Here is a 55,281-nt window from a genome sequence, read left to right on the forward strand (position 1 = left end):
CCAATAACACCTTGATTTAATGTTGCATAGGTCACTTCTTGTGGAGTAAACCACCCTAATTGCACCATATAACAGTTTTCATTCATATCGCCAATACCAACTAAAGCAATATCGGCTTTAGCCGCTCTTTCTAATGTGTCTTTAATAACCCGATTTTGGGTAAATGCCCTTTTGAGTTCACTGTTTTCTACATAAGCTGGCGCATACAAAGTTTCACTAGTTGCACTAAATTTTCTGGCTAAACTTCGACTAATGTGGTCAGCATCAATAATTTCACCAACACGCTGAGTACCTCCTATGCCACAAATAAATTTACACTGTTTTTCAGGAAACACACCAACATGGCTGGCAATAGCAGCAACATTACGCCCTTGTCCTACAGCCACTGTCATACCATTTTTTAAAGTACTAGATAGATAATTCGATACCAGTGCAGCAACTTGTCTACGTTGCTCTTCTTCGTCTTGATGATCTAAAGCGATTAAAGCTCGTTTGATACCAAAATGGTTAACAAATTGTTGTTCAATGCGAGAACTAAATATCGGATGATATTTAACACTTATTTCAACGATTCCTTCTGCTCTAGCTTTTTTTAGCAAACGACCAACTTTAATGCGTGAAAGACCAAATCGCTGAGCAATTTCTTCTTGAGTTTGTTCATACTCATAGTATGCGACTGCAATTTCAGTAAGTAATTCCGACTCTTGTTTATCTTCAAATATAACCATTAAATTTGCCTTTCAACACTTTAGCAACTTCTTGCATTCATAACAGATAATATATTACAAAATCCTTTAGCTTGCTATGTATTACGACCAATAAATAATTCAATGAGATAGGATATTTAATTAAGCTTGATAAGTTTGTTATCTATTAATGATAATTGATAGGAAATCTTGATGAATTGAAAGCCTAAAAACCCCTTTCCTCAAAATTTTTATAATGAAAAAATTAGCTGACTTGATGAAATTTCAACTAAGAGCTAATATTACTTTTCTGGTATTTTTTTCTTCCGTGATTTTTTTTTGGTTAGTTGTTTTTTTAAGCGCATTCTTGCTCTTGACTCAGCAAATAACCGATCTCTTTCAGCCTTTTTCTGCTTCATCTGTTGCTGTTGCTTTTTTTCCCATTGCTTAACCTTCCATATTGCCCATATTTTAATCACTTGCAATAAAACAAAAATCAAAACTACCACAAATATTGCTGCATACGGGTCAAAAACAAATTTAGATCTAGATAGATTAACTAATACAATATTATTAGCATATACAGGTGAGTACGTTAAAAACAATATAACAATAAATATAATTTTACAGCCAAATTTGGACATGAATTAATTTAAAATCCCTTTTTGAAATAATCCTAAATCATAACTAATAAACTAAAATATTTAAGTATAGTTTATTATTAAAAAAAATGGCTGTTTTTAACAGCCACTCAATATTTATAATAACAGTTTTATTGATGAATATTAATTAGAAATTAATTTCAGTACCAACAAAATAGCGACGACCTTCTAAGGTTTTACCGAAGTCATCATTCGTCACTTCTTTGTCAAACAAGTTATAAACACCGCCATAAATCTTAGCATTTTGATTTATTTGGAAAGATGTACCCACATCCCAGAAGGTATAACTAGGATATTCAATTTTTTTACCACTACGATTCGTGGTCGATTCCACTCCGTAATAAGCAACTTTAGTCCATAAATCCAATTGTTGGGTTAAATTCCAATCAAGCTGGGTATTGAATTTTTGCTTAGGAGTACGATTTAAAGGTTTACCTTTATTTTTACCAGTTTTTTGTTCTGTTTTAGTCCAAGAATAGTTAGAACTTAGCAAGAAATCAGTAAACAATGGTGTTTTAAATGATAGTTCTAAACCTTTAAGATCTGCTTTATCAACATTTTCTAAACCCTGAATAAAATGAAATTTTTTACTAAAGTTTTTATAAGAACATGTTTTCTCTTTGATATTTTTATTATCACAAATAGAGTAAGATTGAATCTTATCTTTGTATTTAGTATAAAAAGCTGTTGCAGAAGCATCAATACCGTAATCATTGTTATATCCTAGACCAATTTCAAAATTATCTGATTTTTCAGGTTTTAAATCAGGATTACCAACAACTACACCGTCCCAATATCCCCCTCCTGTTACTTGTCCCCAGTCTGAAACAACTTGACGCAATTTTGGCGTTGCATAACCGGTTGAGTAACCGCCTTTCAGGGTAAAATTATCATCAATATTCCAGACACTATAGACTCTTGGATTCCAGTTGCTACCATAGTTTTCATCTTTGTTATAACGTAAACCAGCTGTTATGCTCCAGTTATCGAAAATACTTATTTCATCTTCCGCAAACAATGCATAATTCCAGCGATCAATTTTAGTAATATCACTAGTAAGTTCATTACCTTTATCATGAAGCTCTTGGTAATTATATTTACCCCCTATCGTTAGCATATTAATACTAAAAGGAATCGTCACTCGAGAATCTACATCGGTATTACGAATTTTCATTTTTCTTTCTGGATTATTGTTTTCTTCATAAGCAATAAACGAAGTCGTCGATAGTTCATCAAATAAACCATTATGAGTTAGCGCAAAAGAATTTCTAGCATTATCACGCTTATAATCATTATCTCTTGATTTTTCTCTTGTTTTACCTCTGATTGAAGTACTATTTTGTAACGAACGACCAAAATCAAGATCAAATTTTTGGTTATCAGTAGCATTAAGTGATAATTTACCATTCAAGCTGCGTAATTTCTGTCCAGAATGACCATTTAAAAACTCATCTTCATGACGATTTGTGTATTGGCCATATAATTGAATACCGAGAATATCGTCAATAATTGGTCCAGTCGTTGAAAAACTACCTACATAGGTATTTTTTTCATCAGAACGATAAGGCATAACTGATTCAACTCGTAAACCACTGTGCCATTTGTTGGACACTTTTTTAGTAATGATATTGACTACCCCACCCATAGCATCTGAACCATATAAAGAAGACATAGGTCCACGAACAACTTCAATACGTTCAATAGCAGTTAGCGGAGGTAACCAGCCTTGTTCGAAACCAGAATTATCACTATTTGGTCTAGTTTCACGCGTACTAACTTTTTTACCATCAATTAATAATAAGGTATATTTGGCATCCATACCACGAATACTAATATCAGTTGAATCACCTCCGCCTGTTATGGTGACACCTGGAATATCCTTAAGAGCATCGGTGACATCACGATAAGGCTTTTTGCTAATTTCTTCCGGCGTGATCACCGAAATTGTTGCTGGAGCTTCCTTAATTTGTTGAGAAAATCCTGATGCTGTCACCACCATAGTATCAGTATTTTTATCATCAGCCGCCATCGCTAAACCTGATAATGATAATAAAATACTTGTATTTAAGACATGTGTAGCCAACTTAAACTTCGTATTCATTGTTATAACCCTATTAATTATATTGATATTTTGCAAAGAAATCTGCCGATAACAATATACTATATGAGAATAATTATCAATATCCTTACGAAAAATTATTTATTGCTAGACAATTAACACACCTTAAACAATAATAGTTATCATTTGCATCATACATATAGGAACTAATTATGAATACTAAGAAAAAACTATTATTAAGTAGCTTAGCAGCGTTAATGTTAGGTTTGACTGGTTGTCAATCGTCAATTACAGTAAATCCTGACAATAAACAATCAGTTGTTGTACCTAAATCACCAAATAAAATTGTGGTGATGAATTATGGAGCCTTAGATACATTAGATGCTTTAGGTAAAGGATCAATTGTAACAGCAACACCGCTTTCTGTTCTTCCGGCTTATCTGCAACAATATAAAAATGCAAATATTACTGATACAGGTAATATGAAAGAACCAAATATTGATGCAATCAAACAAGCTAAACCGCAATTAATTATCATTGACGGCCGACAAGCAAGCCATACGGAAGAATTCACTAAAATTGCTCCAGTCATTAATTTAAGCGTTGATGCCAAAAACTATCTTGAATCAACCAAAAATCATATCAATGTATTAGCAAATATCACTGGTACTGAAGAAACAGCTAACAATCTGATTCAATCACTAGATGCCAAAGTTAACAATGCACAATCTGTTGCTCAAGCAAGTAATAAAAAAGCAATTGTAGCTATTCACAATGACGGTAAAATGATCCTTATCAATGCAAGCTCTAGCGCAGCATTAATTCACGATGTGTTACATGTAAAACGCGCAGTGCCATTAGCGCCACAACCAACCAATGGTATTGGAAAACCAAAACCAACTTTTATTGATAATAGTTACATTAGTAAAGTCAAACCAGACATTATTTATGTTGTAGACCGCAGTAAAGCAATTGGTCAGTCTGCGATGAAAGATGACTTCTTCAATGCAAAAGTATTAGCAAAGAGCAAAACTGAAGTGGTTTATTTAACACCAGATCTTTGGTATTTATCAGGTGGTGGAGCTGAAAGTTTAGATCGTCAAATTGATGAAGTAATTAATGCATTAAAATAATTTGATTTTTTATGATAAATTAACTTCCTTTCACAAAAGCCCTTATCATTATAAGGGTTTTTTAATTAATAGCTTTGCCTTGCCCTTCCTCAGAATATTTCACATACTCCCTATCAAATGATTGATAAATGTTTTTTATTGTTTATTATTACACGCCAATTTAATATAAGGTGAGTAAACATTAATGAAAAAACTATTGTTAGTTGCAGTATTATTTCCTTTTATGGTTCACGCGCGTGCGGATGCTCCAATAGGTTTAACATGGGGGGCACCAATATCGGACATTGTTTCAAAATATAAAGCAAAAGAAATAATTGAACAAAATGATTTGATCATATATGAACTACCTAACCCTCCTATAACGTTACCTAATTTTACTTCATATAAGTTATTAGCTCATAAGCAATTAGGTTTGATAAAAGTAGTATTAAGTGAGGAAATTACAAGAGATCCCTATGGAGTTGAAGGTAAAAATGCATATTTTAAATATAAAGAAGCATTAACAAAAAAATATGGCAAAGCGGAATCTCTTGAAGAAATCGGCCTAAAAGTATATAGAGAAAGTGACGAATTTTATCAATGTTTAGGATATCAAGGTTGTGGCGTCTATTTTTCTAACTTCAAACAATCTGGTATTAGTTTACTGCTAGAAGGAAATAGCCATGCAGAAGGTAAATTGAAAATTATATATGAATCCGATCTTTTCTTCGAATATTATGGGAATGAAGACATACAAGAAGAAAGTAAAATTTATGAAGGGCTTTAATAAAACAGTTTTAATAACTCTTAATTTGATATGGTTAGAGAGGATATTTTTAATTGATATTAATTAGAATTAAAAACTAAGTTAATAAGTTACCTCATATTCATCTAACATATTGAAAATAAAAATAATTAAACAATAAGTCAAATCTTGTTAGATAAAGTAGCTCAATAATATAGAGCTTATAAAAATAATGTATTAATTGAATATTGAAAGGAAAGAATAGATGCAAAGGAAATTAATATTAGTAAACCGACAAATACGGTTTATCGATATTATCGGTTACACATAATCAACCAATAAGATTAAATTACAGATGATATTGAAGTATCCTTTATTACGGATACACTTCAACTTATTTGCGAAAGATGGCGTGTCATAATACATGCCATAAGAAATTATATTAATTCAGATAATAACTCGCTAAAATTTTTTATTTGGTTCAAATTAAATATGTTAAAATGCCCGCCTGTTGTCATAATCTAAATTGACAAACTTTTAAATTCTCGATAAATACCTCAATTAATTTTAAATTATTATAAATATTATGAATACATCATCCCCTACTATTGGATTTGTGAGTCTTGGTTGTCCTAAAAATTTAGTTGACTCTGAGCGAATTTTAACTGAATTACGTACACAGGGTTATCAAGTTGTACCTAGCTATGATAATGCAGATTTAGTAATTGTTAACACCTGTGGTTTTATTGATAGTGCGGTACAAGAATCATTAGAAGCCATTGGCGAAGCACTAAATGAAAATGGTAAAGTTATTGTGACTGGTTGTCTTGGTGCTAAAGAAGATCAAATCCGTGATGTGCATCCTAAAGTACTTGAAATATCAGGACCACACAGTTATGAAGCTGTACTTGAACATGTTAATAAATATGCGCCAAAACCTTCCTATAATCCATTTATTAGTTTAGTGCCCGAACAAGGCGTAAAACTAACACCAAAACATTATGCTTATTTGAAAATATCAGAAGGCTGCAACCATAGTTGTTCATTCTGTATTATCCCTTCATTACGTGGCGAAATGATCAGTCGACCGATTGGTAATGTGCTTGATGAAGCAAAACGTTTGGTTGATGGAGGAGTAAAAGAACTATTAGTTATAGCTCAAGATACATCGGCTTATGGTATTGATATAAAAAACCGAACCAATTTTTGGAATGGTATGCCGTTAAAAACCGATATTCATACCCTTTGTGAACAATTATCTAGTCTTGGTATTTGGGTACGTCTACATTATATGTATCCTTACCCTAGTGTGGATAATTTAATTCCATTAATGGCTGATGGCAAAATCTTACCTTATTTAGATGTACCATTACAACACGCTAGCCCTACAGTATTAAAATCAATGAAGCGACCAGGTACAATTGAAAGAACACTTGAAAGAATTCATAAGTGGCGAGATATTTGTCCAGAAATCACCCTACGTTCAACTTTTATCGTCGGTTATCCAGGTGAAACCGAACAAGATTTTGAATTACTGCTTGATTTTCTTTCTCAAGCACAGTTAGATCGTGTCGGTTGTTTCCCATATAGCCCAGTTGAAGGTGCTGCAGCTAATCAATTAGCCGACCAAATACCTGAACATATAAAACAAGAACGCTTCGATCGTTTTATGCAATTACAACAGACAATTTCAACCTGTAAGCTACAAAACAAAATTGGTAAAACATTGTCTGTGCTTATCGATGAAGTGGATGATGAAGGTGCAATTGGACGGAGTATGGCTGATGCACCAGAAATAGATGGCGTTGTCTATCTAAATGAAGAAAAAGCTGTTAAAGTTGGTGATATTGTTCAAGTCAATATTGAACATTCAGATGAATACGATTTATGGGGAACTGTACAACAGTAAATACAATCAATGAAATTACATTATCGAAGTGAAATTAATAATTTAATCACCTTAGCTATTCCTGTCATGATTGCCCAAATATCACAAACAGCAATAACGTTTGTTGATACAATTATGGCTGGCAATTACAGTAAAACAGCCTTATCAGGTGTTGCTATTGCAGTATCCATTTGGTTACCTACAGTTTTATTTGGTCAAGGGCTATTGACTGTATTAACCCCTATTATATCAAACTTAAATGGTGCAGCTAAACGTGAGCAAGTTGCCGATCATACACGGCAAGGTGTGGTGATCGCATTAATTTTATCGGTGATCATAATGTTAATTCTCTATCATTCAGATAAAATAATTAGTTTAAGAAGCTCTAATGATAACCCGATTGATCCAGAAATGGTCGAAGTTGCCGTCTCTTTTTTACGTGCAATTATGTGGGGAGTACCTGCATTTCTACTATTTTTAGTTTACCGCAATCAATGTGAAGGTTTATCTAACACAAAACCTGCCATGGTGATTATATTCATTGCTTTACTAGCTAATATTCCAATTAACTATATTTTGATTTATGGCAAATTAGGCTTACCTGCGTTTGGTGGTGTTGGTTGTGGCATTACTGCAGCAATAATTTTCTGGTTAATGTTCATTTTAATCCGTTTATATACTTTAACTACTGCTAGCCAACGAGATATTCGTAAAACACCATTAACAAAGCTTGTTGACTTTTCCATTATCAAAAAAATAGTAGTGTTAGGGACACCTCTAGCCCTTGCTTACTTTTTTGAAATGAGCTTATTTGCTGTCGTTGCTTTACTTATTGCCCCTCTCGGACAAATAACGGTGGCTGCACATCAAATTATTTTTACCATTAGTAGCTTAACATTTGCAATTCCATTATCTCTTGGTGTGGCAACCAGTATTCGCGTCGGTTATCTGTTAGGAAAAGGAAAACCAAGTTTAGCTAAACAAACAGCTTTCATCAGTTTGCTCATATCGTTAGTCATTGCTGTTATTGTAGCACTAATTTTAGTGGTATTTAGAACACCTATTATTACAATATTTACTAAGGAGGCTGCGGTTATAGCTATTTGTCTACAACTCATCATCCTATTAGCTATTTACCAAGCTTCAGATTATTTACAAGTAGTGGCAAGTAATGTATTACGTGGTTACAAAGATACAAAAAGCATCTTTTTTATTACTTTATTGTCTTATTGGGTTGTTGGATTACCAGTTGGTTATATTCTAGGCTTAACAGATCTGGTAATGCAGCCAATTGGTGCTGCTGGATTTTGGATAGGGATTATATTAGGACTTGCTGTTGCTGCATTTCTGTTAATTGCGAGAATGGTTTATCTACAAAAGCAACCAACAGAAATAATATTAAAACGAGCATCCAGATAATTAAACCTTATAATATCACCAAACTAACTATTAATTATAGTTAGTTTGGTAAAAGTCTATTAGAAATAATTAATAACGACGCCTAAGCTATATGTTATCTTAATTTGATAATTATCAAAAATGAAAGGATATAAGTTGCTTAAAATTTGATAGGCTATATAATTTAACGAATTTTTAACAAATAGTTTTAGAATGGATTTGATTTTTAATGTTCAAAAATAATTTATTTATATCACATCTTGTCTGCATTTTCCTTTCCGTATTATTAGTTTATTTATTAGGTTATCCTCAAAGATTTGATAGAATACTCCTTACTTATTTTTCACTAATTTTTTTTGCTAGATTTACATTTTTTCGTTATTTATTTGGACTATTATTTATTATAGCCGCACTTTATTTCCCAATTGGATTTTATTATGGCTCACCAAATGTTGCCGTCATTAGTGCTATTTCTGAAACTGACATTGATGAAATTCAAGAGTTCTGTACGCAATTACCATTCTATTGCTATTTAATTCCATTAATCTTAATCATAATTTTTGTAATTGTTTTCAGAAAGATAAAGTTTCCTAAAATAAAAAATTACTACATTATAGCTGTTGCATTATTAATCTGTTTATATCGACCAATTAAAGCTATTATCAAATATCAACCCAACACAGTTACTTCGGTCACCTCAACAATCTTAGATAATTTTAAATATCCAATTTTTGAATTTGCTATTGATTTATACGAAAGTGCTAATATTTATTTAACAGAGAAACAAGAACAACTTAATCAAATTCAAAAAACTAATACAATACCGATAGTTTCAGTTGATCCTAAGCATAAAACCTACGTTATTATCATTGGTGAAAGTGTTCGTAAAGATTATATGAGTGCTTATGGATTCAAATATGATAATACACCTTTTACTAAAGAAAATGCTTCAATAATTTGGGATGGATTAATTGCCCCAGCATCGAATACCCAATCATCAATACCACATTTAATTAGTCAATCTAGTTATTTAGATAATGATGAAGTCAGTGCTCAACTAAATAATAACATTATCACTATTGCTAATGATGCTGGATTCGAAACTTACTGGTTATCTAATCAAGGTAAATTAGGACGAATGGAAATAACCGTACCTCGGATTACTGCTTATGCTAAGAATATTTTCTATACTAAAAAAGGAGAATATAATGGTAAATCCTCGCGTGGCAAATACGATACTTTACTTTTACCACAATTAGATTCTTTATTATCTGAAAAACAAGATAAACCTAGACTCATTGTTATGCATTTAATTGGTTCTCACCCACATTTCTGTAAGAGATTACAATTTGAGCCCCAATTCGATCTCAATAATAAAAATTTATCTTGCTATGCCAGCAGTATTAAAGAAACTGATGATTTTATTAAATCTGCTATAAATATCTTAAAAAAACATAATCAAGATTATTCTGTAGTATACTTTGCAGACCATGGCCTATCTCATACGGAAAAATATCAAGATTTACGACATAACTGGGAATACCAAAATAGCTATCAAGTTCCATTGATATTTTTTAATTCGCCACAAACAGCTCAAATAAAGATAAATAAACAGATCTCTGGTTATCAATTTGTTTATTTATTAAGCCATTGGATGGGGATTAAATTGAATGTCCAAAGCGATTATATGCACTACAATTTAATTGATATACCAGAACAAAAAGACATTCAAATTAAAGATTGGAGAAATAAGTTATATCCATTTGATAATCTTAAAAAAGATCCAAATCCATTTAATGATTAATAATTCAAATTATAGCCTTTTAATTTGATTAGATTAAAAAAGCCACCAATAAGGTGGCTTTTTACTATTAAAATAACTTTATTATTTTAATAAACTATTTGCTTGTTCTAGAACGTTTTCAACTGTAAAGCCGAATTTAGCAAATAATTGTTCGGCTGGGCCAGATTCACCGAAGCTTGTCATACCGATAATTTTACCGTTTAGGCCAACATATTTATACCAGAAGTCACTAATACCTGCTTCAATAGCTAAGCGAGCCGTTACAGATGATGGTAATACTGATTCTTTATAAGCTTGATCTTGTTTATCAAATGCATCGGTTGATGGCATTGAAACAACACGTACTTTTTTACCTGCTTCAGTAAGTTTATGATAAGCCTCAACTGCTAGTTCGACTTCAGAACCAGTGGCAATTAAAATAAGTTCAGGAGTGCCATTACAATCATTTAAAATGTAGCCACCACGATAAACATTGGCTAATTGTTGTTCGGTACGTTCTTGTTGTTTAAGATTTTGTCTAGAGAAAATCAACGCAGTTGGACCGTCTTTACGTTCAACAGCATATTGCCAAGCAATAGCTGATTCAACTTGATCACAAGGACGCCAAGTACTAACATTTGGAGTAACACGTAAGCTTGCCATCTGCTCAACAGGTTGGTGAGTTGGACCATCTTCACCTAAACCAATTGAGTCATGCGTGTAGACAAATAAAGAACGAATTTTCATTAAAGCGGCCATACGGACTGCGTTACGCGCATACTCCATAAACATCAAGAAAGTTGCACCATAAGGAATAAAGCCACCATGTAAAGAAATACCATTCATGATTGCAGACATACCAAATTCGCGGACACCATAATGAATGTAGTTACCATCTGGATTAGCTAAAATCTCTTTAGAGCCTGACCACATAGTTAAATTACTTGGTGCTAAGTCAGCTGAACCACCTAAAAATTCAGTTAACACAGGCGCAAAAGCTTCAATGGCATTTTGCGAAGCTTTACGGGTAGCAATTGTTGCTGGATTTGCTTGTAGCTTATTAACAAAATCTTTAGCAACTTGTTGCCAATTATTTGGTAAATCACCATCCATACGACGTTTGAATTCTTTTGCTAATTCTGGATAAGCTTTTGCATATGCATCAAAGCGAGCATTCCACTCATCTTCACGTTGTTTACCAGTAGCTTTTGCATCCCATGCATCATAATAATCTTTTGGAATTTCAAATGCAGGATATGACCAACCTAAAGCTTTACGAGTTGCTTCTATTTCAGCATCACCAAGTGGTGCACCATGGCAATCATGACTTCCAGCTTTATTTGGAGAACCAAAACCAATAACAGTCTTACACATTAATAATGATGGTTTATCAGTTACCGCTTGTGCTTGCTCAATAGCCTCAGCTAATGCCTTAGCATCATGGCCATCAATACCACGAATAACATGCCAGCCATATGCTTCAAAACGTTTAGCGGTATCGTCGGTAAACCAACCTTCAATTTCACCATCAATTGAAATACCATTATCATCATAAAAAGCAATTAATTTGCCTAATTTAAGTGTACCAGCTAATGAACATACTTCATGGGAAATCCCTTCCATCATACAACCATCACCCATAAATACATAAGTATGGTGATCAACAATGGTATGTGCAGGTTTGTTAAATTGAGCTGCTAATGTTCTTTCAGCAATAGCCATACCGACAGCATTAGCAATACCTTGACCTAATGGACCTGTTGTTGTTTCAATGCCCGGAAGATGTCCAAATTCAGGATGACCTGCGGTTTTAGCATTTAATTGACGAAAGTTTTTTATGTCATCGAGCGTTACGTTATAACCAGTCAAATGTAATAAGCTATAAATTAACATTGATGCATGACCATTTGATAATACAAATCTATCCCGATCAGCCCAATTAGGATTGGTAGGATTGTGTTTTAAAAATCCTCGCCAAAGGACTTCAGCCATGTCTGCCATCCCCATCGGCGCACCTGGATGGCCTGATTTCGCTTTTTGCACGCCATCCATGCTTAATGCTCTTATCGCATTGGCTAGTTCGCGGTGGGATAGTGTGGTTACATTCATGTTCATATTCTCCAAAATATATTTTAAATATTCATTGATTGTCTACAAATAGTAGACAAATAAAACGCTTTCGTAACAAAACAAAAAGGGGAATATATTCCCCTATTCTATTAATTAAAGTAGTGCTCCGATCATATCTTCTAGTTTACCCTGATCGACAGCAAATGCACGGATGCCTTCAGCTAATTTTTCAACGGCCATTGCATCACTATTATGCTGCCATCTAAACTCAGCTTCAGTCATTAATGTAGGACGCTCAACTAAGGTTTGATTTGGATCTAATTTACGCACTACTGGGGCACTTGATTTTTGCATCTCAGACAATAAATTAGGGGAAATAGTTAAACGATCACAACCAGCCAATGCTAAAATTTGATCAACTTGTCTAAAACTAGCCCCCATGACAATAGTCTTATAACCATGTTGTTTATAATAGTTATAGATATTACGTACTGAAACTACACCTGGATCTTGGTCAGCAATATAAGGATCAATAGGTTTCTTAGCTTGATACCAATCATAAATACGACCAACAAATGGGGAAATTAAAAAGGCATTAATCTCGGCACAAGCACGCGCTTGAGCGAAAGAAAACAATAAAGTTAAATTACAGTTAATCCCTTCTTTTTCTAAAACTTCAGCAGCTTTAATACCTTCCCAAGTAGAAGCGATTTTAATCAGAATTTTTGATTTATCAATGCCTTTTTGTTTATAAAGTTCAACAATTCGACGAGCTTTTTCAATACAAGCTTGGGTATCAAATGATAATCTTGCATCAACTTCAGTTGAGATTCGTCCCGGAATAGATTTTAAAATTTCAGCGCCTATGTTTACCGCTACTTGGTCACAGGCATTAACCAATTGCTCAGCTTTACTACCACCTAGTTTTTTAGCTGTTTCAATAGCAGAATCAATTAAATAACGATATTGAGGAAGTTGAGCAGCTTTTAAAACAAGCGATGGATTAGTTGTTGCATCTTCAGGAGAAAACTGTTTAATCGAATCGATATCACCAGTATCAGCAACAACTACAGTTAATTTTTTGAATTCATCTAATTGACTCATACATCTAATTCCTCTACTACATGTTTTTTAAACACGGTTATAATAACATTTATTAAGTAATAAAACGACAAGGTTTCGTCGTTTCGGTTAAGGTCTTTTTGGCTAAAAATGAACAAAAACTATAAAACGACAATTTGATCTGAATAAGCTATCGATAAAAACAAAAAATATTTTTATTCCATAAACATTAACTAACTTTTTAGCACATCAAAATCAACAAGTAATTAATGTAACAAGTTGACTCTTAATATTTATCTAATTATCTAATTATCTAATTCAATAGTTAGTAAATTTTTTAATTAAATTCAAACCAAGGATATCTTTTTATTACTTTTATCGGTTTTATATTTTTCTTTTTTTTCACCAAAATGAACATAAGTTCATATTAATATCATTTGTAATTTTGAGATACAAATAAATTTAATTTTGTGACATAAGTCGCAAAAAAATAGCAAATTAAAGATAATTTAATTTTTAATGGCGGATAAAAAAGTGGATTCAACGCTAAAAAAAGCAAAAAATTAAAATAATTTGGCTGGAATTTATCAAAGGTTAGATACTAATACTTTTGATACAATCAAATTAATTTTAGCCATCAATTGATTGTATAAGCTATTCTACTCAATCCATACATAGCTTGCATAAGCGTCTAAATTACAACTTATACACGTTGAACACTGTTTACCTGCACAAGTTAATAAATCACGTTTAATTAATTTTATTAACCCTTTTTTAACCCAAAAATTTAGCATAGGTTCAACAGCGCTGGTAGACAAACGAAAGTGACGAGCCACATCTTGTAGATTAGCTCGTCCTTGTAACTGAATATAATCACGAATTGCAGTAATTAACATATTATTCAATATTTAACATTAACCACTAATTTTATTCACAACAAGCTGATTGGTTTTTGTGAGATCGTGGTTTTGGTAAGTAATATTGATTAAAGCAAGGTAAACGACCGATTTTACGCATAATGATAAAAATGAAAGTAATAAATCCTCCAATAGCTATCAACCAATAAGGCGCGCATGAAGATTGGCCTAATAAACTAAATTGGTAATAAATCGTTGCAGACAACCAACCTATAACAAAGGTCCAAATAGCAACAAATATCATCCATTTTAGCCCTGTTTCACGATAGATTGTGCCTAATGCTGCTGCACAAGGTGTATAAAGCAACACGAAAATAAGATAGGCAATAGCTGAAGATGATGTAACAAATGAATTACTTATTTTCGATACCGTAGTTGAGTCGACAAACAATTCATTTTGTAGACTGTTTTCATCTTGATTAATACTTGATAGACCTAGCGGATCAGCGATTGCGTTAGTTAAATCAATAAAACGATCTGGAATGGTTTCTAACGCTGACTTGATGCCATTATAAAAACAAAATTGCGCTGGTTGTTCCGTTTGATGATCCATTGAATAGAGTGAATTTAAAGTTGCCACAACGGACTCTTTAGCAAAAATCCCGGTAAAAATACCTACTGTTGCAGGCCAATTTTGCTTGTCAATTCCCATAGGTGTAAATACAGGAGTAACTTTTTGTCCCATAACTGATAACACAGAGTGATTTGAATTTTCATTCCCAAATGAACCATCAGTTCCTAAGGAATTAAAGAAGCTAAGCACGGTTACCATAACGACAATAGCTTTTCCTGCTCGTAAAACAAAGCTTTTCAAACGTTGAAAAGTTATTCTCAACATACTCCGTAATGTCGGAAGACGATAAACGGGCATTTCCATAATAAATGGCGTTAATTCACCTTGTAACAGAGTACTTTTTAATATAAATCCCGTTAGCATAGCTACTAAAATACCCAGCAAATAAAGCATAAAGACAATAATCGATCCATGATTAGGAAAAAATATTACAGCAAACAAAGCATAAATGGGTAATCGAGCACTGCAAGACATAAACGGAATTAAACAAATTGATAAAATACGATCACGAGGGCTATCAAGTGTCCTCGTTGCCATAATTGCGGGTACTCCACAACCAAACCCCATTAACATGGGTACAAACGCTTTACCGGGTAAACCAATGCATCGCATAAAACGATCAACAATCATTGCTGCTCGCGCTAAATAACCTGAATCTTCCAAAAAAGATAGCACAAAAAACATCGCCGCAATAACCGGTATAAAAGTCGATACCGTGGTGATGCCATTACCAACCCCATCAGCTAAAATAACCGTTAACCAAGTTGGTGTATCTAGCATATTTAAGAGATAAGTAAAGCCATTAACAAAAATGGTACTAAAAACCCCTTCAAAAAAATCGACAAAAACTGAACCAAAATTAATCGCAATAAAAAACATGCTATACATTGCGAGTAAAAAGAATGGAATACCAGTAAAACGCCCTAAAGCTAATTTATCCAATTTTTCAGTAAGATTAATATTGGCTTCTCTAGGCTTATCAATCACCATCTTGCAAAGCGTATCAATCGTATCATAACGTGCACTTGCAAGTGCTACGTCAATCTGATTATCGAAATTGATAGACAATAAACAACGACAAGCAGCTAACTTTTCGTTTTCTAAAAAATCCAAAGATTCATTTGCCCCATTAAGCAAGGCTTCAATTAACTGCCAACGATTAAATTGTTGTATCCGACTGGTTGCAGGCAATTCACCTAAATATCGGTTAAATACAGCTTGTGCATCACTACTTAACGTATCAATGGTTGGCATTGCAATCTTTAAATTCGATGTGCTAGCTTCAATTTGCTGATAAAATTTTGATAATCCAGTTTTTCGCGTAGACGAAATCGCAATAACCGGACAACCTAAAGCTTTGGTTAATTTATCGATATTTAATCTTTCTCCCATAGCTTTAAGTGCATCAACCATATTAAGCACAATTATCATAGGTACTTGCATATCAATTAACTGAAATGTTAAATATAAACTGCGTTGTAAATTTGTTGCATCAATAACATTAATTATCAAGCTATTGTTATCAGCTAATAGAAACTGCCGAGTAATAAATTCATCTTGAGCAATACCGATTGGATCTGGCTCAACAGAGTAAGTTCCCGGTAAATCAACAATATCATAGTGGTTCTTTTGATAAGCAAACGAACCAGATTTGTGCTCAACGGTTACCCCTGGCCAATTACCTACACGCTGTTTTGAACCAGTTAATAAATTAAATAATGTCGTTTTGCCACAATTGGGATTACCGACTAATGCAATTTTCATACGACCATCTCAACTTCAATTGCAGCCGCTTCACGACGGCGTAAACACAATAGAAAACCACGCAAATTAATTTCAATTGGATCACCTAATGGAGCGATTTGCATCACAGTCAACTTACATCCGGGCGTCATTCCCATAGCTAAAAGCTTTTGACGAAAAGGTAAAGAGTCAGGTAATAGACGTTTAATAACAGCTTCACGTCCTTGAGAAAGGTGATCAAGCGTAAATGCAGACATTATACTTCCTATCAAATAAGGTTGTATTTTAAAAATGACAGTATTTTAAAAGATAATCATTCGCATTTATAGCATTTAACTGCGAGCAAATTGCAAAAAACATCTAAAATAAGTGAAAATTATTGCATCGATAGGAAAAAACGAATGTAATATTGATGAAATCAAAAAAATAAGTGATAAAAATAAGCCAAAAACCCCTCTCCTCAACTTTTTTAATTGTGAAAAAATGCTTTTGTTAAAATACCTTCAAAATGGTTTTAAAATTTTTATACAAATGTTTAACCGCCATGATTGGATGATGGAGCATCATTCTTGGCCCTGCATAACGCATTACTTCTTTAATTTTCTGTTTATAATCTTTGCGATAACAATGTTTTGGACATTTTTCGCAGGTGGTTTTCTTTTCACCAAATCGGCACATTGTTAAGCGTTGCATGGCGTATTGTAAGAGATCACTACATTCAGCACATAGTTGTTTTTTAGGAGTATGGTGTTTTTGGTGACAATATAGGTGTATCATCACTTCTACGGTAACTTTTTCTTGAGTTATTTTCGGACCAGTATTGTTTGCAACCATAATCAAATATATGCTAGTTAAAAAGATGATAGAATAAAGAATTAGTTATTATGATCACAAGGATTTTGGTTAATGGCAAGAATTATCAATAAAGATACTATTGTTTGTATGTCACTTTCAGCAAGACCAAGTAATTTTGGTACTCGTTTTCACAATTTTTTATATGAAAAATTAGATTTAAATTATCTATATAAAGCTTTTACAACCAATAATTTAAAAGATGCTATTAATGGAATTAAAGCATTATCAATTCGTGGTTGTGCTATCTCAATGCCTTATAAACAAGCGTGCATTGAATTTATTGATGAATTAGATGTTTCGGTACAATCAATTCAAGCGGTTAATACTATTGTTAATACCGATCACTATTTGAAGGCCTACAACACTGATTATATTGCTGTGGAAAAACTAATTAAGGCTAATCATATCTGTAATAACACACCATTTGTTTTAAAAGGTAGTGGTGGTATGGCCAATGCTGTAATTGGAGCGTTTTACGATGCCGGTTTTAAACATGGCATAGTCTGTGCCAGAAATCAGCAAAAAGGGGAAGCTTTAGCTGAGCGTTATCATTACCAATGGCAAAAAGATGAATCTACTATTACACCGGAACAAGCAAAATTGATTATCAATGTGACGCCAATTGGTATGCAAGGCGGTAGCGAAGCGAACCAACTGGCATTTAGTGAAACAATAATTAATCATGCTGATATTGTGTTCGATGTTGTTGCCTTACCTGTTGAAACACCACTTATAAAGTATGCTAACAACTTGAATAAAAAAATTATTTCCGGTGCTGACGTTGCCGTGTTACAAGCAGTTGAGCAATTTATTTTATATACCGGCGTCACCCCTAGCGAAGAATTGATCCAGCAAGCAGGTGAATTCGCCAGACAAGCTTAATCACAATATAGAATTGTCCTGAAATGGATTTTAATTGACTGGAACGTCTAAGTTAATAACGATGCAAAAAATTAACAGCTAGGTTTGGTTAACATGTTAAACAAGGACGTTTAACAAAATTGTCGTTTATATTGAAAATAACCTTCAGACAGTTAGAACTAAACGATAAAAGGCTGCCATAAGCCGACCGTTTTATATTAGCTATTTTTGACAAATATTTTGGCAAAAGTTGCCTATAAGAGAAAAAAGTTTTAGAAAATATACCAGAATGATAACAGTGATTGATAAAGTGGCCTCGTGTAAACACGCTCTGCTCAAAAGAAATAAACTTAATAAAACGAGCATAAAAAATTTAGATTTTCCTTAAATAAGAGAAAAAGAAAAATAAAAACTTAATATCCTTTATAATAAGTAAAGAAAAGCCGTTTAAGAGGTCAAGAAATCGCTTAAATAGAACAATTTGAGCGATCAATGATTTTAGTGATAACTCAAAAAAAGTATTTAAAATCTTTAATAAGATCTTTACCTGCTAGATTGATGTCAACCAAGTTAGGCATTGCACTACGCCCTCTTTTCTGATTATTGGCTGCAGCTATTGCTAGATTGGCAAACAATATCGTTTTCGCTAACGGCCAACCATAGCTGATACCATAAGTAAAAGCCCCTTGAAAAATATCATTTTCAGTAATGTTATCAGCAGTTTGTTTATTAAAGCCAGAGATTATCACAACTTGTTGATGATCCAGATATACACAATCTTTATTATACATACGAATAATAATTTTACCGTTAGTTAAATTGCGTAATTTTTTCAATGCATTTTTGATCTGCTCGCTATTATAGAAAGCTTTTAATTTGACAAAAGCACTAGCAAATTGTTCTGTTACAATTAAATAATCAGCTTGTTGAGCTAAGTACAGACTATTAGCTGATAGATTATCGACACTCATAATCACTTTGACTTTGGGTAAATGCTCAATTAGGTACTCACTCAATTCTGCCTCATAGCCATCAGCTAACATAACTATCTCGTGTTTATTTTCACTGACGGTCCGAATAAAGTGAGCTAATTTATCTTTTTCTGTTATTGTCAATTTAGGTGGTTGCATCAAACGATGCGATATAATGCTGTAGGTATTACTTTGCTCATCAATGGTGATGGCTTCTAATGGCGTGATCATTTTCTCCGAAAAAATAAATTGCCGAGTATTAACGCCAACATTAGCAAGTTCTGTTTCAATTTGATTGCCATGATGATCATTGTTGAGATGACCAATATGATAAATATCTTCTCCCCATAGAGCTAATAGATATGCCGTATTAGCACACGACCCACCACCACAATGGACAAAATTATCGGAGGTAATAGAACCGTTTTGTTCCAAACTAGATGAAGTGAAACACAATAAATCTAAACAAGCAAAACCAACGGTAAGTATTGTCATCATTTATCCTTAATAAATTATATAATTTAAAAAAAACAAATATTGAAAATAAATAAACTTAGCGATGTTGAACGTAATTGTGCTATTGATTACTACTAATTGAGAGAGAAAAAGAAAGCAATAAGGGAAGTAAACTTACTGCTTTAATATCATACAACAATGCCTCAAAGATCTTTTGGATATGTAAATCTAAATTTTGACAACTTACTCATCTAACCGATCTAATTAAAGATCACTTATATAATATGCTATTTAGTTCAATTTGATAAGTATTAAATGAATTTTTTTTAATATAAACTATTGAAACCATCAGCAATAACTATTATTGGTTAGCCTTTGCTGATGATTAATAATAATTACTACTACATAATTTGATTTAATTTGTGATATACCTCTAAAAGCTTTTTATGCATGGTAAATTGATTCAGTAAACTATCGCTATCTACATCAGAGTGATCTAAATCCGTTAGCCCAAAAAATTGTTTTTTTGCTGTTGCATACAACCACATTTCAGTTACACATGAATTGCCATACATTTTACTAAAAGCAGATTGATAATTATCAAATTGGTTTGCACCTCGCTCTATAATAAAATTAACTAAAGTTTGCAAACAACGATAGGCATGATTGCGTTCAGAACTAAAGATAGACTCATTCATTTCAATCGTCCAATCTATCCATAATTTAGCTTGCGGTAAATCTTGCGCAGCTAATGCCAGCATAGCTTTTAATTCACCAATTCTCAATGTTAACCATGCATTATCCTTACCTGTGGCAATCCCAAGTAATTCACGAACTCGAGCAAAATCATCTAAACCTTCATCATCAAAAAGTTCAATAATGTCGAGTAATTGCTTGTTAGTACGTTTTTGATAAGGAAGCGATAAAATCAAATCACGAAGATGGATCACCATATTATTATTAGCAATTAACAGATCTTCTGGCGGATAGATTTCTGACATGCCAACAGCTAAAATTCGACAAGCATAAACCCCAAGATGCTGGTAATCCATTATTAACACTTCAATTTGATAACGGTCAAAAATCGCCATTAAGTTGGCAAATTCTTGCTCGGTTGTACCAGAAAAATCCCAATCTACAAACTCATAATCCGATTTTTGATTAAAAAGATCCCATGAAATTAAGCCACTAGAATCAATAAAATGCGTTTCTAAATTACTTAAATCAGCTACGTCGTCATTGTCAAAACTTGGCGGTGAAAAAACATCAAGATCTTTAAGACTTCGACCTTGTAGTAATTCAGTCACAGTTCGTTCAAGTGCTACACCAAAATTAGGATGAGCACCGAATGAGGCATAGCATGTACCGTTTTGAGGGTTAAATAGCACAACACAAATCACCGGAAATTCGCCACCTAAAGAAGCATCAAAGCAGTATATCGGAAAACCTTCCTTTTCAAGCGTTTCGATAGCCGCTAATACAGTAGGATAACGATTAATTACTGTTTCGGGTATAAGTGGCAAGCTAATAGCTTCTGCAATAATTTTATTTTTGGTATAACGTTCAAATATTTCAGATAAAGCTTGAACTCGTGCCTCATTTTGTGTATTTCCTGCTGACATTCCATTTGATGCATATAGATTAGCAATCAAGTTCACTGGTACATAAATGGTTTTGCCATCTGATTGTTGAACAAATGGTAAAGCACAAATACCTCGTTCCCCATTGCTAGACTGTAAATCAACGAGATCCGTTGCCGTTAATTCATGGTCAGGATCATAAAAATTAAGTAACTTTTGTGACAATAAGCCTTTAGGTAAACTATTATCATCAGGAATTGCAAACCATTTTTCCGACGGATAGTGAACAAATTCACCATTAGCGACTTTATCTCCTAAATAAAAATCAGAAAAAAAGTAGTTAGTTGAAAGTCTCTCAAAATATTCACCTAAAGCAGAAGCTAATGCAGCTTTTTTACTCGCTCCTTTGCCATTAGCAAAGCATAGTGGACATTTTGTGTTTTGAATATGTACCGACCATACATTAGGTACTGGATTAAGCCAAGAGGCCTCTTTAACAGCCAAATCATATTTATCTAATTGTTGCTGAAAATAGTTAATGGAATCTTCAAGTGCTGCATCTTTACCGGGAATGAATGTTTTCATATTGAAATTTTAAAAACCTTTTTAAAAATAACGTTGCTTTATTGATTTATTTGATATTAAATGTATCGGTTTTTTGACCAAAGTCAAAGCAATAAAATAAATAAAACTTAATTAAGGAAATAAAATGAAAAAAATAGTAGATACCAGTGGACTTTCTTTTAAAGACTTTTTCTTTTTTGATAAAATGTTCACTCCTAAAATTATTACTGTAATTTATTGGATTAGCTTAGTTTTTATTGTATTTTCAGGCCTAGTTCTCATCTTCTCAAGTTTTCTACTAATGCGTTATAGTTTTGGTTCTGCACTACTAGGCATACTAAGTGGTTTTGTAACCATCATTGGTGGTTCTATATTCACCCGTATCGGATATGAATTAATTTGTGTTTTATTCAGTATTAACCGAAATATCGAAAAACTAGCTTTAGATAAATCAACTGAAGATAATCAATAAGTATTATATTATGAAAACCTGTGGGGAATTTACCCCACAATAAAATTCTATAATATTAATTTTTAATTTGATATTATTCTTTCGCGTTTAATTCACTTAGTGGCCATCTAGGTTTAACCTCAATAGCTAGATCAACAAATTGGGATGCTTTAAGATGAATCATTCCAGCATAAGCTATCATCGCACCATTATCAGTACAAAATTCTAAACGTGGATAATAAACTTGTCCTTTACGTTGAGCCATAAGCTCGGCGAGTTGGCGACGTAAAGTTTTATTAGCACTCACTCCACCAGCAATAACCAATCGATTAAAGCCTGTTTGATCTAAAGCTCGACGTGACTTTATTAATAAAGTATCAACTAAAGCATCTTCAAAAGCCTTAGCTATATCGGCTCTGGTTTGATCATCAAGATCCTGACCACAACTCTGTTGATGAATGGTATTTGCGGCAGCAGTTTTAAGCCCTGAAAAGCTAAAATCTAAGCCAGGTCTATCCGTCATCGGTCGAGGAAAACGGAACCGTGTTGCATCACCAAGTTCAGCTAATTTCGATAATTTGGCTCCACCGGGATAATCAAGGCCTAACAATTTGGCTGTTTTATCAAATGCTTCCCCTGCAGCATCATCAATTGATTCACCCAGTAATTGATATTGGCCAATACCAGTTACTTTAATTAACTGAGTATGTCCGCCTGACACTAACAAAGCGACAAATGGAAACTCGGGAGGATTATCTTCTAGCATAGGAGCTAACAAGTGACCTTCCATATGATGCACAGCAATAGCGGGGACGTCCCATGCATAAGCCAGTGAACGTCCAATAGATGCGCCAACCATTAAAGCACCAATCAAACCAGGGCCAGCAGTATACGCCACACCGTCTATATCACTTGCACGCAAATTAGCTTCTTGTAGTGCAGCTTGTATCAATGGTACAGTTTTACGAATATGATCTCGAGAGGCCAGTTCTGGTACAACCCCACCATAATCAGCATGTAATTTAATTTGCGAATAGAGCTGATTGGCAATAAGTCCATGCTTATCATCATAAATAGCAATGCCTGTTTCATCGCACGATGTTTCAATACCTAAAATCTTCATTAATGTTTACTCACTAAATCGGCAAGATCATCTTCACTCCAAAGATCTTGTTCACTCAGTTCCTTATCCGCAATGCGATGCTCTTCGGCAGCCCAATCACCTAAATCAATTAATTGACAGCGTTTACTACAAAATGGTCGATATAAACTCTTTTCAGACCATTCAACTTTTCTTTGACAGGTTGGACACTTTACGATAGTAACAGTATTTTTATTCATCTAAACACTCTTAAATTAATTGGGCTAACAACAAGCAAGTTCAAATTCAATTGCATCAATATTACTATTATCGCCAGCATAAAGGGGTAAAAAACGAATACTATAACGGGACATATGACCAGAAACTTGTGGGTAAACATTTTTCTCGAAAGCAACACGAATTCGAATCAAATTTACATCACCATTAGTTTCTTGAAAAAAATTATTGGTACAGATAAAAGTTTTAAATTCACCTAGTTGCCTAATAAACTGTAAACATGCTTTTAACGTTTCATCTAGTATTGTAATATGCTGCAACCAGTTATCAACTTGCATATTACGTTTTTCTTGCGGTTGATTTAACCACAAATGGAAAGATGGTAAATCAAAACTACAACATCCACCGGGAATCATCAAACGCTGACGAATTGCCATGATAAATCGATCATCTTTAAGCGGCTGTCCTAAACGTAAACTTGAATTAAATTTAGTTAAAAACAGTTCATATTTGTTAATCATGTCACCAAGCAATTCTTTATCAACACCATCAATATCAATCCAAGAAAGTAATTTTTGCTTTTGCGATTCAATCTCTTTAATTAAATCCCCTTTAACATCATTTCGTTCAATAATTTCGAGTAATTCAGATAAAGCATGAAAAAACAATAAAGCATTATTTTGCTCGAAACGATGATGCATGTTTAATTGATTAAGTAAAAATTCAAGCCGTAACCAAGTACGCATTTTTTCATTTAATGGATGTTCAAAAACAATGTTATTCATAGCTATTCTTAATTTTAGAGTTATGCAAATATTTTTCATGTAAATCATCTATTTGCATTTTTAATGACGCCAAATTACCTTCATTAACAATAATATCATCTGCAAATGCTAAACGATCACTTAATGAAACTTGTGAATCAATCATTCTCTTGGCTAATGACTCACTTATTTTATCACGATCGATTAAGCGCTCTAGTTGTAACGTCTCTGGGGTATCAATTATTAACACCCGATCAGCTAATTGATGTAGATTATTTTCAATTAATAATGGTACAACCCAAATAATATAAGGAGCTGTTTGTTTTGCAATCTGTTGTTGGGTTTCTTGTGCAATAATCGGATGCAATAAATTGTTCAACCATAACCGTTCATGATCATTATTGAAAATAATTTCTCTTAATTGACTTCGATCTAACGCTCCATTTTCTAACAAGATCTCATGACTAAAATGTTTTACAATCTGTGTTAGTGCAAAGGAGCCTGCAGCAACAACTTTACGAGCAATCACATCAGCGTCAATAATTGGTACACCTAATTGCGCAAATAGATTGGCAATGGTACTTTTACCACTGGCAATGCCACCACTAAGTGCAACAATATAAGACATACACTACTTCCAATAAAGAATCATCTTAATAACAATTATATCATACAACTATTAAACAGAATACATGGCAATAAATTGCTAAATTAGCCATTAAATTTACGCTAAGAATTACTTTGTTAGTTAGTTAGCTAGCTAGATAGATAGATAGATAGATTGTTTGTAGCATAAAATTGTTTTTTTAAATAGTTTTATGAAAATTTTCCATACTATTATGTGATTTAGATCGAAAATCTCACTTTAGTTACCATTTTTATCCATTATTCTAAAAAAAAATAGATAAAACAGTTGTTTTGTTTTTTTAGCTGTATATAATCACATGTATCTGTATATAAAAACAGGAATTTGCCATGAGACCATTAACCGAACGACAACAACAAATTTATGATTTGATTAAAGAAAACATTCAAACTACCGGAATGCCACCAACGCGAGCAGAAATTGCCCAAAAATTAGGATTTCGTTCAGCTAACGCAGCTGAAGAACATCTTAAAGCTTTAGCTAAAAAAGGAGCTATTGAAATGATTGCCGGTTCATCACGTGGAATTCGTTTATTATTAGAACAACCTGATGATCCCAATGAACTTGAAGGTTTACCGCTAATTGGTAAGGTCGCAGCCGGATCGCCAATTTTAGCGCAAGAACATATCGAAAGTCATTATCAAGTATCGCCAAGTTTATTTAAACCTCAAGCCGATTTTTTATTAAGAGTTGAGGGTATGTCAATGAAAGATATTGGTATTTTAGATGGTGATTTACTTGCCGTTCACAAAACTCAACACGTTAAAAATGGCCAAGTTGTTGTTGCGCGAATCGATGATGAAGTAACTGTTAAAAGATTATCGCAAAAAGGTCGTCACGTTAAATTATTAGCTGAAAATGCGGAGTTTGCGCCAATTGATGTCGACTTAGAACAACAAAGTTTTGCTATTGAAGGTATTGCTGTTGGTATTATTCGCAATGGTTCGTGGATGTAAATTTAAAGATAGTATAGAATACTAAGTACTGTTGCTTAGGAGTTAACCATATGTGGCTATTTTGGTTGTATGAATTTTTGGGATTTGTTGGCGTTATACTATTAATTTTTGCTTATTGCCATTTCAGTAAAAAAGGTTTTTGGTCTTTCTTATGGCATAATTTGAAATGGGTTGCATGGAGCGTTGTTGGCGTTTGGTTATTAATTGCTATACTTTGCCGGGGCGATTTATATAATGCAGCCCGTTGTTATTTCCGTGGCGAAAGTATGCATGCAAATACAAAATACTCAATCTTTTGGAGTGAATGTCAAATCGAAACAACAAATGGTAGTTATTTACCTATTGATCGTACTCGCGCATTACCAGGTTCAAAAGATCATGATAGCAATGATAATGGAATTCCTGCTGATAATTTAATTAATTAATTTTATTCATATATCTTCAGGCAATATTGAATATTGCCTGTTACTATTTTAACAAATCTTTGACCCACTAATATTCATATAAAGCAAGTAATGTTTTTCAAGTTGTCTAAAACCAAAAATCAAAACAAAACTTACACATAAATATATCACCGCCGCAATACCAAAAGCATGGAAAGGTTGATAAGTTTCGGCATAGATATCACGTGCGATTTTCATCAAATCTTGAACTGTCACAGTAAAAGCTAAAGCTGTCGAATGCAACATAAAAATGACTTCATTACTATAAGCTGGTAATGCAATTCGGAAGGCTCTGGGTAAAATAATGTATCGATATAATTGGCAACGATTAAAACCAAGTGCCGTAGCAGCTTCAATTTCACCATTAGGAACGTTGCGAATAGCACCAGCAAATATCTCTGTAGTATAAGCACAAGTATTTAAAGTAAAGGCTAAAATAGTACAATTTAATCCACTTTGGAAAAAGTCATTTAAAGATTGATGTTGATTAACAAAACTTAATGTATATATACCCGTGTAGATAATTAATAACTGTACATATAATGGCGTTCCACGAAAAACATAAGTAAATAGCCAAATAGGCCATTTTATAAAAAAATGTTTTGAATTACGGCCTACCGCTAACACTAATGCAAATAATCCTCCTAAAGATACGGATAAAATCAAGATCCACAAGGTCATTGCTAATCCAGTAATATGATAGCCATCTGACCATAATAAAGCTTTCCAATAATCTTGAAGGATTTCTAACATAACATTGCTCGTTTATAATTTAGCTTTAGTGATACCGGTGGAATAATGCTTTTCAAGCCACCATAGAATAATATTTGAAATAGAGGTGAAAAATAGATAAAAAGCGCCAGCTATAAGTGCAAAAAATAGTGGTTGATATGTTGCTTCACCAGCTGTTTTAGTGGCTTTAACAAGGTCAAACAATCCCAATAATGATACTAATGCTGTTGCTTTTAAAATCACTAACCAATTATTAGCAATGCCAGGTAAAGCAAAACGCATCATTAATGGGAACCTGACATATATAAAGGTGTGGCATTTATTCATACCTAATGCAGTTGCTGCGTCAATTAATGTTTTTGGAACAGCTTGAAATGCACCACGAAACGTCTCAGTAAAATAGGCACCATAAATAAAACCTAACGTAATAATACCTGCCACAAATGGATCAATTTCCAACATATCTACATCAAAAAAATCGGTAATGTTATTTAATAAAAATTGAAGGCCAAAAAAGATCAACATCATTAAAACCAAATCCGGCACACCGCGAATCAATGATGTATAAGCCTGACAAGCTAGTCGTAATACTGACCTTTTTGATAATTTACCAAGTGCACAAATAACGCCAATAATAATGGCAAGAATTAGCGAAAAAATCGCTAATTCAATAGTGATCAAGGCACCTTGTAATATTAGAGAACGATAACCTTGCATGAACTATTTTTTATTACTATAAACGTTAAAGTCAAAATATTTGTCATTTATTTTTTGATAAGTACCGTCATTTAAAATTTCAACTAGTGCTTTATTGAAAGCTTCACGCAGTTCATCATCTTTTTTACGGAATCCTAAACCGACACCAACATCAAAATAACCTTTATCGCTTAAAATTTCTCCGGCAAAAGCGAAATCTTTTCCTTGTGGTTGTTTTAAAAATGCATAACTTCCCGTGACCTCATCTTGTAATGCGGCATCTAAACGACCTGCTACTAAATCTGAGAATACCTGTAATTGATTTTGATATGGCACAATGATAACGCCATTTGGACGCCATTTGTCATTAACAAAGTGTTCCTGTGAAGTACCTTGTTCAACGCCTACTCTTTTGCCTTTTAATGACTCAACATTTGGTAATAAATTAGCACCTTGTTTAGTAATTAATCGAGAATTGGTAAGAAAAATTTCATCTGAAAAAGCAATTTGTTTTTTGCGTTTTTCAGTCATCATTAATGATGATGAAATCATATCTATTTTACGTGACAATAAAGAAGGAATTAATGCATCGAAATCAGTCGATTGAAATTCACACTTAATATTAGCTTTTTCACAAAGTGCTTTGGTAATTTCAATATTAAAACCTGTAATTTCACCATTTTTATCTATAAAATCAAATGGAGCATAAGATGTATCCGAACCAATTTTGATTGATTCTGGTAATTTAGCATCACTCAGACAGGCACAACTTAACAATGCTAACGCCGATATCACTTTAAATAAGTTTTTCATGTTTTCATCCCATAATGATTTTTGAAGGCATAATATAACGTTTTCTTAAATTAATTTATAATAAAAAAAAATTATCAGCCTATCTGATTTGCTTATGCCGTGATTATAATTAAAACCAGTTAACTTAATAGATAATATAAAGTTAATTCTATTTTAAATAAGATAGATAGCTAAAACTGTAAACCACTAATTTAAATAATTATTATCGTCATACTTATTTTCTTTCGCTAAAGATAACAATATAGTATCCTTACTATTATTATGACAACTCAATTCAAACACTAAACAACGTGCATTCATTTATCCTATCCTTACGCAAAGTTTTTTATAGCAGTAATTTACTGTTTAGTATTCGTATGCTGGTTAGTTTGACTGGATCTACATTAGTACCATGGTACTTTGATTCAGTACCTTTAGTGATCCCACTCACATTGGGAGTAGTTGCAGCAGGATTGACAGAGATTGATACACGCTTATTAAGCCGTTGTATTAATATATTATTAACACTAATTTGTTTTGCAATTGCGACATTTTCGGTCGAATTTCTATTCCATGATCCACTATTGTTTATTATTGGCTTAGTTAGCTCAACGTTTCTATTTATTATGCTCGGTTCATTGGGGCAACGTTATGGTGTTATTGCCTTTGGCTCCTTATTAATTGCAGCTTATACCATGCTCGGACATAATTTATTTGCTGATAATTACACTCTTCCTTGTTTTTTATTGTTAGGTGCACTTTGGTATAACCTTGTTTCACTAATTGAATCAATTGTGCAACCTATCCGCACTACACAACAAACTTTAGCCAATTGTTTTATAAAATTAAGTTTTTATCTTGATGCAAAAGCAGCAATGTTCGATCCTGATGAAACAGATGGGTTTAAGCGACAAACTCTTGAGCTAACGACCTGTAATACTCAGGTTATTAATGTATTCAATGACGCTAAACGTTCATTATTTAATCGACTAAAAGGTTTTCGTGGACAAGGCTATATTAGAAAGATGCTTAGTTACTATTTTGTCGCTCAAGATATTCATGAACGAGCCAGTTCATCACATGGCGATTATAAAGCGTTAAGCCACCATTTTAAACATAGTGATCTTTTATTTCGCTTTGCCAGAATCTTAAATTTACAAGCTAAAGCCTGTGCTAAATTGGCTCTGTCAATTAAGTTAAATCAAACTTACCAACATGATCCATTATTTGCTCGCTACTTTGCCTATCTTGAAGAAGCAATAAATGAATATCAACAACAAAATAAGGCTAATTTATTACTCATCAAATCATTACAAAATTTATATCAAAATCTGCTAGCGATCGATTTATTATTAGCCCATATCGATACAGAACAACATTTATCGAAAATCCAAGATGATAACCAATTAATTGATGAAGAACTCACCCGTTTTCATGATATTTTTGCCAAAATTAAGCAAAACTTAACCATCAAATCGTCACTCTTTCGACATGCCATTCGTATGAGTATTGTGTTATTTGTTGGATATATGATGATTTATTTTTCTAACCTTTCACATGGTTATTGGATTATTTTAACCAGCTTATTTGTTTGCCAACCAAACTATTCAACTACGAAATATCGCTTAAAATTGCGTGTTTTTGGTACTATTTTAGGAATAATTGCCGGTATTCCTTTAACTTACTTGTTTCCTAGTATTGAAGCGCAATTAGTATTGATCATTATAACTGGATGGTTATTTTTCCTATTCAAAAACTCACAATATGCTTATGCCACTGCCTTTATTACCTTATTAGTATTTTTCAGTTTTAGTTTAATCGGTGAAAGCAGTATCTCTGTTGCTATTTCACGCATTATAGCTACCTTAATTGGCTGTTTTATTGCTTGGTTTGCTGTAAGTTTTATCTGGCCTGATTGGAAGTTTAGAAATTTACCTAAATTACTTGATCGAGTCTGTCACGAAGATAGCCACTATTTAGCAGTAATAGGTAGTCAATATGTCTCCGGTAAAACTAATGATCCCAAATACCGTGTTGCACGACGCGCAGCTCATGATAGTAATGCAGATTTATCCTCCTTAATCAGCTTAATGACTAAAGAGCCACATGTTAAACAAGATGTGATTGACCAAGGTTTTAGATTATTGACCCTTAATCACACTTTAATCAGTTATCTATCCACTTTGGGAGCGCATCGCGATAAAAGTATTTCACCGCATACTTTGGAAATTTTTGATGATATATCGGTTTATATAATTACTATGCTAAGTGACCAAAAAATCGATTCTGAATATCAACCATTGAAAAAAGTGGTTGCTGATTATATTGAATCACTATCAACCAATGATGACCAAAGCAATAATGATCTGCTTGTTATGCAGCAATTAGCCTTAATCTTAGATATATTGCCTGAAATAATTTCTCTTATTTGTGAATTGAATAATAAGACTGCTTAATAGGATTGTTTTAAACGGTTATTATCTTTTGCAATGAAATAAACAACCTTATATTAAGGTAATTTTTTCAATATAACGATTGAATTAGATAACTTGTAAAAAATATTGAGGAGTCTATGCCATCATAATAGTATTTATGAATAATTTTAAATAGTTACCTCTATATTATTAATTAAAAACTCAATAACAAAATGATTAGCTAAACTATTTTTTGGGGTTGTAATTATTTTATTAGTTGGCGTTAGTTGATTTTTGTTTATTCCTCATTTTCTGTTATTACAATTGGCAATTGATAGTGGTCTTCATTCATGAAATGACAAAGATAAGCAGTTTGTAGAATATGCTTAATTTTGATTGGTGGGTTTTGCGTTAGTTTGTTTAAAGTGTGGCTTAGAGTATTTAAACCAAGAGTGTCACATTAGTATTGTAATTTTGTCTCGAACGCTTTGCTTTGGTTTATTACTGTCATCAAAATAAGCAAGAAGAACAAAACTAGGACAACCTAGTAAACTATAAACCTGTTTATCATATTCATTAGAAGTATTAGATTTTGTTAATTTATTTAGATCATCAAGAACCATGGGATCTTTGCCATATAAAATATAATGACAAATCCGTTCAGGCATTGATGGTTCTAAATCATGTAAACCAGTAAAACAATCAAGAATGACCTGTTCCATCAGTTCTCGGTTATTTTTTACCATATTAATTTATCCTGCCAATTAGGATCAAAACCATTCGATGCGTCAGCTACCGCCATATAATTAGCGTAACCTTCGGCTAATAACACTTTTGGTAGATTATCTAGTGCAATTGCACTTTCGATAAAACCTGGTGTTTTGCTGAAATAAAGATTATAAAGCACGACAGGAATATTTTCCTCTGGCAGCATACTACCACTAAAGTCAATATTGATATAAAGTTTATAATTGGCAAAATATTTATAATAACCATAAAAACTGCCTCCATCTTCGATATCACCATGTCTATAACCTAATTTAGTTAAAATACCTCGTATAGTGAAACTATCTGTTAACCAACCTAGCCGATCATTAATAATACCGTCGTCAATTTTACTGATGTCAGGTAATGGATGGTTAAACTGATCAAATAACTGATTGAGTTTGTGATGTTTAAAATGCACTTGCCATTGTGCAATATCCGTACTGGACATTAATGCTGAATGGGCTAGTGTAATAAAGTGATTTTGATCAACGAAGATTTCATCGTTTTGATTAGTCACTAAACGACTATTTTCCGTTGGTCTAAAACTATTAACGATATGGCCACTTTTATCTAATTGTAACCAAACTAAACCTTGAATTAATCGACCTACAACTGGATGATGCTGTAAATATTTTTGCCAATCTTCCACTCGCCATTGCCGCTGGGCACACATGGCTTCGTAAAAACGGCTACTTTGCATAGTCAGCAATTGGCTAAGCTCTTTTTTACTGTTGTTGAACTGTTTTTTTGCCTCTTTGACAAGTTCAGGATTTTCGCTGTTACGTGCTTCAGGTAATGCTTTAAGCTTTTCTCCTTCAGCATTTTTTAATTGCCATTTAAATTTATCATCCAAACTAGCAATAAAAGTACGCTCACCATAATCAAGAATTAACAAGCCATTATCATCTAAACCTGCGGTCGATATGGTACGATCGGCTAGCTCATCAGTACTCCAACCACTACGCTTAGCAATATGTTCTACTAAATTTCTGGCCTTGTCTTGAATTGAAGCTGTACGATAGCGACGCGCTAATGATAATAACAGTTGAATGATAAAAGGATCGTTACTGTACGCCATAGGTTCTAGTATCGCTTCGATCTGAGCTCGCCGTTGAGAATGCTCTCTCATAAAACGGGTTATTAATGATACAGCAACCTGCCCTTTAATACCGCTTGTTAAAGATAGTATCCCTTTGGCTTTAATGGCTGAACCTAGATAATTGGCCAGTATTTCATTTTTAATTTCGTCAAAAACTTGTTCATAAGTAATATTATTATAATGAGGATAGTGCTTTGGATAACGTTGATAAGCTCTCATATATTGTTGTAGACGTTTATCAGCTAATGAACTCGCTTGCGCTTCTGCTTCCTCGATCGTTGGCATTAAGGTATCTTGTTGGATAAAGCTTTGTAAAATAAATTCGCCTAATTGTTGTTGGCTTTGTTTACTTAATAATTGAGTATAAGTGATGAATAGCGGATGACTAGGATCTTTTAATTTAAATGCTAAACAGATCCACCACTCAATAATTTGAGGATCAACTTTATCACCATTTTGCCAAGTCAAAGTGGGTATTAAGTTAAAATCAAACCAATCAAAATCAGCTGACTTTTTGCCTTTCAAACCTTTTTGAGCTGCAGTCAATAATTGTTTCGCGGTTAAATATCGACTAATGTCTTCATCCATTTTTTCTAATGCGATTAATATTGCTGCTTGCACTATTTCACGCTTCTCTTTTTTCAAAGCTACAATTAAGGCTTCAATGGAATTTTTATTGCCTAGTTCTGCTAACCATTCAGCAGCAGCAAGACGAACTTCTTGTTTAGCCGATGATAAAGCTTGTTCAACTTGATTATGTATATTTGGGATTGCGCTTAGCACATCCTGTGCAGCGTGACGAATTTGTTTAGGTTCATCTAAAGCTAATTCAAATAGGTAAGTTACATATTTAACTGGAATAATTGGAAAAAGGGTTAATATTTTTATCGCATTGATTCTATCAACATAAGAGTCGAACCAGTATTTTTGTTGGCGAGCAAATCCTAATGCTTCGTCCAATAAAAATTCATTCTCAGCAAAAAAAGACCATAATTTGTATGGTTCAGTTTCATAAACATCATGAAAAATATCACTGGTTAAAAATGGTATTGCGATAATATGTTGAATATGTTTAATGGATTGAATACCTTTATAGTAGTTTAACTTTTCAAAGATATCGGCGATTTGTCGAAGATCAAAATTTCTTATTACATCATATTTTCTATATATATTTAGAAAACAATATTCACTATTCATATTAGTAGGACCTTCAACTAATATAGTCGCACGAAGTAAGTGAAATAAAGTAAACTCAGGTAAATTTTGTAATCTTTTTTTTCTCAACAAAAATCGAAAATCGATATTTTTTTTGATTTTTTTTACTAATATTGAATGTTCTATTTTACCATTCAAATATTCAAAGATATTATCTAAATCTTTGCTGGTAGTTTTTTTCAATAATTGATAACGTTCTTGCAAATGAACCCACGGCAAACCATTTTTTTGATTATTTTCAATCTCTTTTTGTGCATCCTTTTCACACTCGATCAAAAATTCTTGAAAATTTTGCTGTAACAAATCACGAGCACTTATTGACAATGGCGTGTCAATAAGAGGTTCAAAACCAGGAATAACTAAATCAGATTGTCGTTTAACCGTATTGGCACTTTCCAATCGTGTTAAAGCACTTTCAATCGCAGTAATTACCGTTTTATTGGTTTCGTCTGCCAATGCTTGTTTTAAAATTATAGGATCAGCAACAATTCTAGTTAGTAAGACAGCCGCATTACTACGTTGCTTAACTGAACCAGATGTTAAAAAAGATTGTAACTGAATTTGAATAATATCACTTGGTAAGCTAAACAGAATTTCAGTAGCTAATTGATTGATCTGCTTATTAGTATTTAATGCCTGCATGGTAATAAAATCAGCCAAAGGCAATTGAAGTTCCATATGCTTTTGAATATATTTTAACTGATCTATTTGCCCTAAGATCGCTAACCCTTGAGTCGGTAGTTGCTTAAATAATGTTATATACTTCTGAATATAGTGCAATAAACCATTTATCATAAAAAAGTATTTGAAGTGGCTATGAGATAGAACGCTAATATTTTGCCGATCAAAGATTGCAAACAGTAAGTTTTCGCCTAAACCTATTTGTTCAATTTCAAGTAATTGATGTAATTGCTGAATTGTCCAACTTTCACGTTGATCAATTTTTTCTTCGTCTTCACAATAAGTTGGTAACGTGGTAATAAGTCCATCATATAACAGATAGATGAACCATGTTGGTAATTTCTCACTAGACACTTTAACGAAAGGTAAATGGTCACATAAGGTCGCAAAGACGCGAGCAAAGCGAATTATTTGTTCTGGCGAAAAAGTTCCAGTCCAACGGCGATAAAACTCAAGACGAGCTTGTTCTGCTTCATGAGTTTTGCTAAAAGTAGCAACGCTATAAAGCTCGCAAGGCCTGCGCATATATTCATAGATTTTATAAGCTGTTTTAGAAGTTTGGCATAATTTATCAAAATCGTCCAACACCTCTAGTTCATAAGCTTGTAAAATATATTGGCTAATACGGGATGGTAAGCTTTGATCCTGTACGCTTAATGGTTCAAAAATAGTCTTAATTAATTGTTCTGGTGATAATTGTTCTATTTTTTTCATATTCCTTTTTCTCACATAAAACATCAAAACTTTGGCATACCTTTGCAACAGTATTGTGCATTATATTTATTCGCTAATTGTTCCGATTCAATTTTGCCATTTAAATCATTATAAATATTATCAATATAATTTATTCCTTCATCATCAATAAGCTAGTTATGTTTAGTCAAAAATCTTTGTTGTTTTGTTAATCTATTTTTCAGCCTTTCTCCTTGTCCGATGACCTCTGGCAAAATTTTGTCATCTTATAAAAATAATGATTATCAAATTCGCTTTTCTAATTACTTAATAATGAGAACAATTAACCACCAATTACCTGATTAGCCATATCTTTATCAGAAGATAAAATCAATCTTTTTAGTTGGTAAAAAATTACCTATATGATAGTGATATCGCATCAAACAATATTATCTTTAATTTATGCTAATTAGTGTTCAACATAAACTAGCAAGAAATTTATCATTTTGATTTATTTTATCTTATTTAGAATTAGTTGACCAATATATAATTTAAAATAATTCATTATTAGTAACGTAGAAAATCCATCATATTTTCATGACCAAATATGATTTGTAAGCTAAAAATTGAAGGTAGATTTGATTATCGAATGAGTTTTAATAATTAGAAAGTAAAAATAAAGCTACAGCTGTAATCAGATAAGTATCACAATTAATTTCGCTGAATTTATTGCTAGCTTGATAATAGTGAGTAATTTATTATATAGATAAATGGAAAACTATTTTTATTGGTTTAACTTCTATGGTTTTCATTACAAATGTCTGTTCAAAGCACCTAGTTTTAGCAAAACATTCTTTTTGTTTGAAGATTATTTAATGTACTATTAATACCGATATCCATTTAGTTATCGCTAGTCAAAAAGTCTATCAACATATTTAATAATATTAGTTCAAACCAACATGACTGTATTAAGCTAAAACTAGGTTGTAATATATAAACTAGTTAGTTATCTGTTTTCTTGTTCTTTTAACCATGCTATTTCTTGTGCCCAAATATCTGGGTTAATCGTTTCAAGAATAAGTGGTATTTCATCAATTCGCGAGTCTTGCATAATAAATTTAAATGCGATTTCACCAATGGTACCTTTACCTAAGCTGTCATGACGGTCAACATGGCTGGCGAGTTCACTTTTGGCGTCATTTAAATGCATACCACGTAAATATTTAAAACCAACAATTTTTTCAAATTCATCAAAAGTTTCTTTGCAGGCTTTTTCGCTGCGCAAATCATAACCGGCAGCAAAAGCGTGACAAGTATCAATACAAACGCCAACACGGCTTTTGTCTTCTACTTTATCGATAATTTGCGCAAGATGTTCAAATTTATAGCCTAAGTTAGAACCTTGTCCAGCAGTGTTTTCGATAACCGCAACGACATCTTTAGTTTTATCTAAGGTAATATTGATTGACTCCGAAATGCGGGATAAACATTCATCAACTGAAATTTTTTGTAAATGACTACCTGGATGAAAATTGAGTAACGTTAAACCTAATTGTTCACAACGTTGCATCTCATCTAAAAAAGCAGTACGAGATTTTGCCAATTGTTCACTATCTGGGCTACCTAAATTAATTAGATAACTATCGTGTGGTAGAATTTGTTTACTGGTGAATCCATATCGTTCACAACGTTTTTTGAAACTATCAATCACTGCAGTTTCAAGCGGTTTTGCATGCCATTGTCGCTGATTTTTAGTAAATAGAGCGAAAGCTGTAGCGCCAATTTGATAGGCATTTATTGGCGCATTATCCACACCGCCAGCTGCACTCACATGTGCACCAATGTATTTCATATTTTTCCCCTAATTATTCGTTTGAGCCACTATTGCGTTGAAGTTGATCACGTAAATTAGGTGGAACGCCCTTAATAACGAGTGAATCAGTTTGTGGGTCCCATTTTATACGTTCACCTAATAGGTCAGAGTTAAAACTTATGGTTAATCCACCACCACTGCCTGAGAATTTTTTCAATTGACGTAAGGCACTACGATCAACTGGAAATGTATCTTCTAAATCATATTCGCTATTTTTTACAAATTCCATAAAGTTATTTTCGTCACTTGTTGGTAATTCGTTAGCAAGATTTTTCAGCTCGATCTCTTCCCCTGCTTGTAATTGAGCTTGACAATAGTTATAGACATTTTCACGAGCACTAGTTTTATCTTGTTTGTCAAATTGCATCTCTTGACAGTAATCATCTACCGCTTTAACAAGGGTTTTATTTTGCGCTTTTGCGTCTAATCCTTCACTGGCACCTAAGTAGTCCATGAAAAAATCAGATACTTTTCGCCCGACTCGGCCTTTTAAAAAAGTTAAATAACGTTTTGACTCTGGTGCGGTTTCCCATTCAGTAATATCAATACGGGCAATAATATCAGCATGATCGATATCTAAATATTGGGTTTCAGAGATATTAAGCTCCTCATTCACTAACATACTTAAGCAACTATTTAATACAGCAATAATTAGATATTCAACTGCAAGGTATCGATAGTGGCAAAAAACAACTGTGCCACCTTCTGCAAATGGATATTTAGCTAATTCATTACGCAGCTGTTTGGTTGATTCTTGACTAAAATTAAGAAAATCTTGATTACCTAAACGTAACTCTTTAAGTGATTGTTCAAAAAGGCTTTCACTACTAAATAAACCATATGCTTTACTTTTATTGTTGTAAATTCTATTAATATCTTCAATCAAGTTAGCAACAGCTTGTTCATTACCGAGGAGTGAATCACGAAGTTGTAGTTCAATTTCAGTATCACTTTTTCTAATTAATTTATGTAGAACTATATTCTCAATTTGTACGCTCATGGAGATTCCTATTTGGATCGACAATTTAATGGGGTATATTTTAACAAAGCACTAAAAAAGTGCTATCATCAATTTATAACTCTGCTAAACTAAGCAACATTCTTATTGTCAATTTTATACTTTTACGTATCCTTGTTCTAAAACTTCTTTATAACTTTTAACCTTTTATCAATGTGAATCAAAATGACAAACTCACACGATATTTATGATGATTTTAAACATAAAAAAATCAGCTTATTGTTTTGGCAATATGCGCTTCCATCTATTATCGGTACAACAGTGAATACGCTGTATAACATTATTGATGGAATTTTTATTGGCCATTGGATTGGTCGTGAAGCACTGAGTGGCGCAGGTATTATTTTACCGGTAATGAATCTTGCTGCGGGCATTGGCATGCTAGTAGGTATTGGTTCTGCCAGCCGAATATCTATCTTTTTAGGCAGAGGAGAAATCGATAAAGCAGAAAAAGTAGCAGGAACTTCTTTTATGTTAACTGCCGTACTTAGTGGCATCACTTTAGCCTTACTACTCTATTTTATCGATCCTGTTTTACACTTTATTGGTTCAAGCCCAACCAACCATATTTATGCTCGTGAGTTTTTAGAGGTGTTTTTACCGGGCAGTATATTTATCACATTAACATTTAATTACAACAATATGATGCGCGCCAGTGGCTATCCGTTTAAAGCCATGGTGACTATGTTTATTAGTGTGATTGCGAATATTATTCTTGCACCAATTTTTATTATTGCTTTAGGTTGGGGAATGAGAGGAGCAGCTTTTGCTACCACTCTCGCAATGTTCATAAGCTTTTTATTTGTGATGCAGCACTTTATTAGCAAAAACAGTAATATAAAGCTATATCGTCGTAACTTTAGGCTCGATTTTACTTACATTAAGTCGATTTTGTCGATTGGCATGTCACCATTTGCTATGCAAGTTGCCGCCTCAGTGGTAGTTGTTTTTATAAACTGGCAGTTAACCCGTTATGCCCCCATTTCACATGTTTCAAGTGATGATGCGATCGCCGGTTATTCTAATGCTAACCGATTAATTACACTAATTATCATGATTGTGATTGGTGTAAATCAAGGTATGCAACCGATTATTGGTTATAATTACGGTTCTAAAAATTATGTCCGGGTGAAAGAAACGTTTATCTATGCAGTTAGAATTGCCACAGTTATCACCAGTGTTGGCTTTATATTTGGTTGCTTTATTCCTGAGGTGCTGGTTAGAGCGTTTAGTTCTGATGTCGATTTAGTGGCGATATCGGCTATTGCATTACGTTATACTACGTTTTCATTTGCATTAGTCGGTTTTCAGATGGTAACAACTAGTTTTTTCCAATGTATCGGGATGGCAAAGATTTCTATTTTGTTAAGCCTTTCAAGACAACTTCTAATTTTACTACCAACACTTTATATTCTACCATTATTCTTCGATTTAGATGGCGTTTGGGCAGCATCACCAACTGCAGACCTTTTATCAACGGGTATCGCTTATGCTGCGTTATATTGGTATTTTAAATCGATAAAAAGAAGACATCGATTAGCTTAAGCAGGTTTATATTAAGCAATTAGTTGATGAAGATTGATTTTATAACTCTAAAAAATGAAAAAGGCGGACTTGGTCCGCCTTTTTCATTTGAATTTAACTGTAGTTTAGTTAATTCTCACTAAAACTAAATTCTAATCAACCAAAAATTATTGACAAATTGGATGCTCCACACCGCCTTCACAAGCTTTTTCAAATAAATCCATCGCTTTATTGTGATCTTTTTTTAAGCCAGCCATACCATTTTCATACATGACAGCTAAATTAAACTGAGCTTCAGGTATACCTTGTTCAGCTGCTTTTTCATACCAGTATCGAGCTTTAATTGCATCTTTTTTAATACCTTGACCAAAAAAATACATATCACCTAAAAAAGATTGAGCATAAGACAAACCTTGTTCTGCTGATTTTTCAAGTAGTTCTTTTGCTTTTAATAGATCTTTTTCAACTCCTCGTCCTTCTTTATACATGCCACCTAAATTTAATTGCGCATACATATCATTCTTTGCCACACCTTTTTCATACCACTCTTTCGCTTTAGCATAGTCTTGTTCAACGCCATTACCCTTATCATACATAGTACCTACATTGGATTCGGCTCTTCCATTGCCTAGTGCAATAGCTTTATCAAACCATTCTCTCGCTTTAACATAGTCTTTTTCAACACCATCTACCCCATTGAGGTATCTATAGCCTAACTCATTTAGTGCAACTGGATCATTTTGCTCGGTGGCAATTTTTAGCACTTCATCATATGGTACATTATCATATTTAGCTGCATTAACCGAACATGCAAAAAATAAAATTAATAAACCACTTGTAAGCATTTTTTTCATATTAGTTATTCCTTTTCATCCTTTAATATTTTTATATATTTACAACAAAAATAATATCATTATATTAGCAATATTTTATTGATTTTCAAGTAGAAGAAAAAATAGATTTTAGAGGTTTAAATAGGAATACAAGACAGTCAAATTAGAAAATTAATCTATTCTTAGTTATCAGCAAATCAATGATCAGATTAGTGAAATTATTGTCTTTAGTTCAATAATTCAATCGTTCAATTAAATTCAATTAATAATATCGTTTTTAATTATTAATTACGCTTGATAATGTAACTATAATCAAACAGACAAAGATAAATAACATACCAATCCAAGCTATTAATGACAGCGATTCGCCAACAATTATCATAGCGAGAATTGCCGCAATAACCGGTTCCAATAGGCTAATAGTAGTTGCTAAACTGGCAGATATTTTCGATAATCCATATCCATAGCATTGATATCCCAAAAACATTGGAATCAATGCCATATAACAGCCAACTGCAATATTATTCCATGCTGCAAAAAATGACGTTCCCGTTATTAGCATCACTGGAATCAGTAATAAACCGCCACAACCAAATGTAGCACCCATGGCTGCTTTACTATCTATACCTTTTAACATTAATTGTCTTGCTGACCATGAGTAAAGAGCATAAGTAAAACCAGCAATAAGTCCTAATAAAATTCCCAAACCAACATGATTATATTCAATTATGATCGAAGCATTTTCAGAAAATGCTAACATAGTCATGCCGATAATACCCAATAAAGCGCCAATAACCCATTGTTTAGTCACTTGGAAATCACGACTAATATATTCAATTATGGCTGATAAGATTGGCGCTGATCCTATAGAAACAACCGTACCGATAGTAACACCCGCTAAACGCATCGATGAATAAAATGCCAAAGGATAGATAGCCACGGCTAAGGCTCCTACCACTAAAAAACGGCTAGGAGCTATTAATAATGAGTGGTTTTGCTTGATATTATAAATAGCTAAGCCGCATTGCAATATCCCCCCAATGCCCATTGCGAAGGAACCAATAAATAAAGGAGATAAAGTAGGGGCAAAAGTGGCTGCTGTGCCAGTTGTGCCCCATAATAGCGATGCCAAAATAACAGTAAAAATACCGAGATACTTATTCATCAACAAGTAAATTATTCGATATTTTGTACTTGCTCGCGGATTTGCTCAATCAACACTTTGAGTTCAATCGCGCTAGCGGTTACATCAGCATTAATCGATTTTGAAGCAATAGTATTGGATTCACGGTTGAACTCTTGCATCATAAAATCGAGTCGACGACCTACTGCCTCATTTTTCTTTAAGATCGAATATGTTTCGTTAACATGCGTCATTAACCGATCTAGTTCTTCAGCGACATCAATTTTTTGGGCTACCATAACAATTTCTTGTTCTAAACGTGAATTATCAAGATCAATATTAGCTTCTTCAAGCTTACTTTTTAATCGTTCTTTTTGCCATTCTAAAATCTGCGGCATCCAAGTACGAATTTTATCAACTTCCACGGTTATCGCTTGTAAGCGTTGAGTAATTAATTCACAAAGCGCTTTACCTTCACGCTCCCGAACGGCGATAAACTCATCAATAGCGGTTTCAAGTAAAGCCAAAATTTCTTGCGAAATAGTATCCAAATTTTGTTCTTTGCTTGACATGACACCAGGCCAACGTAAAACATCAAGCGGATTTATTTGTCCCGTTTGATACTCACGTTTTATCCAGTCACCAGCAGCTAATATTTGTTTAGCAAGTTCAATGTTTAATGACAATTCTTGATGTTGTGCTGCTGGATCTAATTCGAAACGTAAATTACATTCGACTTTTCCGCGCGTTAATCGTGCTCGAAGTCGTTCACGAATAATTGGCTCCAGAGAACGAAACTGTTCGGGTAAACGAATATAGGTTTCTAAGTAGCGTTGATTGACCGAACGTAACTCCCAAGAAGCACTACCCCATGATTGGTTCAACTCTTTTCGCGCATATGCGGTCATACTAGAAATCATAATAGGTCCTAAATTTATAAAAAACTTGCTGGGCATTGTATCACAAATTCTGTATAATGTGCTCTTAGCTTAGGCTAAACATCAACGCTTTCTTGTTGATGTCCTCCTAAATGATTTAATAAGTTCAAAGATAAATTTTAAAATAAAACTGCTGGAGAATTGCATGCGCCCGTCTGGTCGATCCGCGGAACAAGTCCGCCCAATCAAAATAACCCGTCATTACACTAAGCATGCAGAAGGTTCTGTATTAGTCGAGTTTGGTGAAACAAAAGTACTTTGTAATGCAACAATTGAAGAATCTGTACCTCGCTTTTTAAAAGGTCAAAATCAAGGTTGGGTAACCGCTGAATATGGTATGTTGCCTCGAGCAACCAATTCAAGAACTCAACGTGAAGCGGCAAAAGGAAAACAAACAGGCCGTACGATGGAAATCCAACGCCTTATTGCCCGTTCATTACGCGCAATGATTGATCTAAAATTATTAGGGGAATATACCATTACATTAGACTGTGATGTTATCCAAGCTGATGGAGGCACTAGAACAGCATCAATAACTGGTGCTAGTGTGGCATTAGTTGACGCAATAAACATGATGTTAGCAAGTGGTAAAATCAAGCAAAACCCAATTAAATCTTTAGTGGCTGCCGTATCGGTAGGCATTGTTAATAGTGAAGCGGTATGCGACTTAGAATATATTGAAGATTCAAATGCCGAAACCGATATGAATGTGGTAATGACTGATGATGGTCGCATCATTGAAGTTCAAGGTACTGCCGAAGGTGAACCATTTAGTCATGAAGAATTATTAACTTTATTAGAACTGGCAAAAAATGGCATTACAACCATTATAGAAGCACAAAAACAAGCTTTAAAAGATTAATTGGAGAGGATCGATGAAATCATATAAGAGTGAATTTATAGAATTTGCTTTAGATAGGCAAGCATTAAAATTTGGTGAGTTTACCTTAAAATCAGGACGGAAAAGTCCCTATTTTTTTAATGCAGGACTATTTAATACCGGAAAGGATTTGGCGTTATTAGGTCGTTTTTATGCCGCTGCATTAATGGATGCAAATTTAAAATATGATGTCATCTTTGGTCCTGCCTACAAAGGTATCCCAATTGTCTCATCTACAGTTGTGGCTTTATCCGAGCACCACAATGTTGATGTACCTTATTGCTTTAACCGAAAAGAAGCTAAAGATCATGGTGAAGGTGGTAATTTAGTTGGTAGTTCTATTTATCAACAACGCGTCATGTTAGTTGATGATGTAATTACCGCTGGTACTGCAATTCGTGAATCAATGCGAATTTTAGAAGATAATCAATCTAAACTTGCTGGCGTATTAATCTGTCTTGATCGTCAAGAAAAAGGTCGAGGTGAATTATCCGCTATTCAAGAAATCAAACAAACTTATAGTTGTGACGTAATTTCGATTATCACTTTAGATGATTTGATCCAATATCTTTATCGTGATCCATCACGTAAAGACCAAGTAGTCCAAGTCGAAGCATATCGTTCTGAATATGGCATTAAATAACCAAGCGTCGTAAGACGCTTTTTTTATATTTGCAAGTTTTTACAATTATTTGACAACTTTTCAATTAAATTAATTATAATTTTTCCTATCTTTCTACATTAATTTACTTAAGCCCATTTCTCTAGACTGAATTAAGGATATAAAATGAAAAAAACATTTATATTAATTTTGTTACTCAATATAAGCACCATATTTCCATCTCAGGCAAACTATAACGAGTTAAACGTTAGTAACTCTTATTTAGAACTGCAACAATTAAAATATGGAAAAGATCTCATTCCTGTGGGGCAAATTAATTCAAGTATTATTGATAGCATTAAATTAAAACCTGATACAGTTGAATTTTCTATTACTTTAGAAACAGAAGGTGCAACACCTACTGAAGCTTCAGATCTTAACGTTGAGACAATGAAGAAATTAAAAAATTACCTAAACACTCTTAATATCACCGATGATAATTTAGTCACCATAGACTACAAAAACAGAGTTAAAACAATTGCGAAAGAAAACAATCAAGAAGATAACCATTATCAAGCCTTTCTTAATATTGTATTAACTATTGATGATAATGACAGTTTTATCAATCTAAATAAAGCCCTTGATAAATATAATATAAATGATATTTCTCAGCTTGAAGAAGAGAAGTTAACTAACTATTATCTATTCCAAATTACTGCAGTCGCTAATAGTGAAAGTAAAGCAAAAGAAGATCTATACCAAAAATATACTAATATCGCGAATGATTTAAAAAATATTGGTTTAACAAATGTTTCAATTAAGAGCTCGTTTGTCAGACAAATTGATACAGACAAAATTAATGAGCAACGTTATTTTGTTAATAACACTTTAAAAATAAAAATAAATAGACTCGATCTTATCGGTAAGATTATTGCCAAAGCACAAGAGTTAAAAATGAAAGTCAATAATGACATCTCTTATAGCGTATCACCAGAAGCCATTCAAACTGCAGTAAAAGAGCATGAAACTCTTTTATTAAACCAATTAACTACTAAAGTTCAACGTTTAATGGCTAAACAATATGTCGTTGGTGCACCTATTTCACTTGAAATTCAATCAAGATATCCTGAAGCAATTTATGAAAGAAATAACTCTAGTAGTGATCAAATGATGTTCAAAATGGTTTCAATGAAGAACTATAGTAATGTTGATATTTATACACCACCTGAATATGAAATCACCCTAACCTTATCAGGCTCATTCGAAACTCTTAAAAAGGTCGAGCAAAACTAATTTGATGTAAGTTTATATATAAAGTACTTTAGATTGATTAGATTTCATTTGGTTAATAATTTATTAACTAAATGAAATCTTGCAGACTATTTTGAATGACTTTGAACGAAGAATTTCGCATTATCGTAATGATAGATAATTTGTGAAAAATCGAAAGGTTCACCAGAAGAAGTATAAAAGATTTCTTCAACACATAGAGCAGGATCGCCAGCATTTAAACCTAAATAAGGCGCGATATCTTCATCTAATTTTATAGCTTTAAAATATTTGTCTGAAAAACCGATATTGACCTTACAAATATCTTTTACATAACTAAAAATTGAGTTTTCAGCAATTTCTTTATTTAAATAAGAAACAATTTTTTTTCGATAATAAGATTGTTCAAAGCCATATACTTTACCTTCAACCAAACGCAACCGTTTTATATAATAAACATACTCATCATCTTCACACTGGAGGTATTCTTTAACTTTGACATTAGGTTGCATAACATCAACATTAAATACTTGCGATGAGCCAGGTAAATCATTGAGATCGACACTAAACCCATGACTTTCTAAAAAATTTAGATAACCTTGTTTTTTGGGTTGCCGAACAAAAATACCACTACCTTGTATTTGATAAATTACGCCATGTCTTTCAAGACGATTTAGTGCCTTAATAATAGTGGTTCGACTGACTTGATATTGCTGAATTAAACCTTCGATATTAGGCAACTGCGTACCTTTAGGCAAATTTTGCTGATAAATCGCTTGCTGGATTTTTTTCGCTACATCTTGATATTTTAACATTTGTAATTCTTTATTATTGTTATAAATAGTTTTTATTCTATACCTGTAAATTAATTATTAAATCAAAATTACGAGAAAACGGGATCTAGATCACAAACAATAAAATTGGTCATTAACAATTTTTCATTTAAGGATAATATAAGCTCACTATTCTATGAAAAGGAGCTTAGTTAATGTCATCCAAAATTAGAGATTATAATAAATTGGCCGTTGATATTTTAAATGAGTTAGGCGGTGAAGATAATATTGTTACCGTAGCTCGTTGTGCCACTCGTTTGCGTGTGGTGACACAATCTACCCCCGAAAATGCCAAAGAAACAATTGCCAATTTTTCGGGTGTTATCACGGTAGTTGAAAAAGGTGGACAAATTCAAATTGTTATCGGTACTAATGTAGATAAAGTCTATAATGCCTTTACCCAATTACTGAAAAGTGGTAATAAAGTAGATGTAAATAGTAAAAGTAGCATTTTAAACCGTGTTATTGCCACTATGTCAGCCGTTTTTGCTCCATTTGTTTATGTATTAGCTGGTGCAGGGATATTACAAGGTATCTTGATTTTAATTAATCTGGCCTTCCCTGGTTTTGATAAAACGAGCACTTGTCAAGTATTTAGTTTTATCTCTTGGGCTCCATTCACTTTTTTACCTATATTTATTGCCATTACCGCATCGCAACATTTCCGTTGTAATATCTATATTGCGGTAGCGTGTTGTGCTGCGCTGCTTTCACCGACCTGGGCAGAGATAGCAAAATTTATTAAGGAAGGTGGAACATTTGATTTATTTGGTTTACCACTGTCTGAAACCACTTATATGTCTACCGTATTACCACCACTATTTTTAGTTTGGTTGCTGTCTTATTTAGAACGTTTCTTAGAACCTAGATTACATAGCATTATTAAACCATTGTTCATGCCATTCATCTGTTTAGTTATCATGGTACCACTAACGTTACTAGTAGTTGGACCTCTTACTGCTGGGGCTGCACGCTATATATCAATCGGATACAACTATTTAGTTGATTTTGCTCCATGGTTAGCTGGTGCTATTATTGGGGCATTCTGGCAAGTACTTGTTATATTCGGCGTCCATTGGGGAATAACTCCAATAGTTTTAGAAAACATGAAGCTAAATGGTCAAGATTCATTCCAAGCTTATCAAACTATTGCCGTAATCGGTCAAGTTGGTGCGGCACTTGGATTCTATATCAAAACACGTTCTTCCGAGATGAAAGGGGTATCAATATCAGCATTTGTAACTGGTCTATTTGGTATTACTGAACCAGCAATTTATGGGGTTAACTTACGCTTCAAAAAACCATTTATTTACGGTTGTGCGTGTGCATCAATTGGTGGTATTGTCGCTGGTTTCTTTACACCTTACTTCTACGCTTATGCCCCATTAGCTGGTCCATTAACTATTGTTAATACGATTAATCCAGAACATTATAATTCAGTAATCGGTGTATCCATTGGTTCGTTAATTGCGTTATTTGGACCAGTTATTCTTATACAAATTTTTGGTACCAATGAAAATAACCAAAATAATGGAAAAATTGAAAATGATACGCCCAAAATTGTTCTTGATAAAATCAATATTACTAGTCCCATGATCGGTAAAGCATTACCTCTGAGTGAAGTACCAGATCCAGCATTTGCTCAGAAATTGATGGGTGAAGGAATTGCAATAGAACCAACTGAGAACCATGTTTATGCACCTTATAATGGTAAAGTGACCGCCGTTTTTGAAAGTTCAAAACATGCTATCGGTTTAAGTTTAGATAATGGCGTAGAATTATTAATTCACGTTGGTATTGACACTGTTAATCTGACTAACAATGAATTTAGTTACCATGTGAGTATGGGACAACAAGTTAAAACGGGTGATTTATTAATTAGCTTTGATCCACAAGCAATTAAACAAGCTGGTTACCCATTAATCACACCAATTATTATTGTTAATACTGATCAGTACCAATTGATCACATTAACTGAAAATAAAGACGTAAATCTTGACGATATCATATTCGAAATTAAGCAATAACAAGGAACCAAAAATGACTAAGAAACCATTTTTATGGGGTGGCGCATTAGCTGCTCACCAATTTGAAGGCGGTTGGAATGAAGGAGGAAAAGGACCAAGCGTGGTTGATGTCATGACCGCTGGTGCTCATGGCGTTGCAAGACAAATCACTCAAGATATCGAAGCTGGTAAATTTTATCCAAATCATACCGCAATTGATTTTTATCATCATTATAAAGAGGATATTAAGTTATTTGCTGAATTAGGTTTGAAATGTTTACGTACTTCAATTGCTTGGACACGAATCTTTCCTAATGGTGATGAGTTAGAACCAAATGAAGCTGGCCTACAGTTTTATGATGATGTGTTTGATGAACTTATTGCTAATGGAATTGAACCGGTTATCACCCTTTCACACTTTGAAATTCCATTACATATTGCTCGTCATTATGGTGGATTTAGAAATCGCAAAACCGTTGAGTTTTTCGAACGTTTCGCAATTAGTTGTTTTGAGCGCTATAAAAATAAAGTCAAATATTGGATGACGTTCAACGAGATTAATAATCAAATGGATACCAGTAATCCAATCTTCTTTTGGACTAATTCAGGTGTGCAAGTTGAACCTGGTGAAAATCCACAAGAAGTACTTTATCAAGTGGCTCACTATGAATTGTTAGCCAGTGCTAAAGCAGTGATTGCTGGTAAGAAAATTAATCCTAATTTTGAAATTGGTTGTATGATTTCGCATGTGCCAATCTATCCATATTCTTGTAATCCTGAAGATATGATGGCATCAGAAATTGCTATGCATCAACGCTTCTTCTTCCCTGATGTACATGTACGTGGTTATTACCCTGCTTATGCATTAAAAGAGTTTGAACGAGAAGGTTACAAACTTGATATCACTGAAGATGATTTAGCCTGTTTAAAACAAGGAACAGTTGACTACATTGGCTTTAGTTATTATATGTCAACAGTGGTAAAAGCTGATGCTAAAAATGAACATCGTGACAATATTGTTAATGGTGCGCTACCAAACGCGGTAGAAAATCCATATATTAAAAGCAGTGACTGGGGATGGCCAATCGATCCGGAAGGATTGCGTTATACACTTAACCGTTTATATGATCGTTATCAATTACCACTATTCATTGTTGAAAATGGTTTTGGTGCGATCGATGAACTAGAACATGATAACCAAATTCATGATAAACCACGTATTGAATACCTTGGCGCTCATATCAAAGCGATGCAAAAAGCGATGGATTACGATGGTGTTGATGTGATTGGTTATACAGCATGGGGAATTATCGACGTAGTATCTTTCACTACTGGTGAAATGAAAAAACGTTATGGCGTAATTTATGTTGATCGTGACAATGAAGGTAACGGCAGTATGAAACGCTATAAAAAAGAATCATTTGAATGGTATAAAAATGTGATTAAGACTAATGGTCAAAATTTAAAATAATCATTTAGCTATATATTCAAAATAACAATCAAGGATCTGATTTATCAAAATTAAATCAGATCCTTTATCATTAAAAAATCTCACCATGATCTAACAGTAAAAAATAACTATTTGATCGTCAGTTAGCAATCAAAATTGAAAAATTAGCTGTTTTTCAACTTGAGGATCAATTAAAGTGACATGAAAACCAATTAATCTTACACCTCGATTATTTCGTCTTTCTGACCACACTTTATAAGCCTGTTCAATCAGATCATCCTTATCCAATTTTGACCATACATGTTCTTGGGTTGTCAGTTGAAAATCATCAAATTTAAATTTGACACCTTGCCTTGCAATCGATAAATCAGCACGAACTTTGCTTAATCTTTTTTCGAGTTCATCAAATAACGGTTCAAATTGAGCTAAACACTCATCCCAACTATGAATATCATCAACTAAAGTACGCTCTACACCTACGGATTTACGTTGTCTGTCATTACAAACTTCACGTTCATCTATACCTTGACAACGTTCATATAAAATTCGACCAAACTTACCAAACTGATTAAGCAATTTTGTTAGGTCATAATTGACCACATCCTTACAAGTATATAATCCCAATTCAGTTAGCTTTTTCTCAGTTACTTTACCCACACCAGGAATTTTTTTTAGCGGTAACTGCTCAATAAAACTCCCTACTTGTTCAGGTGTAATTACATACTGTCCGTTAGGCTTATTAATGTCAGAAGCTATTTTGGCTAAGAACTTAAGTGGAGCAACACCTGCCGAAGCGGTGAGTTCGAGTTCTTTATATATCGCTTGGCGGATATCTTGAGCAATTAAAGTAGCTGAGCCGTGAAAAAGTTTACAATCAGTCACATCGAGATAAGCTTCATCAAGGGAGAGTGTTTCAATAGCTTGCGTATATCGTTTAAAGATTTGCTGAATTTGATTAGAAACTTCTTTATAAACAGCATGCCGACCGGGGATAACTTTAAGATTAGGACAGAGCTTAATTGCCTGTGCCATGGACATCGCACTATGGACACCAAATTGACGAGCTAAGTAATTTGCAGTTGATACCACACCTCGCTTACGCGGATCCCCCCCTACCGCAATAGGAATATTGCGATAACGGGGATTGTCTCTCATTTCGACAGCGGCATAAAAACAATCCATATCGACATGAATAATTTTTCGCATAATAGGTGTAATAGCATTAAAAAAATAACTGTATAAATATACAATATCACACCTTAACTTTATCTGCAAATTACTCACTATTATTTAGTTAACTTATCAAAATCAGATAAGCCTTTTTTATCATGAGGATCGCCAATCCAACGAATCGATTGTTCAAATTTCGGATTTACTATACTTTTTTCTGGAGCATAGGTTTTATAACTAAGCCCTGCTAAATCAGACCAAGTATGAATCAAGTCTTGAGTACTGAATTTTCTATTCACATAGGACTGATAGTGATTGGGATGACTAGCTAGCCATTTTGGTGACTGCCATAGCATGAATGGTACAGTATACATCACCTTAGTAGGCGCTTTTTCATTACGACCTAGAATATCATGCGGAGGGGTTTGATAAACATCTTCACCATGATCAGAAAAATACAACATAAAACCATTTTCCTGACTATCTTTAAATAAATTAAATAGTTTGGTTGTTACAAAGTCATTATAGGTTATTGCATTATCATAACTGTTATAAACCTTTAACTTATCATCATCAAGTTTAAATGCTAAATCTGATCTATTATTAAAACGCTGATAATCAGTACTTTGAGGATAGCGCAATTCATATTTCATATGCGTACCAAGCAGGTGAATGACGATAAATTTCTTTTCAGCAGGATCATGTAATACTTTTTTAAATGGTTCAAATACCGATGAGTCATATTGTCGTGAACTTTGATTACGATCGTTATTCATATAAAACTGTTCATCAGCTTGTTTAGAAAACATAGTTAACATCGTATTACGTTTTGTCATAGTCTGTTGATTAGTGATCCAAAAGGTTTTATAACCAGCTTGCTTCATAAGGTGAATAAGAGATGGTTTGCTAAGATATAAATCTGGATTTTGTTCATCAGCCAAAGTTAGGGCTTGCTGTAATATTTCAATAGTATAAGGTCTTGATGAAACCACATCATTAAACACAACAAAATCAGGATTATCTTGCTTAAATTGTTCAATCAACGGTGTAGTATTGCGTTCATAACCATAAATCCCCATACGATTACGTGTAGTCGATTCACCAATCACCAATACTAATGTTCTTGGTGTATCACCATTAGCATCCGTTAAGTTTTCAAACTTAGGCAATGTTTGCAAATGATTTAAAATATTCTCCATATTCGACAATTGTGAACGATATGCTAAATAACTGTTGATCAATTGCCACGGCACTGTAGTTTCCATACGTTCTTGTAAATGTTGAGTGGCTTGTGCAAATGACATTTTTTTTATTACAACACCAATACAAAGCGGCATTAATGCATAAACAACAATGAATATAGACACTAACCATTTAGTCATATTTTTAACATAAATAGGTTTGACTTTAAGCCATAGAAAAAAACCAAGCAAAATATAGATCAGCAATACTATAACTAACTTAATGCTTAAATATTGAGAGATAAACTCATGTGATTCATTATAATTGGACTCGGCCATTACAAAAAAAACACTCTGTGAAAACTCTTGTCGATATATGGTGAAATAACCAATAGAAATTAATGATAATCCCCCAATTATAATGCCATAAACAGTAGCAATTTTTTTTGTATAACGAGGGAAAAATAATACCGGTACCAACCAAATCATGCTGTAAATAATTGAATCGCGTAAACCAATAAAATTAGCATGTCCAGACAAAACAATATAGAGTTGCAAACTACAAGAAAAGTAACAAAAAAATAAAATTACATAGATCAATGAACGCCAATTAAAACTTCCAGAATTATCTAACTTTTGCATAGCTGCCATTATTCACAATTAATAATGGTCACTAAACTAACAAATGCAGATTAACAAAACCTTAAGAGCAAATAAAAGCCCCCGAAAAAGTGGCTAAATAATATATAAACAATTTGGATAGATTAGATTTACGTTAATAATCAATATCACCATTTTTAGATCGAGAATTAAGCTTATTTTTTAAACTACGGATAAATGCATAATTTACTTCAAGCGAATAACAGCCTTGTTGCTAATTTGAAAGATAATTAATTTGTTTTTGATTTAATTTTAGATAGATACTGTTAGTATTTTTCTCTATAGTGCGATTTTTTAATCGCTAGCGCCGACGCCCGCCGATCGCGCATTTTCAATGGCTCACGGCGGGCTATTGCCTTTTCGTTTGCAAAGATCTCTTCATGACAATGTCGCTGAAACCACAAACTATAACTTTCACGATTATAAGCATACGGATAACTTACCCCAAATTCAGTTATATTAACGTTAGATAGCCGTTTTGCTAGTGGCTAGTGTATTCAGTGGAAATGCACAGGTCGTTATCGATTTGTTTTTAAGTGTTTTTAATTTTATTACCCGTACTTTAAATGAATAACCTAGCAATTCAGTTAATATATACACGCCTTGATTATATGCACGTAAAAACACCCCTTCTTTAAATCATAAAACACCTTCAAATTGTGATTGTTCTTCTAATTTTTGAATAAAATTCATTACTACCCTTTTTATTTGTAACAATTATACTAAAACTTTCTAATAGTAATATTAAGTTAAATATGTATTTATTCTTTGTAGACCGCTCGTAAAGACTGATTTTTTCCCAAACTTGTATTTGTCCTATCCATGCGTCAGCAGCAAACCGATCAGATAAGCCTGTAGCTATATCTGATGATACTGCATATTGATCTCTTGTATAAAACCAAAGTAATCCACTGTCCGGCTAGTCAGAATCGGGATAGCTATATTTAATTGACATCCCCGATTCACTAAATAATCCTCCACCAATATGACGCCAATAACGACCTCCATCCGAAAAAGATGGTTTTATGAGGAATAATTTATAAATAAAAGTTTCAAATGATAAGTACTTTTAACTAAAATCCATATTTTCGAAAATGCATTAACTATTAGACACTTAACCAACTGTTTAATAACGTATTACATTCCATCCCTCAAAATCATCTACGAGAATTATCACCAAAATTCATCCACATTGTATTTTATTAATATTATTCTCTTATTGAATACATACGCCTCTTAGTTGTTGAGCGTAGGCCCAAACACCTATTTGCCCAATCCATGCGTCAGCAGCAAACCGATCAGACAAACCTTTAGCTATATCTGATGATACATCATATTGATCTCTTGTATAAAACCAAAGTAATCCACTTCTTGGCCAGTCAGAATCCGGGTAACTATACTTAGTTGACATTCCCCATTCACTTAACAATCCCTCACCTATCGTCCGAGTAAATGCATCCCATGCCAGTGGGTATTTCGTCCATGAAGCTGGTGCATTCGGGGAATTTGACATTTCTGCCCGTGAAGGTATATTTTGTTCCCCTCCACACAAATGTACTATTTGTTCATATGTATAATGATTATCTCCTTGACCATGTGGTACAGCCCAAACTCCTGATAAATTAAAGGAATAGACTTGTTCGGGTATTTGTTCACTATGCTTGAACTTCGCGGTTATAGTCACCAGTCCTATTGGTTTTTTTTTCAACATAACATTACCCGCTTTATCAACAACCACACTATCTTTAGGATTTGCGGAAACGTTATAATCAAAATCCTCTTGATGACCAGTCATAACTAATTGAAATTTCGCTCCTGGAAAACCAGTGGTAGGGAAATGAGGAGAAGCTGACACTTTAAAACCATTAATTGGATCAAAAACATTCTCATTATAACCACCACCGCAATAACTATTTCTTACTCTCGAATTATCAAAATTCCAACCTCTTGTCACTCTAAGATCTACAAAATTTTCATCCATAGATAATTCAAATTCATTATCAGCATACCCCATCAAAATACATTCTATCCTACCTTGGTATTCAATTGGACGGGCACTTCCCCATGTCATAGTAGGAAAAGTTATCATCTGATTTGGTTTTGCATAACAAATGTCAGGTTTAGCCATAATTTTGTATTTTTGAGTGATATCAACATACTCGCTTTCATTAGGAATACCATATTCGGAATAGGTTTTTACTTTAGTTGTAATAGTTAAAGTTAACGGCATGGAAATACCACTACCACAACCAATTATTTTTTCATTATTTTCGATTTTTATTCCTTTAT

General features: G+C 33.4%; 45 protein-coding genes (1 of these 45 cut by a window edge). 16 read left to right on the forward strand and 29 right to left on the reverse strand.

From position 1 onward, the window contains the following. The 3 genes from H3S74_RS09860 to H3S74_RS09870 all read right to left on the reverse strand — a co-directional run. Nucleotides 1-728: the 5' portion of a sugar-binding transcriptional regulator gene (locus tag H3S74_RS09860; protein ID WP_065613193.1), read on the reverse strand. The gene continues 244 nt to the left of window position 1, outside the view; only the first 728 of its 972 coding nucleotides appear in the window; it begins with the start codon at nt 726-728; the stop codon falls past the left edge of the window. A gap of 260 nt (nt 729-988) precedes the next feature. After that, nucleotides 989-1,330: a hypothetical protein gene (locus H3S74_RS09865; protein ID WP_198247782.1), complete on the reverse strand. Its 342-nt coding sequence runs from the start codon at nt 1,328-1,330 to the stop codon at nt 989-991. A gap of 145 nt (nt 1,331-1,475) precedes the next feature. Then, on the reverse strand, nt 1,476-3,449 hold the full coding sequence (locus tag H3S74_RS09870; RefSeq protein WP_086361017.1) for a TonB-dependent receptor domain-containing protein: 1,974 nt from the start codon (nt 3,447-3,449) through the stop codon (nt 1,476-1,478). Nucleotides 3,450-3,619: 170 nt separating this feature from the next. On the opposite strand from H3S74_RS09870, the gene H3S74_RS09875 reads away from it, so the two are divergent. From H3S74_RS09875 to H3S74_RS09895, 5 genes are all read left to right on the forward strand, one after another. Beyond that, nucleotides 3,620-4,540: an ABC transporter substrate-binding protein gene (locus H3S74_RS09875; protein WP_198247783.1), complete on the forward strand. Its 921-nt coding sequence runs from the start codon at nt 3,620-3,622 to the stop codon at nt 4,538-4,540. Between the two features lie 184 nt (nt 4,541-4,724). Continuing rightward, nucleotides 4,725-5,306 carry a hypothetical protein gene (locus tag H3S74_RS09880; RefSeq protein ID WP_198247784.1) on the forward strand — a complete coding sequence of 194 codons (582 nt, stop codon included), beginning with the start codon at nt 4,725-4,727 and terminating at the stop codon, nt 5,304-5,306. Between the two features lie 544 nt (nt 5,307-5,850). Continuing rightward, on the forward strand, nt 5,851-7,173 hold the full coding sequence (rimO, locus tag H3S74_RS09885) for a 30S ribosomal protein S12 methylthiotransferase RimO (RefSeq protein WP_110447622.1): 1,323 nt from the start codon (nt 5,851-5,853) through the stop codon (nt 7,171-7,173). Nucleotides 7,174-7,182: 9 nt separating this feature from the next. Then, on the forward strand, nt 7,183-8,571 hold the full coding sequence (locus tag H3S74_RS09890; RefSeq protein ID WP_198247785.1) for an MATE family efflux transporter: 1,389 nt from the start codon (nt 7,183-7,185) through the stop codon (nt 8,569-8,571). Nucleotides 8,572-8,779: 208 nt separating this feature from the next. Continuing rightward, complete coding sequence (locus tag H3S74_RS09895; protein WP_198247786.1) at nt 8,780-10,354, forward strand: phosphoethanolamine transferase; 1,575 nt, start codon at nt 8,780-8,782, stop codon at nt 10,352-10,354. 81 nt (nt 10,355-10,435) lie between these two features. On the opposite strand, the gene tkt is transcribed toward H3S74_RS09895, so the two are convergent. From tkt to H3S74_RS09925, 6 genes are all read right to left on the reverse strand, one after another. Continuing rightward, nucleotides 10,436-12,442 (reverse strand): transketolase, encoded by a 2,007-nt coding sequence (gene tkt / locus H3S74_RS09900; RefSeq protein ID WP_198247807.1) that lies wholly within the window; start codon nt 12,440-12,442, stop codon nt 10,436-10,438. Nucleotides 12,443-12,556: 114 nt separating this feature from the next. Then, nucleotides 12,557-13,507 (reverse strand): transaldolase, encoded by a 951-nt coding sequence (gene tal, locus H3S74_RS09905; RefSeq protein ID WP_198247787.1) that lies wholly within the window; start codon nt 13,505-13,507, stop codon nt 12,557-12,559. Between the two features lie 617 nt (nt 13,508-14,124). Beyond that, complete coding sequence (locus H3S74_RS09910; protein ID WP_110447618.1) at nt 14,125-14,361, reverse strand: FeoC-like transcriptional regulator; 237 nt, start codon at nt 14,359-14,361, stop codon at nt 14,125-14,127. Between the two features lie 31 nt (nt 14,362-14,392). After that, nucleotides 14,393-16,720, reverse strand: coding sequence for a Fe(2+) transporter permease subunit FeoB (feoB, locus tag H3S74_RS09915; protein ID WP_198247788.1), 2,328 nt, complete (start codon nt 16,718-16,720; stop codon nt 14,393-14,395). Then, complete coding sequence (locus H3S74_RS09920) at nt 16,717-16,956, reverse strand: FeoA family protein (protein WP_110447616.1); 240 nt, start codon at nt 16,954-16,956, stop codon at nt 16,717-16,719. Before H3S74_RS09920 ends, feoB begins: the two co-directional genes overlap by 4 nt. Before the next feature lie 235 nt (nt 16,957-17,191). Next, the gene (locus tag H3S74_RS09925) at nt 17,192-17,533 is read right to left on the reverse strand and encodes a nitrous oxide-stimulated promoter family protein (RefSeq protein WP_198247789.1); all 342 of its coding nucleotides are present in this window, start codon (nt 17,531-17,533) and stop codon (nt 17,192-17,194) included. Nucleotides 17,534-17,605: 72 nt separating this feature from the next. Here H3S74_RS09925 and H3S74_RS09930 point away from each other — a divergent pair, with 72 nt between their 5' ends. Further along, on the forward strand, nt 17,606-18,436 hold the full coding sequence (locus tag H3S74_RS09930; protein ID WP_198247790.1) for a shikimate 5-dehydrogenase: 831 nt from the start codon (nt 17,606-17,608) through the stop codon (nt 18,434-18,436). A gap of 488 nt (nt 18,437-18,924) precedes the next feature. Here H3S74_RS09930 and H3S74_RS09935 read toward each other — a convergent pair whose 3' ends face one another. Both H3S74_RS09935 and ycaO read right to left on the reverse strand, forming a co-directional pair. Further along, complete coding sequence (locus H3S74_RS09935; protein ID WP_198247791.1) at nt 18,925-19,881, reverse strand: carbohydrate kinase family protein; 957 nt, start codon at nt 19,879-19,881, stop codon at nt 18,925-18,927. Between the two features lie 362 nt (nt 19,882-20,243). Continuing rightward, a complete protein-coding gene (gene ycaO / locus H3S74_RS09940) occupies nt 20,244-22,007 on the reverse strand; it encodes a 30S ribosomal protein S12 methylthiotransferase accessory factor YcaO (protein WP_198247792.1) in 1,764 nt (587 codons plus the stop codon). Nucleotides 22,008-22,131: 124 nt separating this feature from the next. On the opposite strand from ycaO, the gene H3S74_RS09945 reads away from it, so the two are divergent. Next, the gene (locus H3S74_RS09945) at nt 22,132-22,458 is read left to right on the forward strand and encodes a DUF4282 domain-containing protein (protein WP_110447612.1); all 327 of its coding nucleotides are present in this window, start codon (nt 22,132-22,134) and stop codon (nt 22,456-22,458) included. A 73-nt stretch (nt 22,459-22,531) separates the two neighbouring features. Here the strand turns inward: H3S74_RS09945 and tsaD are convergent, their stop codons facing one another. From tsaD to coaE, 4 genes are read right to left on the reverse strand one after another with little or no spacing between them, the layout of a single operon-like run. Continuing rightward, nucleotides 22,532-23,560 carry a tRNA (adenosine(37)-N6)-threonylcarbamoyltransferase complex transferase subunit TsaD gene (gene tsaD, locus H3S74_RS09950; RefSeq protein WP_110447611.1) on the reverse strand — a complete coding sequence of 343 codons (1,029 nt, stop codon included), beginning with the start codon at nt 23,558-23,560 and terminating at the stop codon, nt 22,532-22,534. Then, entirely contained in the window at nt 23,560-23,778 is a 219-nt protein-coding gene (gene yacG, locus H3S74_RS09955; protein WP_198247793.1) for a DNA gyrase inhibitor YacG, read from the reverse strand. The genes tsaD and yacG overlap by 1 nt, the downstream gene beginning before the upstream one ends. Before the next feature lie 24 nt (nt 23,779-23,802). After that, nucleotides 23,803-24,540 (reverse strand): cell division protein ZapD, encoded by a 738-nt coding sequence (gene zapD / locus H3S74_RS09960; protein WP_198247794.1) that lies wholly within the window; start codon nt 24,538-24,540, stop codon nt 23,803-23,805. Next, nucleotides 24,533-25,147: a dephospho-CoA kinase gene (gene coaE, locus H3S74_RS09965; RefSeq protein WP_198247795.1), complete on the reverse strand. Its 615-nt coding sequence runs from the start codon at nt 25,145-25,147 to the stop codon at nt 24,533-24,535. Before coaE ends, zapD begins: the two co-directional genes overlap by 8 nt. 347 nt (nt 25,148-25,494) lie before the next feature. Here coaE and lexA point away from each other — a divergent pair, with 347 nt between their 5' ends. Together lexA and H3S74_RS09975 are read left to right on the forward strand one after the other, a co-directional pair. Beyond that, entirely contained in the window at nt 25,495-26,121 is a 627-nt protein-coding gene (gene lexA, locus H3S74_RS09970; RefSeq protein ID WP_110447607.1) for a transcriptional repressor LexA, read from the forward strand. 50 nt (nt 26,122-26,171) lie between these two features. Continuing rightward, on the forward strand, nt 26,172-26,546 hold the full coding sequence (locus H3S74_RS09975; RefSeq protein WP_110447606.1) for a hypothetical protein: 375 nt from the start codon (nt 26,172-26,174) through the stop codon (nt 26,544-26,546). A gap of 48 nt (nt 26,547-26,594) precedes the next feature. Here the strand turns inward: H3S74_RS09975 and H3S74_RS09980 are convergent, their stop codons facing one another. Genes H3S74_RS09980 through H3S74_RS09990 form a run of 3 tightly spaced genes read right to left on the reverse strand, consistent with a single transcriptional unit; the run spans nt 26,595 to nt 28,805 of the window. Beyond that, nucleotides 26,595-27,317 (reverse strand): ABC transporter permease, encoded by a 723-nt coding sequence (locus H3S74_RS09980; RefSeq protein WP_198247796.1) that lies wholly within the window; start codon nt 27,315-27,317, stop codon nt 26,595-26,597. A 12-nt stretch (nt 27,318-27,329) separates the two neighbouring features. After that, complete coding sequence (locus H3S74_RS09985; protein ID WP_110447604.1) at nt 27,330-28,013, reverse strand: ABC transporter permease; 684 nt, start codon at nt 28,011-28,013, stop codon at nt 27,330-27,332. Nucleotides 28,014-28,016: 3 nt separating this feature from the next. Then, nucleotides 28,017-28,805 (reverse strand): lysine/arginine/ornithine ABC transporter substrate-binding protein, encoded by a 789-nt coding sequence (locus tag H3S74_RS09990; RefSeq protein ID WP_198220491.1) that lies wholly within the window; start codon nt 28,803-28,805, stop codon nt 28,017-28,019. A gap of 290 nt (nt 28,806-29,095) precedes the next feature. Between H3S74_RS09990 and yccS the strand changes: the two genes are divergently transcribed. After that, a complete protein-coding gene (gene yccS / locus H3S74_RS09995) occupies nt 29,096-31,240 on the forward strand; it encodes a YccS family putative transporter (protein ID WP_370547595.1) in 2,145 nt (714 codons plus the stop codon). Between the two features lie 413 nt (nt 31,241-31,653). Here the strand turns inward: yccS and H3S74_RS10000 are convergent, their stop codons facing one another. The 4 genes from H3S74_RS10000 to yejK form a co-directional block, all read right to left on the reverse strand. Beyond that, entirely contained in the window at nt 31,654-31,944 is a 291-nt protein-coding gene (locus H3S74_RS10000) for a hypothetical protein (protein ID WP_198247798.1), read from the reverse strand. Beyond that, nucleotides 31,938-35,675, reverse strand: coding sequence for a DUF4132 domain-containing protein (locus H3S74_RS10005; protein ID WP_198247799.1), 3,738 nt, complete (start codon nt 35,673-35,675; stop codon nt 31,938-31,940). The genes H3S74_RS10000 and H3S74_RS10005 overlap by 7 nt, the downstream gene beginning before the upstream one ends. A gap of 964 nt (nt 35,676-36,639) precedes the next feature. Further along, on the reverse strand, nt 36,640-37,485 hold the full coding sequence (gene nfo / locus H3S74_RS10010) for a deoxyribonuclease IV (RefSeq protein WP_198247800.1): 846 nt from the start codon (nt 37,483-37,485) through the stop codon (nt 36,640-36,642). Nucleotides 37,486-37,498: 13 nt separating this feature from the next. Continuing rightward, entirely contained in the window at nt 37,499-38,506 is a 1,008-nt protein-coding gene (yejK, locus tag H3S74_RS10015) for a nucleoid-associated protein YejK (RefSeq protein ID WP_198200267.1), read from the reverse strand. A gap of 183 nt (nt 38,507-38,689) precedes the next feature. On the opposite strand from yejK, the gene H3S74_RS10020 reads away from it, so the two are divergent. Further along, a complete protein-coding gene (locus H3S74_RS10020; RefSeq protein ID WP_110447596.1) occupies nt 38,690-40,069 on the forward strand; it encodes an MATE family efflux transporter in 1,380 nt (459 codons plus the stop codon). A gap of 146 nt (nt 40,070-40,215) precedes the next feature. On the opposite strand, the gene H3S74_RS10025 is transcribed toward H3S74_RS10020, so the two are convergent. The 3 genes from H3S74_RS10025 to H3S74_RS10035 form a co-directional block, all read right to left on the reverse strand. Further along, nucleotides 40,216-40,902 (reverse strand): tetratricopeptide repeat protein, encoded by a 687-nt coding sequence (locus H3S74_RS10025; RefSeq protein WP_110447595.1) that lies wholly within the window; start codon nt 40,900-40,902, stop codon nt 40,216-40,218. 256 nt (nt 40,903-41,158) lie between these two features. Then, nucleotides 41,159-42,046, reverse strand: a complete 888-nt coding sequence (locus tag H3S74_RS10030) for a DMT family transporter (RefSeq protein WP_198247801.1) — start codon at nt 42,044-42,046, stop codon at nt 41,159-41,161. 11 nt (nt 42,047-42,057) lie between these two features. Continuing rightward, nucleotides 42,058-42,924 carry a YicC/YloC family endoribonuclease gene (locus tag H3S74_RS10035; RefSeq protein WP_110447593.1) on the reverse strand — a complete coding sequence of 289 codons (867 nt, stop codon included), beginning with the start codon at nt 42,922-42,924 and terminating at the stop codon, nt 42,058-42,060. Nucleotides 42,925-43,087: 163 nt separating this feature from the next. Here H3S74_RS10035 and rph point away from each other — a divergent pair, with 163 nt between their 5' ends. The 3 genes from rph to H3S74_RS10050 all read left to right on the forward strand — a co-directional run bounded on the left by rph (nt 43,088) and on the right by H3S74_RS10050 (nt 45,716). Further along, nucleotides 43,088-43,804: a ribonuclease PH gene (gene rph, locus H3S74_RS10040; RefSeq protein ID WP_198220505.1), complete on the forward strand. Its 717-nt coding sequence runs from the start codon at nt 43,088-43,090 to the stop codon at nt 43,802-43,804. 13 nt (nt 43,805-43,817) lie between these two features. Then, nucleotides 43,818-44,465 carry an orotate phosphoribosyltransferase gene (gene pyrE, locus H3S74_RS10045; RefSeq protein WP_086354000.1) on the forward strand — a complete coding sequence of 216 codons (648 nt, stop codon included), beginning with the start codon at nt 43,818-43,820 and terminating at the stop codon, nt 44,463-44,465. A gap of 144 nt (nt 44,466-44,609) precedes the next feature. Next, nucleotides 44,610-45,716 carry an SIMPL domain-containing protein gene (locus H3S74_RS10050; RefSeq protein ID WP_110447592.1) on the forward strand — a complete coding sequence of 369 codons (1,107 nt, stop codon included), beginning with the start codon at nt 44,610-44,612 and terminating at the stop codon, nt 45,714-45,716. Nucleotides 45,717-45,802: 86 nt separating this feature from the next. Here the strand turns inward: H3S74_RS10050 and H3S74_RS10055 are convergent, their stop codons facing one another. Further along, nucleotides 45,803-46,507 carry a GntR family transcriptional regulator gene (locus tag H3S74_RS10055; protein WP_110447591.1) on the reverse strand — a complete coding sequence of 235 codons (705 nt, stop codon included), beginning with the start codon at nt 46,505-46,507 and terminating at the stop codon, nt 45,803-45,805. Nucleotides 46,508-46,680: 173 nt separating this feature from the next. Between H3S74_RS10055 and H3S74_RS10060 the strand changes: the two genes are divergently transcribed. Both H3S74_RS10060 and H3S74_RS10065 read left to right on the forward strand, forming a co-directional pair. Further along, complete coding sequence (locus H3S74_RS10060; protein ID WP_198247802.1) at nt 46,681-48,552, forward strand: glucose PTS transporter subunit IIA; 1,872 nt, start codon at nt 46,681-46,683, stop codon at nt 48,550-48,552. A 13-nt stretch (nt 48,553-48,565) separates the two neighbouring features. Beyond that, the gene (locus tag H3S74_RS10065; RefSeq protein WP_110447589.1) at nt 48,566-50,002 is read left to right on the forward strand and encodes a 6-phospho-beta-glucosidase; all 1,437 of its coding nucleotides are present in this window, start codon (nt 48,566-48,568) and stop codon (nt 50,000-50,002) included. A 129-nt stretch (nt 50,003-50,131) separates the two neighbouring features. Here the strand turns inward: H3S74_RS10065 and dinB are convergent, their stop codons facing one another. The 3 genes from dinB to H3S74_RS10080 form a co-directional block, all read right to left on the reverse strand. After that, complete coding sequence (gene dinB, locus H3S74_RS10070) at nt 50,132-51,187, reverse strand: DNA polymerase IV (protein WP_198247803.1); 1,056 nt, start codon at nt 51,185-51,187, stop codon at nt 50,132-50,134. 80 nt (nt 51,188-51,267) lie between these two features. Continuing rightward, the gene (cptA, locus tag H3S74_RS10075) at nt 51,268-52,974 is read right to left on the reverse strand and encodes a phosphoethanolamine transferase CptA (protein ID WP_198247804.1); all 1,707 of its coding nucleotides are present in this window, start codon (nt 52,972-52,974) and stop codon (nt 51,268-51,270) included. A 1,234-nt stretch (nt 52,975-54,208) separates the two neighbouring features. Further along, nucleotides 54,209-55,281, reverse strand: a 1,073-nt coding sequence (locus H3S74_RS10080) for a hypothetical protein (protein ID WP_198247805.1), incomplete at its 5' end; no start/stop codon positions are given.

The organism is Gilliamella sp. W8126, assembly GCF_016102185.1.
Taxonomy (GTDB): domain Bacteria; phylum Pseudomonadota; class Gammaproteobacteria; order Enterobacterales; family Orbaceae; genus Gilliamella; species Gilliamella apis_A.

Excerpts from the sequence above, each read along its gene's own strand:
- H3S74_RS09865 (WP_198247782.1), bottom strand. The coding sequence starts at position 1,330 with ATGTCCAAATTTGGCTGTAAAATTATATTTATTGTTATATTGTTTTTA.
- H3S74_RS09870 (WP_086361017.1), bottom strand. The coding sequence starts at position 3,449 with ATGAATACGAAGTTTAAGTTGGCTACACATGTCTTAAATACAAGTATT.
- H3S74_RS09875 (WP_198247783.1), top strand. The coding sequence starts at position 3,620 with ATGAATACTAAGAAAAAACTATTATTAAGTAGCTTAGCAGCGTTAATG.
- H3S74_RS09880 (WP_198247784.1), top strand. The coding sequence starts at position 4,725 with ATGAAAAAACTATTGTTAGTTGCAGTATTATTTCCTTTTATGGTTCAC.
- rimO (WP_110447622.1), top strand. The coding sequence starts at position 5,851 with ATGAATACATCATCCCCTACTATTGGATTTGTGAGTCTTGGTTGTCCT.
- H3S74_RS09890 (WP_198247785.1), top strand. The coding sequence starts at position 7,183 with ATGAAATTACATTATCGAAGTGAAATTAATAATTTAATCACCTTAGCT.
- H3S74_RS09895 (WP_198247786.1), top strand. The coding sequence starts at position 8,780 with ATGTTCAAAAATAATTTATTTATATCACATCTTGTCTGCATTTTCCTT.
- tkt (WP_198247807.1), bottom strand. The coding sequence starts at position 12,442 with ATGAATGTAACCACACTATCCCACCGCGAACTAGCCAATGCGATAAGA.
- tal (WP_198247787.1), bottom strand. The coding sequence starts at position 13,507 with ATGAGTCAATTAGATGAATTCAAAAAATTAACTGTAGTTGTTGCTGAT.
- H3S74_RS09910 (WP_110447618.1), bottom strand. The coding sequence starts at position 14,361 with ATGTTAATTACTGCAATTCGTGATTATATTCAGTTACAAGGACGAGCT.
- feoB (WP_198247788.1), bottom strand. The coding sequence starts at position 16,720 with ATGAAAATTGCATTAGTCGGTAATCCCAATTGTGGCAAAACGACATTA.
- H3S74_RS09920 (WP_110447616.1), bottom strand. The coding sequence starts at position 16,956 with ATGTCTGCATTTACGCTTGATCACCTTTCTCAAGGACGTGAAGCTGTT.
- H3S74_RS09925 (WP_198247789.1), bottom strand. The coding sequence starts at position 17,533 with ATGGTTGCAAACAATACTGGTCCGAAAATAACTCAAGAAAAAGTTACC.
- H3S74_RS09930 (WP_198247790.1), top strand. The coding sequence starts at position 17,606 with ATGGCAAGAATTATCAATAAAGATACTATTGTTTGTATGTCACTTTCA.
- H3S74_RS09935 (WP_198247791.1), bottom strand. The coding sequence starts at position 19,881 with ATGACAATACTTACCGTTGGTTTTGCTTGTTTAGATTTATTGTGTTTC.
- ycaO (WP_198247792.1), bottom strand. The coding sequence starts at position 22,007 with ATGAAAACATTCATTCCCGGTAAAGATGCAGCACTTGAAGATTCCATT.
- H3S74_RS09945 (WP_110447612.1), top strand. The coding sequence starts at position 22,132 with ATGAAAAAAATAGTAGATACCAGTGGACTTTCTTTTAAAGACTTTTTC.
- tsaD (WP_110447611.1), bottom strand. The coding sequence starts at position 23,560 with ATGAAGATTTTAGGTATTGAAACATCGTGCGATGAAACAGGCATTGCT.
- yacG (WP_198247793.1), bottom strand. The coding sequence starts at position 23,778 with ATGAATAAAAATACTGTTACTATCGTAAAGTGTCCAACCTGTCAAAGA.
- zapD (WP_198247794.1), bottom strand. The coding sequence starts at position 24,540 with ATGAATAACATTGTTTTTGAACATCCATTAAATGAAAAAATGCGTACT.
- coaE (WP_198247795.1), bottom strand. The coding sequence starts at position 25,147 with ATGTCTTATATTGTTGCACTTAGTGGTGGCATTGCCAGTGGTAAAAGT.
- lexA (WP_110447607.1), top strand. The coding sequence starts at position 25,495 with ATGAGACCATTAACCGAACGACAACAACAAATTTATGATTTGATTAAA.
- H3S74_RS09975 (WP_110447606.1), top strand. The coding sequence starts at position 26,172 with ATGTGGCTATTTTGGTTGTATGAATTTTTGGGATTTGTTGGCGTTATA.
- H3S74_RS09980 (WP_198247796.1), bottom strand. The coding sequence starts at position 27,317 with ATGTTAGAAATCCTTCAAGATTATTGGAAAGCTTTATTATGGTCAGAT.
- H3S74_RS09985 (WP_110447604.1), bottom strand. The coding sequence starts at position 28,013 with ATGCAAGGTTATCGTTCTCTAATATTACAAGGTGCCTTGATCACTATT.
- H3S74_RS09990 (WP_198220491.1), bottom strand. The coding sequence starts at position 28,805 with ATGAAAAACTTATTTAAAGTGATATCGGCGTTAGCATTGTTAAGTTGT.
- H3S74_RS10000 (WP_198247798.1), bottom strand. The coding sequence starts at position 31,944 with ATGGTAAAAAATAACCGAGAACTGATGGAACAGGTCATTCTTGATTGT.
- H3S74_RS10005 (WP_198247799.1), bottom strand. The coding sequence starts at position 35,675 with ATGAAAAAAATAGAACAATTATCACCAGAACAATTAATTAAGACTATT.
- nfo (WP_198247800.1), bottom strand. The coding sequence starts at position 37,485 with ATGAAATACATTGGTGCACATGTGAGTGCAGCTGGCGGTGTGGATAAT.
- yejK (WP_198200267.1), bottom strand. The coding sequence starts at position 38,506 with ATGAGCGTACAAATTGAGAATATAGTTCTACATAAATTAATTAGAAAA.
- H3S74_RS10020 (WP_110447596.1), top strand. The coding sequence starts at position 38,690 with ATGACAAACTCACACGATATTTATGATGATTTTAAACATAAAAAAATC.
- H3S74_RS10025 (WP_110447595.1), bottom strand. The coding sequence starts at position 40,902 with ATGAAAAAAATGCTTACAAGTGGTTTATTAATTTTATTTTTTGCATGT.
- H3S74_RS10030 (WP_198247801.1), bottom strand. The coding sequence starts at position 42,046 with ATGAATAAGTATCTCGGTATTTTTACTGTTATTTTGGCATCGCTATTA.
- H3S74_RS10035 (WP_110447593.1), bottom strand. The coding sequence starts at position 42,924 with ATGATTTCTAGTATGACCGCATATGCGCGAAAAGAGTTGAACCAATCA.
- rph (WP_198220505.1), top strand. The coding sequence starts at position 43,088 with ATGCGCCCGTCTGGTCGATCCGCGGAACAAGTCCGCCCAATCAAAATA.
- pyrE (WP_086354000.1), top strand. The coding sequence starts at position 43,818 with ATGAAATCATATAAGAGTGAATTTATAGAATTTGCTTTAGATAGGCAA.
- H3S74_RS10050 (WP_110447592.1), top strand. The coding sequence starts at position 44,610 with ATGAAAAAAACATTTATATTAATTTTGTTACTCAATATAAGCACCATA.
- H3S74_RS10055 (WP_110447591.1), bottom strand. The coding sequence starts at position 46,507 with ATGTTAAAATATCAAGATGTAGCGAAAAAAATCCAGCAAGCGATTTAT.
- H3S74_RS10060 (WP_198247802.1), top strand. The coding sequence starts at position 46,681 with ATGTCATCCAAAATTAGAGATTATAATAAATTGGCCGTTGATATTTTA.
- H3S74_RS10065 (WP_110447589.1), top strand. The coding sequence starts at position 48,566 with ATGACTAAGAAACCATTTTTATGGGGTGGCGCATTAGCTGCTCACCAA.
- dinB (WP_198247803.1), bottom strand. The coding sequence starts at position 51,187 with ATGCGAAAAATTATTCATGTCGATATGGATTGTTTTTATGCCGCTGTC.
- cptA (WP_198247804.1), bottom strand. The coding sequence starts at position 52,974 with ATGCAAAAGTTAGATAATTCTGGAAGTTTTAATTGGCGTTCATTGATC.